The organism is uncultured Ruegeria sp., assembly GCF_947497005.1.
GTDB lineage: Bacteria > Pseudomonadota > Alphaproteobacteria > Rhodobacterales > Rhodobacteraceae > Ruegeria.
In genome coordinates this window covers 396,355-451,302 of sequence record NZ_CANMFF010000001.1, presented here as the reverse complement: position 1 = coordinate 451,302, position 54,948 = coordinate 396,355, and the positions used below count along the sequence as shown (strand labels likewise).

The 54,948-nt window shown below is 57.2% G+C and carries 58 protein-coding genes and 1 other RNA gene (2 of these 59 cut by a window edge); 38 read left to right on the top strand and 21 right to left on the bottom strand.

The genetic code is table 11. The features are described 5' to 3' along the window. On the top strand, positions 1–230 hold the end of the coding sequence (locus Q0816_RS02275) for a nucleoside deaminase (RefSeq protein ID WP_298847164.1). The gene continues 235 nt to the left of window position 1, outside the view; 230 of the gene's 465 nt are visible here — the last part of the coding sequence; its start codon lies beyond the left edge, outside the window; it ends in the stop codon at positions 228–230. A 14-nt stretch (positions 231–244) separates the two neighbouring features. Here the strand turns inward: Q0816_RS02275 and Q0816_RS02270 are convergent, their stop codons facing one another. Then, positions 245–937, bottom strand: a complete 693-nt coding sequence (locus Q0816_RS02270; protein ID WP_298847161.1) for a metal-dependent hydrolase — start codon at positions 935–937, stop codon at positions 245–247. A 60-nt stretch (positions 938–997) separates the two neighbouring features. Here Q0816_RS02270 and Q0816_RS02265 point away from each other — a divergent pair, with 60 nt between their 5' ends. Beyond that, the gene (locus Q0816_RS02265; RefSeq protein ID WP_298847158.1) at positions 998–1,669 is read left to right on the top strand and encodes a ceramidase domain-containing protein; all 672 of its coding nucleotides are present in this window, start codon (positions 998–1,000) and stop codon (positions 1,667–1,669) included. An 83-nt stretch (positions 1,670–1,752) separates the two neighbouring features. Here Q0816_RS02265 and Q0816_RS02260 read toward each other — a convergent pair whose 3' ends face one another. Then, on the bottom strand, positions 1,753–2,316 hold the full coding sequence (locus Q0816_RS02260) for a DUF4202 domain-containing protein (protein ID WP_298847155.1): 564 nt from the start codon (positions 2,314–2,316) through the stop codon (positions 1,753–1,755). Between the two features lie 156 nt (positions 2,317–2,472). Beyond that, entirely contained in the window at positions 2,473–2,631 is a 159-nt protein-coding gene (locus tag Q0816_RS02255) for a hypothetical protein (RefSeq protein WP_298847152.1), read from the bottom strand. 228 nt (positions 2,632–2,859) lie between these two features. Between Q0816_RS02255 and gatC the strand changes: the two genes are divergently transcribed. The 5 genes from gatC to rnpB all read left to right on the top strand — a co-directional run bounded on the left by gatC (position 2,860) and on the right by rnpB (position 6,500). Next, complete coding sequence (gene gatC / locus Q0816_RS02250; RefSeq protein WP_050602932.1) at positions 2,860–3,147, top strand: Asp-tRNA(Asn)/Glu-tRNA(Gln) amidotransferase subunit GatC; 288 nt, start codon at positions 2,860–2,862, stop codon at positions 3,145–3,147. Positions 3,148–3,150: 3 nt separating this feature from the next. Beyond that, positions 3,151–4,638, top strand: a complete 1,488-nt coding sequence (gatA, locus tag Q0816_RS02245) for an Asp-tRNA(Asn)/Glu-tRNA(Gln) amidotransferase subunit GatA (protein WP_298847147.1) — start codon at positions 3,151–3,153, stop codon at positions 4,636–4,638. Between the two features lie 38 nt (positions 4,639–4,676). Then, the gene (locus Q0816_RS02240) at positions 4,677–5,381 is read left to right on the top strand and encodes a hypothetical protein (RefSeq protein ID WP_298847145.1); all 705 of its coding nucleotides are present in this window, start codon (positions 4,677–4,679) and stop codon (positions 5,379–5,381) included. Next, positions 5,347–6,090 carry an N-acetylmuramoyl-L-alanine amidase gene (locus Q0816_RS02235; RefSeq protein ID WP_298847268.1) on the top strand — a complete coding sequence of 248 codons (744 nt, stop codon included), beginning with the start codon at positions 5,347–5,349 and terminating at the stop codon, positions 6,088–6,090. The genes Q0816_RS02240 and Q0816_RS02235 overlap by 35 nt, the downstream gene beginning before the upstream one ends. 12 nt (positions 6,091–6,102) lie before the next feature. Next, positions 6,103–6,500: RNase P RNA component class A (gene rnpB / locus Q0816_RS02230), an RNA gene on the top strand. 6 nt (positions 6,501–6,506) lie between these two features. Here the strand turns inward: rnpB and Q0816_RS02225 are convergent. The 3 genes from Q0816_RS02225 to Q0816_RS02215 form a co-directional block, all read right to left on the bottom strand. After that, a complete protein-coding gene (locus Q0816_RS02225; protein ID WP_298847142.1) occupies positions 6,507–6,839 on the bottom strand; it encodes a GYD domain-containing protein in 333 nt (110 codons plus the stop codon). 67 nt (positions 6,840–6,906) lie between these two features. Continuing rightward, positions 6,907–7,749: a DUF2182 domain-containing protein gene (locus Q0816_RS02220; RefSeq protein WP_298847139.1), complete on the bottom strand. Its 843-nt coding sequence runs from the start codon at positions 7,747–7,749 to the stop codon at positions 6,907–6,909. Positions 7,750–7,762: 13 nt separating this feature from the next. Continuing rightward, complete coding sequence (locus Q0816_RS02215) at positions 7,763–8,398, bottom strand: DUF1326 domain-containing protein (protein WP_298847136.1); 636 nt, start codon at positions 8,396–8,398, stop codon at positions 7,763–7,765. 267 nt (positions 8,399–8,665) lie between these two features. Here Q0816_RS02215 and Q0816_RS02210 point away from each other — a divergent pair, with 267 nt between their 5' ends. The 3 genes from Q0816_RS02210 to Q0816_RS02200 all read left to right on the top strand — a co-directional run bounded on the left by Q0816_RS02210 (position 8,666) and on the right by Q0816_RS02200 (position 10,391). Next, complete coding sequence (locus Q0816_RS02210; protein ID WP_298847133.1) at positions 8,666–9,373, top strand: DUF533 domain-containing protein; 708 nt, start codon at positions 8,666–8,668, stop codon at positions 9,371–9,373. 127 nt (positions 9,374–9,500) lie between these two features. Beyond that, the gene (gene rpmG / locus Q0816_RS02205) at positions 9,501–9,668 is read left to right on the top strand and encodes a 50S ribosomal protein L33 (protein ID WP_037309480.1); all 168 of its coding nucleotides are present in this window, start codon (positions 9,501–9,503) and stop codon (positions 9,666–9,668) included. A gap of 216 nt (positions 9,669–9,884) precedes the next feature. Then, a complete protein-coding gene (locus Q0816_RS02200) occupies positions 9,885–10,391 on the top strand; it encodes a hypothetical protein (RefSeq protein WP_298847121.1) in 507 nt (168 codons plus the stop codon). A 136-nt stretch (positions 10,392–10,527) separates the two neighbouring features. Here Q0816_RS02200 and Q0816_RS02195 read toward each other — a convergent pair whose 3' ends face one another. Then, positions 10,528–11,307 carry a Bax inhibitor-1/YccA family protein gene (locus Q0816_RS02195; RefSeq protein WP_298847118.1) on the bottom strand — a complete coding sequence of 260 codons (780 nt, stop codon included), beginning with the start codon at positions 11,305–11,307 and terminating at the stop codon, positions 10,528–10,530. A 184-nt stretch (positions 11,308–11,491) separates the two neighbouring features. Continuing rightward, entirely contained in the window at positions 11,492–11,746 is a 255-nt protein-coding gene (locus Q0816_RS02190) for a DUF1127 domain-containing protein (RefSeq protein WP_298847116.1), read from the bottom strand. Positions 11,747–11,827: 81 nt separating this feature from the next. Between Q0816_RS02190 and Q0816_RS02185 the strand changes: the two genes are divergently transcribed. Beyond that, positions 11,828–12,709, top strand: coding sequence for a LysR family transcriptional regulator (locus Q0816_RS02185; protein WP_298847115.1), 882 nt, complete (start codon positions 11,828–11,830; stop codon positions 12,707–12,709). A 6-nt stretch (positions 12,710–12,715) separates the two neighbouring features. On the opposite strand, the gene Q0816_RS02180 is transcribed toward Q0816_RS02185, so the two are convergent. Further along, positions 12,716–13,672: an NADPH:quinone oxidoreductase family protein gene (locus tag Q0816_RS02180; protein WP_298847112.1), complete on the bottom strand. Its 957-nt coding sequence runs from the start codon at positions 13,670–13,672 to the stop codon at positions 12,716–12,718. A gap of 343 nt (positions 13,673–14,015) precedes the next feature. Here Q0816_RS02180 and Q0816_RS02175 point away from each other — a divergent pair, with 343 nt between their 5' ends. From Q0816_RS02175 to Q0816_RS02165, 3 genes are all read left to right on the top strand, one after another. Continuing rightward, positions 14,016–14,387 (top strand): helix-turn-helix transcriptional regulator, encoded by a 372-nt coding sequence (locus Q0816_RS02175; RefSeq protein WP_298847109.1) that lies wholly within the window; start codon positions 14,016–14,018, stop codon positions 14,385–14,387. A 41-nt stretch (positions 14,388–14,428) separates the two neighbouring features. Further along, positions 14,429–15,220, top strand: coding sequence for a histidinol-phosphatase (hisN, locus tag Q0816_RS02170; protein WP_298847105.1), 792 nt, complete (start codon positions 14,429–14,431; stop codon positions 15,218–15,220). A gap of 114 nt (positions 15,221–15,334) precedes the next feature. After that, complete coding sequence (locus tag Q0816_RS02165; protein ID WP_298847104.1) at positions 15,335–16,669, top strand: 8-oxoguanine deaminase; 1,335 nt, start codon at positions 15,335–15,337, stop codon at positions 16,667–16,669. On the opposite strand, the gene guaD is transcribed toward Q0816_RS02165, so the two are convergent. After that, a complete protein-coding gene (gene guaD / locus Q0816_RS02160) occupies positions 16,666–17,952 on the bottom strand; it encodes a guanine deaminase (protein ID WP_298847101.1) in 1,287 nt (428 codons plus the stop codon). The genes Q0816_RS02165 and guaD overlap by 4 nt on opposite strands. 136 nt (positions 17,953–18,088) lie before the next feature. Here guaD and mgtE point away from each other — a divergent pair, with 136 nt between their 5' ends. Then, on the top strand, positions 18,089–19,483 hold the full coding sequence (mgtE, locus tag Q0816_RS02155) for a magnesium transporter (RefSeq protein ID WP_298847098.1): 1,395 nt from the start codon (positions 18,089–18,091) through the stop codon (positions 19,481–19,483). Then, on the top strand, positions 19,480–20,037 hold the full coding sequence (locus Q0816_RS02150; protein WP_298847091.1) for a 5-formyltetrahydrofolate cyclo-ligase: 558 nt from the start codon (positions 19,480–19,482) through the stop codon (positions 20,035–20,037). Before mgtE ends, Q0816_RS02150 begins: the two co-directional genes overlap by 4 nt. Before the next feature lie 3 nt (positions 20,038–20,040). On the opposite strand, the gene Q0816_RS02145 is transcribed toward Q0816_RS02150, so the two are convergent. Next, complete coding sequence (locus tag Q0816_RS02145) at positions 20,041–20,268, bottom strand: DUF333 domain-containing protein (protein WP_298847088.1); 228 nt, start codon at positions 20,266–20,268, stop codon at positions 20,041–20,043. Positions 20,269–20,399: 131 nt separating this feature from the next. Between Q0816_RS02145 and Q0816_RS02140 the strand changes: the two genes are divergently transcribed. From Q0816_RS02140 to Q0816_RS02130, 3 genes are all read left to right on the top strand, one after another. After that, a complete protein-coding gene (locus tag Q0816_RS02140; protein ID WP_298847086.1) occupies positions 20,400–21,215 on the top strand; it encodes a TIGR00282 family metallophosphoesterase in 816 nt (271 codons plus the stop codon). 87 nt (positions 21,216–21,302) lie between these two features. After that, positions 21,303–23,081 (top strand): SLC13 family permease, encoded by a 1,779-nt coding sequence (locus Q0816_RS02135; RefSeq protein ID WP_298847083.1) that lies wholly within the window; start codon positions 21,303–21,305, stop codon positions 23,079–23,081. A gap of 95 nt (positions 23,082–23,176) precedes the next feature. Further along, on the top strand, positions 23,177–23,914 hold the full coding sequence (locus Q0816_RS02130; protein ID WP_298847081.1) for a YbaY family lipoprotein: 738 nt from the start codon (positions 23,177–23,179) through the stop codon (positions 23,912–23,914). Positions 23,915–23,927: 13 nt separating this feature from the next. On the opposite strand, the gene Q0816_RS02125 is transcribed toward Q0816_RS02130, so the two are convergent. The 4 genes from Q0816_RS02125 to Q0816_RS02110 form a co-directional block, all read right to left on the bottom strand. Next, a complete protein-coding gene (locus Q0816_RS02125; RefSeq protein ID WP_298847078.1) occupies positions 23,928–25,589 on the bottom strand; it encodes an FAD-binding dehydrogenase in 1,662 nt (553 codons plus the stop codon). Positions 25,590–25,600: 11 nt separating this feature from the next. Beyond that, the gene (locus Q0816_RS02120; protein ID WP_298847075.1) at positions 25,601–26,458 is read right to left on the bottom strand and encodes a bile acid:sodium symporter family protein; all 858 of its coding nucleotides are present in this window, start codon (positions 26,456–26,458) and stop codon (positions 25,601–25,603) included. A gap of 73 nt (positions 26,459–26,531) precedes the next feature. Beyond that, positions 26,532–27,266: a glutamine amidotransferase gene (locus Q0816_RS02115; protein WP_298847072.1), complete on the bottom strand. Its 735-nt coding sequence runs from the start codon at positions 27,264–27,266 to the stop codon at positions 26,532–26,534. Positions 27,267–27,282: 16 nt separating this feature from the next. Continuing rightward, entirely contained in the window at positions 27,283–29,055 is a 1,773-nt protein-coding gene (locus tag Q0816_RS02110; RefSeq protein WP_298847069.1) for an SLC13 family permease, read from the bottom strand. A 110-nt stretch (positions 29,056–29,165) separates the two neighbouring features. On the opposite strand from Q0816_RS02110, the gene Q0816_RS02105 reads away from it, so the two are divergent. Continuing rightward, on the top strand, positions 29,166–29,906 hold the full coding sequence (locus Q0816_RS02105; protein WP_298847067.1) for a YebC/PmpR family DNA-binding transcriptional regulator: 741 nt from the start codon (positions 29,166–29,168) through the stop codon (positions 29,904–29,906). Between the two features lie 147 nt (positions 29,907–30,053). Then, positions 30,054–31,337 (top strand): permease, encoded by a 1,284-nt coding sequence (locus Q0816_RS02100; protein ID WP_298847064.1) that lies wholly within the window; start codon positions 30,054–30,056, stop codon positions 31,335–31,337. An 11-nt stretch (positions 31,338–31,348) separates the two neighbouring features. Here the strand turns inward: Q0816_RS02100 and Q0816_RS02095 are convergent, their stop codons facing one another. Together Q0816_RS02095 and Q0816_RS02090 are read right to left on the bottom strand one after the other, a co-directional pair. After that, on the bottom strand, positions 31,349–32,038 hold the full coding sequence (locus Q0816_RS02095; protein WP_298847061.1) for a nitroreductase family protein: 690 nt from the start codon (positions 32,036–32,038) through the stop codon (positions 31,349–31,351). A 27-nt stretch (positions 32,039–32,065) separates the two neighbouring features. Further along, the gene (locus Q0816_RS02090) at positions 32,066–32,959 is read right to left on the bottom strand and encodes a LysR family transcriptional regulator ArgP (RefSeq protein WP_298847058.1); all 894 of its coding nucleotides are present in this window, start codon (positions 32,957–32,959) and stop codon (positions 32,066–32,068) included. 87 nt (positions 32,960–33,046) lie between these two features. On the opposite strand from Q0816_RS02090, the gene Q0816_RS02085 reads away from it, so the two are divergent. From Q0816_RS02085 to Q0816_RS02055, 7 genes are all read left to right on the top strand, one after another. After that, complete coding sequence (locus tag Q0816_RS02085; RefSeq protein ID WP_298847054.1) at positions 33,047–33,646, top strand: LysE/ArgO family amino acid transporter; 600 nt, start codon at positions 33,047–33,049, stop codon at positions 33,644–33,646. Positions 33,647–33,686: 40 nt separating this feature from the next. After that, on the top strand, positions 33,687–34,595 hold the full coding sequence (locus tag Q0816_RS02080) for a DMT family transporter (RefSeq protein WP_298847052.1): 909 nt from the start codon (positions 33,687–33,689) through the stop codon (positions 34,593–34,595). A 90-nt stretch (positions 34,596–34,685) separates the two neighbouring features. Then, positions 34,686–35,258 carry a transcriptional regulator BetI gene (gene betI, locus Q0816_RS02075; RefSeq protein WP_298847050.1) on the top strand — a complete coding sequence of 191 codons (573 nt, stop codon included), beginning with the start codon at positions 34,686–34,688 and terminating at the stop codon, positions 35,256–35,258. Further along, positions 35,255–36,763: a choline-sulfatase gene (betC, locus tag Q0816_RS02070; RefSeq protein WP_298847048.1), complete on the top strand. Its 1,509-nt coding sequence runs from the start codon at positions 35,255–35,257 to the stop codon at positions 36,761–36,763. The genes betI and betC overlap by 4 nt, the downstream gene beginning before the upstream one ends. 67 nt (positions 36,764–36,830) lie before the next feature. Next, positions 36,831–38,489 carry a choline dehydrogenase gene (gene betA, locus Q0816_RS02065; RefSeq protein WP_298847045.1) on the top strand — a complete coding sequence of 553 codons (1,659 nt, stop codon included), beginning with the start codon at positions 36,831–36,833 and terminating at the stop codon, positions 38,487–38,489. Between the two features lie 54 nt (positions 38,490–38,543). Beyond that, positions 38,544–39,191 (top strand): thermonuclease family protein, encoded by a 648-nt coding sequence (locus Q0816_RS02060; protein ID WP_298847042.1) that lies wholly within the window; start codon positions 38,544–38,546, stop codon positions 39,189–39,191. Positions 39,192–39,291: 100 nt separating this feature from the next. Further along, positions 39,292–39,531, top strand: coding sequence for a YdcH family protein (locus tag Q0816_RS02055; RefSeq protein WP_298847039.1), 240 nt, complete (start codon positions 39,292–39,294; stop codon positions 39,529–39,531). 95 nt (positions 39,532–39,626) lie between these two features. On the opposite strand, the gene Q0816_RS02050 is transcribed toward Q0816_RS02055, so the two are convergent. Together Q0816_RS02050 and Q0816_RS02045 are read right to left on the bottom strand one after the other, a co-directional pair. Continuing rightward, positions 39,627–41,027 (bottom strand): short-chain fatty acyl-CoA regulator family protein, encoded by a 1,401-nt coding sequence (locus Q0816_RS02050; RefSeq protein ID WP_298847036.1) that lies wholly within the window; start codon positions 41,025–41,027, stop codon positions 39,627–39,629. A gap of 63 nt (positions 41,028–41,090) precedes the next feature. Continuing rightward, entirely contained in the window at positions 41,091–42,296 is a 1,206-nt protein-coding gene (locus Q0816_RS02045; RefSeq protein ID WP_298847032.1) for a multidrug effflux MFS transporter, read from the bottom strand. Positions 42,297–42,479: 183 nt separating this feature from the next. Here Q0816_RS02045 and Q0816_RS02040 point away from each other — a divergent pair, with 183 nt between their 5' ends. From Q0816_RS02040 to Q0816_RS02030, 3 genes are all read left to right on the top strand, one after another. Beyond that, the gene (locus tag Q0816_RS02040) at positions 42,480–44,012 is read left to right on the top strand and encodes an acyl-CoA carboxylase subunit beta (RefSeq protein ID WP_298847030.1); all 1,533 of its coding nucleotides are present in this window, start codon (positions 42,480–42,482) and stop codon (positions 44,010–44,012) included. A gap of 113 nt (positions 44,013–44,125) precedes the next feature. After that, entirely contained in the window at positions 44,126–44,611 is a 486-nt protein-coding gene (locus Q0816_RS02035; protein ID WP_298847028.1) for a DUF6497 family protein, read from the top strand. A 133-nt stretch (positions 44,612–44,744) separates the two neighbouring features. Continuing rightward, positions 44,745–45,098: a hypothetical protein gene (locus Q0816_RS02030; RefSeq protein WP_298847026.1), complete on the top strand. Its 354-nt coding sequence runs from the start codon at positions 44,745–44,747 to the stop codon at positions 45,096–45,098. 87 nt (positions 45,099–45,185) lie between these two features. Here Q0816_RS02030 and Q0816_RS02025 read toward each other — a convergent pair whose 3' ends face one another. Beyond that, positions 45,186–46,337, bottom strand: a complete 1,152-nt coding sequence (locus Q0816_RS02025) for a DcaP family trimeric outer membrane transporter (protein WP_298847023.1) — start codon at positions 46,335–46,337, stop codon at positions 45,186–45,188. A gap of 650 nt (positions 46,338–46,987) precedes the next feature. Here Q0816_RS02025 and Q0816_RS02020 point away from each other — a divergent pair. After that, a complete protein-coding gene (locus tag Q0816_RS02020; RefSeq protein WP_298847018.1) occupies positions 46,988–47,191 on the top strand; it encodes a hypothetical protein in 204 nt (67 codons plus the stop codon). Between the two features lie 116 nt (positions 47,192–47,307). After that, a complete protein-coding gene (locus Q0816_RS02015) occupies positions 47,308–49,353 on the top strand; it encodes an acetyl/propionyl/methylcrotonyl-CoA carboxylase subunit alpha (protein WP_298847015.1) in 2,046 nt (681 codons plus the stop codon). Between the two features lie 76 nt (positions 49,354–49,429). On the opposite strand, the gene Q0816_RS02010 is transcribed toward Q0816_RS02015, so the two are convergent. Continuing rightward, complete coding sequence (locus Q0816_RS02010; protein ID WP_298847012.1) at positions 49,430–49,876, bottom strand: DUF4174 domain-containing protein; 447 nt, start codon at positions 49,874–49,876, stop codon at positions 49,430–49,432. Positions 49,877–50,044: 168 nt separating this feature from the next. Here Q0816_RS02010 and scpA point away from each other — a divergent pair, with 168 nt between their 5' ends. From scpA to Q0816_RS01985, 5 genes are all read left to right on the top strand, one after another. Next, a complete protein-coding gene (gene scpA / locus Q0816_RS02005; protein WP_298847009.1) occupies positions 50,045–52,171 on the top strand; it encodes a methylmalonyl-CoA mutase in 2,127 nt (708 codons plus the stop codon). 107 nt (positions 52,172–52,278) lie between these two features. Beyond that, entirely contained in the window at positions 52,279–52,881 is a 603-nt protein-coding gene (locus tag Q0816_RS02000) for a VOC family protein (RefSeq protein ID WP_298847006.1), read from the top strand. After that, positions 52,878–53,366 carry a GNAT family N-acetyltransferase gene (locus tag Q0816_RS01995; protein ID WP_298847003.1) on the top strand — a complete coding sequence of 163 codons (489 nt, stop codon included), beginning with the start codon at positions 52,878–52,880 and terminating at the stop codon, positions 53,364–53,366. The genes Q0816_RS02000 and Q0816_RS01995 overlap by 4 nt, the downstream gene beginning before the upstream one ends. A 45-nt stretch (positions 53,367–53,411) precedes the next feature. After that, a complete protein-coding gene (locus tag Q0816_RS01990) occupies positions 53,412–54,092 on the top strand; it encodes a molecular chaperone DjiA (protein WP_298847000.1) in 681 nt (226 codons plus the stop codon). A 3-nt stretch (positions 54,093–54,095) separates the two neighbouring features. Beyond that, positions 54,096–54,948: the 5' portion of an endonuclease/exonuclease/phosphatase family protein gene (locus Q0816_RS01985; protein WP_298846997.1), read on the top strand. It continues 149 nt past the right edge of the window; only the first 853 of its 1,002 coding nucleotides appear in the window; the start codon lies at positions 54,096–54,098; its stop codon lies off the right edge, out of view.

The window sequence follows — 54,948 nt, the reverse complement described above, 5'->3', positions numbered from 1 at the left end:
CGTTGGAGCCGTGCGCCATGTGCGCTGCGGCCCTCGCGGCCGCGCGCATCCGCCGGATTTACTATGGGGCCGCTGATCCCAAATCCGGGGGTGTGGCCCATGGGGCGCGGGTGTTTTCACACTCGCAGTCCCACCACGTGCCCGAAGTCTATGACGGGATCGCCAGTGAAGACGCTGCGGCCCTTCTGAAAGCCTTCTTCGAAGCCCGCCGCAAGGACGTGCCGGACTGATCCGGCGCGTTGCGTCAGACGGTGATAGCTTTCATGACCTCTGGTTCGATCACGTCGACCCCCGGAAGCCCATCAATCAGAGCCTGTGCGGACTGTTCAAGAATTGGGAAGGTCTTGTAATGACAAGGAATAACCGTCTTGAAGTTGAAATACCGATTGGCGGCATAGGCGGTGGCTTTCATGTCCATGGTGAAGTGTCCACCAGCCGACAGAATGCCGATATCGGGTTTGTAGTAATCCCCCATCCAGTCCATATCGGCCATGATGTCAGTGTCGCCAGAAACGTAAAGCATTTTTCCCTCAGCCGCGATCATGAAACCGACCTCGCTACCGCTAGTGCGCAGACCGTCGGGGGTTGAAAAAGTTGAGCTGTGAGAGGCCGGGACCATTGTCACCTTGACCCCTTTCAGATCGACAGTGCCGCCTTTGTTGAAGCCGATGGTTTCAATGCCTTCCGCTTCACTCCAAAATCCCATCAAGTCGTATTGACCAACAACCGGGATTTTCAGATGCTTGGCCAGCGGCAGAACATCAGCGACATGGTCAAAATGTGTATGGGTCAGAAGGATATGGGTTGCGCCGTCCAGCGCTGCATCATGCTGTTCTTCGGGCAAAACCGGGTTGCCGGTCAGCCACGGATCAATCAATAGAACCTGCCCCTGCGTTTCGATGCGGAAACTGCCATGGCCCAACCAGATAATATTCATAAATTGTTTCCTCCTGAACATACTATTGGCATCAACCTAGCATCGGCTATGTAAAATTTCATGGACTGGATTCGAGAAATTGACGGATATTGCGAACGCTTGTCGCCGGACTATTGGGCCGAGCCAATCAATGCGGCCACAAACGGGGCCTTTCTGATTTCTGCTTGGATCATGTGGCGACGGGCGCGCGATCAGGACATGCCACTGGCCATGGTTCTGGTTGCGCTTTTGGCGATGATCGGGATTGGCAGCTATCTGTTCCACACACATGCGCAGGTCTGGGCGGCCTTGGCAGATGTGGTGCCGATCCTTCTGTTCATTCTGGTCTATATCTTTGCAGTGAACAGGGACATCTGGCGGATGTCTTCTGGATTGGCTCTTGCAGGGATGCTTCTCTTTCTTCCATACGCGGCTGCCACTGCACCGCTGTTCCAACTGGTTCCGGGGCTTGGTGGGTCGGCGGCTTACGCGCCGGTTCCTTTGCTGATCCTGATCTATGCGTTCCTGTTGCGCAGTCGTGATCCGAACCTGGCCAAAGGAATGACAATCGGGGCTCTGATCCTGATCCTGTCGATCACCTTCCGCGCGCTCGACATGCCGGTTTGCGGACAATGGCCTCTGGGGACTCATTTCATGTGGCACATCCTGAACGCCATAATGTTGGGCTGGATGATCGAGGTGTATCGCGCGGCCCTGATACGGGGCCGCTTTGCAAAGGGTATTCGGTCTTGAAGGATGCGACGGTATAGCCGTTTCTGTTAGCCCGGTTACCTGGGCAAACAGTCAACACACTGCAAAACCAGATCGGTGTGTACTTAGTCCCGAAACGCTGAGGCCAAATGATCGGGAAGGTCGAATTCACTCAATACCCGCGCGCGTCCCTCCAGGGACATTTTGCGGGCAGTTTTTTCGACGATGCTCTGGATTTTCTTAACTGAGTGTTTCGCGGCAAAGGGCTGAAAATACCATTTCAGGAATACAAAGCAGATCACGTCTTCCAGCGCCTGCACCTCTTCGTCGCGTTTGATGCCTTGCTTGCGCAACATGCGCCCTGCGGCCTCGGCTTGTTCTGCGCCATAGCCTTCACGGGTCATCAGGGCCATCACCACGTCCGCGTGGTGAACCCCCTGCGCCTTGCGCCATGCCAGATAGCCCGCCCGGCCTTCCGGGTACGCATTGCGAGCAAGTTTCCATCGCTCTACATGTTGGCCGCGCGCGGCGATTTGCAAAGCATCAGAGGCTTGCGGAAACAAACGGTCCAGCTCGAAACTCATTCGTTCGCCATACAGAAGGGCTTCGGGGCGACCATTGTCGAGGTTGGGGTCGTTTTTGTTGGCTGCATCGATTGCGTCCAGAACCGCTTGTTTTTGCGTGCTCATGATCTGCTCCACTGGCTTGCCTGAACTGCGGAACTTTAGCGCAGTCCTCTTAGGTGTTCGCGAATATGCTAACGGCTTGCCTGGGGATGTGCATCCTTGAAAATTAAAAAAGGCCGGGTCAGAGAGGGGAAGTCTGACCCGGCTGGGACCTGCGCTTTACTTGGCAGGTTTAACCTGATCCTGCGTGACCGGTTCCGCGACAGGGGACGGGAAGGTCAACGTGCGTGTCAGGTTGCTTGTGTCGATACCCAAGGCCATGGCCGGTGCGGTCATAAGCGTGGCGGACAAGACTGCGGCTGTAATCAGGGGTTTCATGTTTTTTCTCCGGTTTGCGTTGTGTCGCACAATATAAAATGAACAGTACAGTTCAGTTTTCAAGTTCAAAAATGAACTAATCAGTTTACTTTTGTGCATAGCACTCATTCAGATTTGAATAGCAGGTGAAGAGCGGGGAATTCGAAACTCGGCCCCCGCCTTGCGCAGCGGTCTTGCGACTGCCGCGACAGACGGGTAAACGCCCCATAACGTAGATGAGGGAAGCCGATGTCGATTGACCAAAGCACCGCCGCCAAAGTGGCCAAACTGGCCCGGATCAAGGTCGAGGATGACGCGCTGCCGGCGCTGGCATCCGAGTTCAACACCATCCTTGGGTTCATCGAGCAACTGAACGAAGTGGATGTCGAAGGTGTCGAACCGATGGTTTCGGTCGAGCCGATGCGCCTCAAGCGCCGTCAGGACGAAGTCACCGACGGCAATCAGCAGGACAAGGTTCTGGCCAATGCCCCCGACGCGCGCGAAGGGTTCTTCGCAGTCCCCAAAGTGGTGGAGTAAGACATGAGCGATCTGAACAAACTGGGCCTGGCCGACGCCCGCGACGCGCTACGTAAAGGTGACGTGACCTCGGTCGAGCTGACCGAAGCCTGCCTGAAGGCCATCGACGACGCCGACGCGCTGAACGCTTTTGTCCACAAGACGCCCGAAATTGCACTGGAACGCGCCAAGGCCGCAGACGAGCGGATCAAAGGTGGGGATGCGCCGTCGATGTGTGGCTTGCCGATCGGAATCAAAGACCTGTTCTGCACCAAGGGCGTGCCGTCGCAAGCAGCGTCCAAAATTCTGGATGGTTTCAGGCCCGAATACGAATCTACCGTGTCGCAGCAATTGGCAGATGCCGGTGCGGTGATGTTGGGTAAACTGAATATGGACGAATTTGCCATGGGCTCGTCCAACGAAACCTCGGTTTACGGAAATGCAGTCAGCCCGTGGCGCCGCGGCAATGATGACGCGCAGCTGACACCCGGCGGTTCGTCCGGCGGCTCGGCCTCGGCGGTCTCTGCCGACTTGTGTCTGGCGGCGACCGGTACCGACACTGGCGGCTCGATCCGCCAGCCTGCCGCGTTTGTGGGCATCACCGGCATCAAGCCCACCTATGGCCGCTGCTCGCGCTGGGGAATCGTGGCCTTCGCCTCGTCGCTGGATCAGGCCGGTCCGATGACCAAGAACGTCCGCGATGCGGCGATCATGCTCGAAACCATGTGCGGCCATGACGCCAAGGATTCGACCAGTGCGGAACTGGCCGTCCCGAATTTCGAGGCGATGCTGACGGGTGATATCAAAGGCAATAAGATCGGCATCCCCAAGGAATACCGCATGGACGGTATGCCTGCAGAGATCGAAAAGCTCTGGGCCGATGGTGCCGCGATGTTGAAAGACGCGGGCGCCGAGATCGTCGATATCTCGCTGCCGCACACCAAGTATGCGTTGCCGGCCTATTATGTGATTGCCCCGGCCGAGGCGTCTTCGAACCTCGCCCGCTATGACGGTGTCCGCTACGGCCGTCGCGCGCAGTTGGCGCAGGGCGATGGCATCACCGAGATGTACGAAAAGACCCGCGCCGAAGGCTTTGGCCACGAGGTGCAACGCCGTGTGATGGTCGGTACATATGTGCTGTCCGCAGGTTTCTACGACGCCTACTACAACCGCGCGCGCCGAGTCCGAACCCTGATCAAGAAAGACTTCGAAAATGTCTTTGCCGCTGGTGTTGACGCGATTTTGACCCCGGCAACCCCTTCCGCCGCCTTCGGTCTGGGCGAAATGACCGAGGCGGATCCCGTTCAAATGTATTTGAACGACGTCTTTACGGTAACGGTGAACCTGGCTGGTCTGCCCGGTGTCTCTGTTCCCGCCGGGCTGGATGCACAAGGTCTTCCGTTGGGCCTGCAGTTGATCGGACGCCCATGGGAAGAGGGTGATCTGCTCAACACCGCCTATGCGCTGGAGAACGCCGCCGGGTTTGTGGCAAAGCCGGGGAAATGGTGGTAAGCCTCAGGCAACTGACGTACTAAACACGGAGCCAGACAATGCGCGTTTTGCTTTTGGTGCCCGCTCTGACACTGGCAGCTGCGTGCACGGACGTAGCACCGCTGACCAGCACGGGTTTCAACACGCCTGAATATCAGGCACAGAGAGAGGCTCAACTGGCGGGGCAGGGTGCGGTGGGCAACCCCTTGCTCGCTCCGGTCGACGTTTCACAACAACCACTGGGCGCTCCAGGTACAGCATCCGTCGCCACCGGTGAGAACGCCGACATCGCCAACCAAGCAGCAGCGGCATTGGCCAGCACTACCGGGCAAACCCCTGCCGTAGTGTCCCCCGTGCCTGCACCCAACAACGGCGCGATTTCGGACGAACAGGATTTCGCAGCCGTGTCGGAACGACGTAGCATCGAATCTGACGCTGCCCGGATTGAGCAAAATAGCCAGACCTACGAGCTCGTAGCTCCAACCGCCGTGCCCGAGCGGACCGCGACTAGCCAGACAAACATTGTGCAATATGCACTGAGCACGTCCAATCCGGTGGGCACGCAACTTTACAGCCGTTCTGGTTTTAACCTTCAGGCCAAGGCGCAGCGAAATTGCGCTCAATTCCCGTCACCGGATCAGGCTCAAATCGATTTCCTGTCCAATGGTGGTCCTCAGCGCGACCGCAAGGGTCTGGACCCGGATGGCGACGGTTACGCCTGTGGCTGGGATCCCAGCCCGTTCCGCAGTGCCGTCAACAACTGATCCCGTTACGCCGATCTGGCACCCATCTCCGAATTTTGGCGAACGCCGCGATGGGTTGAAACCGTCTTTGGTGGTCATTCACTACACCGCGATGCACAGCGCACAGGCCGCGCTGGACCGGCTTTGCGATCCGGAGGCCGAGGTGTCCGCGCATTACTTGATTGGGTCAGACGGGAATGTTTGGCAGATGGTACGTGAAAAAGACCGCGCGTGGCACGCGGGAGCAGGAGAGTGGCGCGGGCGAACCGATATCAACTCGCGGTCGATTGGGATAGAGCTAGACAACTCGGGGCAGGTTCCGTTTTCAGAGCCGCAAATGGCTGCTTTGGAAAACTTGCTATCGGATATTCAAGGCCGCTTAGGTATTCATCCATGGAACGTTATTGGGCATTCGGACATGGCTCCCCAGCGAAAACTTGATCCTGGCCCCAAGTTTGATTGGGATCGCCTAACGCGTCGTCGACTGGGCGTCGGGCCAGTGGTTCTCAAGGGTATTAGTCTTGATGAAATGCCGCCAGATGAAAAACACTTCGCGTTTATTGCGATGAGAGCAGGCTATCCAGAGGCCCGGACCGAGGATTTGCTGAAAGCTTTCAGAAACCGGTTTTCTCCAACGCGACGCGGCCCGCTTTCCAAAAAGGACATGGGAGACATCGAAAGGTTAGCAGGGTTGATGGAACGTCTTGACGGTATCCGAGCAGAAGTTTAGTCCGGTTCTTGCGCGGAGGGCCGGATGGCCGCTGGGGCGAAAGCCCGAGAGGAAAGTCCGGACTCCACAAGGCAACGGTGCCGGGTAATGCCCGGGCGGGGCAACCCGACGGAAAGCGCCACAGAAATCAGACCGCCCAGAACCTTGGTTCAGGGTAAGGGTGAAACGGTGGGGTAAGAGCCCACCGCGCCGCTGGCAACAGGGGCGGCACGGCAAGCCCCACCGGGAGCAATGCCAAATAGGGTCCCCGCGCGGGCCGGTCGGCGCAAGCCGATACCGCCGCTAAGCGCGTCCTGGCCGAGAGGGACCGGGTTGGCAGCTTGAGCTGTGCAGCAATGCACGGCCTAGAGGAATGGTCATCGAAGGGGGCAACCCCGGAACAAGATCCGGCTTACAGGCCCTCCGCGCATATCCTGTTAGCCTCCGGGCGGCGTATAGGCGCCAGTCAGTGACGCAGCCTTTTGCGTTATCGATGTGAACTCATCCGCAGTCCAGGCGCGGACCGTTTCTATATTCGTCACCGCACCCGACGCCGCAACGGCCATACCGACGGCCACAGCGTCCGTTCCATCCGGCACTTCGCTGATCACAACCACATCATTGCTGCCGGTTGTCATGTAGAAGGACAGCAATCTGCCCCCGACTTTCTCCAGCAAGGCTTTCACAGGGCCGGTACGGTTCTCGGTTTTCTGCAACATGCCTTTGACGCCAGCTTGCGAGTAAGATGCATAAGTTATGAAAATAGGCATTTGTTCCTCCGTTTTTGTTTAAATAGTGCAGGGGTTTCCCGTCTACCGACCCCTCGGCGGATAAGCGTCAGGTGCCGGAAAACAGGGGTGCAGTGATAAACCAAAGACCTGCACCGATCAGTGCAACCCCGGTCACCGGCGCAAGCCATCGCGCCCGGGGCAGAAGTTTTTCCAGCGCGACGTAAGCGGCAATTCCGACGATCCAATAGAGGTTCATGATCCCCCCAACGAACAGCAGAAGCATCAGGGCCCAGCAACATCCCAGACAATAGGTGCCGTGCATAGCTCCGGTGCGAATCGCGCCAAAGGTCCCGGGGCGGTTGTGATCGGCCAGGAACCGTGCAGGGCTCTGGCAGTGTCGAAGGCACGCGTTCTTCAAGCCTGAAAACTGATAGACACCCGCGACCAGCAGAACACTCCCTGCGAAGAGGCCGGAACGGATCGTCATCATCGGCCCGTCTGACAGCCCAATACTCTCCAATCCCCATTGCAGTGCAGTTGCAGTCAGACTGAATACGCCCCAGGAGACCAGATAACCTGACAAGAAACACAGGCTGAACGTTGCCGTTCGATCCTTTTCAGGCCCCATCCGCTTGATCGCGGTGAACAGAAGAACGGCAGGCGCGGCGCTTGGGGTCATCATGGCGATCATCATGACCCACCACATCAGAAAGATAAGTAAGGGGTAGGTGCCGCTCCACGTCGTTGCGGTTCCCATTTTCATGGGCTCGCCAATTGGGCCAGCCATGCGGGTCATCTCGACCGCTGACATGTTCATCCCGATCCCGGCAATCGTGTACCAGGTTGCAGCAAGAATGATCACAAGGACACTTCCCAGAACAATCGCATTGTCCTGCCGTAAAACCTGCTCAACCGTCCCAATCCGGGTCGATGTGTTCTGCCTGGCCATGACAGGTCTCCGCCTAAGCGCCTAGAACGCCATGGCCCGAGATATTCAGATGCGCCAGATGAGCATGAGTTGTGTCAAAGGTCAGGCTGATCTGACCGCCCGTTGTCTTGGCCGTGCCTGATGCAGCCTCGGCATGACGGTATTCAAAGCCATTTGGAAGTTGGATCGATGCTCGATGCGGCGCACCTGATACAATGTGGGGGATTGGATTGACCTCAACGTCAAAAACCCCGGCAACCTTTGCGTACCCGCTACGCTCTTCACGGTTCCAATCCAGCTCTATTGGAACAAATAGCGTTTCGTGTTTCGTGGGAGCCATGGCGCTGAAGACATACCAGAACGTGGCCATTTCATCGGTATCCTGACCGGTCATGATCGCTTGCAATGCTGTGCGCTGATCAGCTGTAGCGCCTTCATCGATAATCAGTTGCATCTGACCATTGCCTTCATGAATCGGCCCCGGCCAATAATAGACACCTGCCGCCCGAAGGCCGCCCAGATCTGTGTCACCATAGTGCCCACTTTGAATGTCGAAGACGACAACCGCCTCGCAATTGCCATGAGACGGAAGCACGCTGAACTGACACGGACAACCGAAGTTGCAATTGCAATTGGCCAGTTCTTCGGCCTGAATAACCCATTCTGTCATGATTGCCCCCAAGAACAGTCGCGTAAAACAAACCTGCTGAATGAAGGTCTAACCCGTTCACGCTGCCTCGGCCTTCGAGCCTGAATTCGGCTTCTTGGATGCGGGAACCTATCACGGTTTCGTGATATGTACAAACATGACGGTGAAATACACGCTTAATTTAGACGTTACAATGGACGTCAATCGCGTTGGGGTTGAACACGGTATTCGTAATTACATTCGGCTGTTAGACTTACCGGGCAAATTTGAAGAACCGGGAGGTTAGTTATGAGCTTTATGAAAACGCTTGCGTCTGTCGCTATTGGTTTTGCCGCGGCCAAAGGGATGGACAAGTATCAGAAGATGGGCGGAATGGCTGGCCTTCAGGATATGATGCAGGGCACAGGCGGCGGCTTTGGCATGGATCAGTTGGGTAAGATGGCCGAACAATTCGGACTGCCCGGTGGCGCGACGGGCCTGCAGGACATGATGGGCAAAATGGGGTTGGGCGGCTCGGCCGCAGGTGCTGCAGGTATGGGCGGGTTGCTAAACGCTATGCAGGGTGCCGCAAGAACGGGCGGTCAACAGACGAATGACTTGATGGAATCCGTGTTCAGCGGAACGCCAGCAGGCGCTGCGATGGAAGCTCAGGCCAAACTGATGCTAAGGGCGATGATCCAGGCCGCCAAAGCGGATGGTGAGCTGGATGAGCAGGAAAAGGAAACGATCCTGGGCGAGTTGGGCGATGACATAAGTGATGAAGAGCGGGCATTTGTGCAGGAACAACTGAACGCTCCGATGGATGTGATGGGCCTTGCGGCTGATTCTGGCGCTGCGCTTGGTGCGCAGATCTACGCCACGTCTCTGGCCGCGATCCGTCTGGACAACGAACGCGAGGCGTCCTACTTGCGGCAATTGTCCACCGCGCTGGGCCTTTCGGACGCTGAAAGAGATCAGATTCACACGTATATGGGTGCTCCAACCCTGCCTGGCTAAATCAGCATCCGATTCCTCGACCTGTATCATCCGATTGGTCTTGACATGGGCGGTGCAGCGCGTAAAAGCGCACGCTCATAGGAATTCAACCGAAAGGCCCCTGCCTTTTCGGACGCAGGAGATAACCATGGCGAAGCCGACGACAATCAAGATCCGTCTGAACTCGACCGCGGGCACGGGCCACTTCTACGTGACCAAAAAGAACGCGCGCACCATGACGGAGAAAATGACCATTCGTAAATACGATCCGGTCGTACGCAAGCATGTCGAATACAAGGAAGGCAAGATCAAGTAATCTGCCGTTCCATGTGGACAAATTCGAAGGGGCTCTGTCTTGCAGGGCCCTTTTTTGTTTTGTTTTCTATTCTTAGGCCAATGGCGATCAGGTTGCGTGCGCAACCGTCCGTTGCAGTGACGCATCAGCGTTTTATGCAATCGCATAGCCTGCGGCTTGCTTTTTAGGGTGCCCTGCAAGTACGCTTCAGCAAATCGCCACAAAATGTTGACCGCCATGAAAAAAATCTTGTTATCCACAATTGCCGTTCTGACCCTAGCGGCCTGTGAGGACCCGTTTGACCGCGAAGGCGTCGGGTTCACCGGAATCGATGGCGAACCGCGTACGATTTCAGACGTACCCGGTGCCGTTGCCTTCCTGCCGGACGCGACCAACGTTCCCGCAGAGCTGGCTGAGCTGCGGACAGTCACGCTGTTGGTTGACGAGGTCGACCCATCCAAAGTGGCATCGGTCGCAATCGACAACGGCGGACAGACGGCAAACAATGCAGTGCAACTTAAGGGTAGCGACACGAACCTGTTCCTGAGCACCGTCAACGTCAATGGTACCCTGTTTGGTGTGCTGCGCACGCCCACCAACAGTGTGAAAGTTGACAATTCGATCGGTGTGGGTTTCGCAGAAGAGACCGAGCGTTTTACCGGCTGTCTGCCAGCGGGTGATGTTTTCCGCAAAGGAACATCCGAGAAGAGCTCCGGCTTTGCTGTACCGCTCAACTGCAGCTAAACGAACAAACATTCCGGACGCAGAAAGCCCCGCCTCGACAGCGGGGTTTTTCATTTCTGGAGCAATAGACACCCGCTGCTTAAAGAAAAGGGCCGGTCAATGACCAGCCCCAAATCAATTCTTATGTCGTGAAGACTTATTCCTGTTGTCCCATGAACATCAGCAGGAACTGGAACATGTTCAGGAACGAGATGTACAGGCTCAGCGCGCCGTCAAAGGCCGCTTTGTCCAGCCATTCCTGATCGCCATGCGCAGCATGGGCGACGTAGGTGTTCTTGATATCCTGCGTGTAGAATGCGGTCAGACCGGCAAAAATCAGAATGCCGATGGCCGAGATCGCCATCATCATCACACCTGATTGCAGGAACAGGTTGACGATCATTGCAACCAGAAGACCGATCACACCCATCATCAGGAAGGTGCCCATGCCGCTGAGGTTACGCTTGGTGGTGTAGCCATAAAGGCTGAGGCCAGCAAAAGCGATCGAGGTCACCAGGAAAGTCTGAGCAATCGAGTATGGCGTGAAGACCATAAAGATCGAGCTCATCGAAACGCCCATTACCGCAGCGAAGGCAAAGAAGCCAAGCTGAACCGTTGCGGCCGAACCACGGCGCATCAGCGCGCCCCAGCCAAAGAAGATAAAGGCCAGCGGCGCAAACATGACCACCCACTTCAGGGGCGACAGGAACAGCGTGCCACCAAGGCTGGTCAGGTAACGATCGGCGCCAATCTGTGCGACTGCGTTTGAGGGATCGCTTGTAACTGCAAGCCCGGCAATCGCCCAAGCCGCCAGTGCTGTGATCAGCATGCCGACGGACATTGTGCCGTAAACTTTGTTCATGTGGGCGCGCAGGCCCTGATCAATCTCGGCGGCGCGCGTGCCGGATACCGTCCGGATCGTGTCGAATTGTGCCATCAAAGGGTCTCCCTTGTCGTCCAGATAATTCGCCCCGGCGATGCGGGGCGGTTTTCTCCCTAAATATCGGCAACTAGAGGCAGTGTTTCAAGAGATTCCGACCGAAAACCGAATAAAACACGCAACAAAAATTGCGATAGGCGACTCCGGGGCACCTATCGCCTTATAAATAAGAGTTTCACGGTTATCTTTTCCAGAATTGAGGTGCATCCCAGAAAGAACGTTTCGCTTCTGCGGAGGCCTCAGCGCGGGTGATACCGATATCTTCCAGCGCAGCGTCGCTTAGTTGCGCCAGTTTGCGGCGCTGACGGGAGAGTGCGAACGCTTGAGTGATCAGCGTGACCAAAGACCGTTTGGCAGGCTTGCAAGGGTGATGAATTGCGAGTTGGGTCATAATCTTTGTCCTTTCTTCTTTCTTGATGGTTTCGCCGAGTGTCATCAATTTCCTTGATTGATATGGGGCAATGTGACATATTTTGAAAACGAATATTTATGATGAGATACATAAGGAATCGTGAACATGCGAAATTTGGACATTACCACCCTGCGATCCTTTGTGGCGGTTGCGGATCAGGGCGGCGTCACGCGTGCCGCAGGATTTCTGCACCTGACTCAATCTGCCGTTTCTATGCAGTTGAAGCGGCTGGAGGAGCTGTTGGGTCTGGAGTTGCTGGATCGCAGCGGCAGAACAATTGCCCTGACTGCATCCGGCGAGCAGCTGTTGGCGTACGCGCGCCGCATGATTGCGTTGAATGACGAGGTTATCTCGAAACTCACCGATCAGGCCTTTGAGGGCGAGGTGGTTCTGGGGGTTCCCCATGACATCGTTTACCCTGCGATCCCTCGGGTCCTGCAACGGTTCAACGCGGATTTTCCGCGTGTCAGGGTGCAGCTTGTGTCGTCATATTCGCTGCAGCTGAAGGAGATGTACAAGCGTGGCGAATGTGACGTGATCCTGACGACCGAGCCGTCTTCGGCTGAGGGGGCGGAAACCATTGCGGAACTACCGCTACGCTGGATTGGCGCTCCGGGTGGATCAGCATGGCGTAAGCGTCCTCTGCCCTTGGCGCTTGGACGTCGCTGCCTGTTCAGGCCACAGGTCATTTCAGCGCTGGACGCTGCCGGAATACAATGGGAGCTGTCGGTGGAAACTGAAAACGACCGCACGATTGAAGCCACGGTCAGCGCCGATCTGGCGGTGCACGCAATGCTGGACGGGACTGAGACCGCGTATCTTGAACAGATCGACTCGGGCGGTGCTCTGCCGGATCTGCCTGCGCATATGATCAACCTCTACGGTGGTGAGTCGGGCCGGGATGCGGTTGTCGAGGCGCTGGCCCAGTTGGTCCGTCAGAACTTCAAGCTTTTGGGCGGTACACAGCTGCGGGCCGTGGTCGGGTGATTACGATCAGGGGGTGATCACGATCTTGCCTATTGATTTACGCTTTTTCAGCAACTGCATCCCCTGCGCGACCTCTTCAAGTGGGAGGACGTGACTGATGTGCGGCTTGATTCGGCCCTCTGAATGCCATTGGAACAGAGTGTCAAAACTGGTGCGCACGGCTTCGGGGCGAAACTTCAGATACCCACCAATGTAAAACCCGATTACCGTCAGGTTCTTGACCAACAGATGATTGGCCGGGATGTGCGGTATGTCACCCCCGGCAAATCCGATAGGCAGCAAGCGCCCTTCCGGGTTGGTGGCGCGGAATGCGGCCTTGAACACATCTCCGCCGATCGCGTCATAGACGACATCGGCACCACCCAGCGATTTGACCCGATCTCGCAGATCCTCGGAGGTGTCGATCACATGATCGGCACCCGCATCACGGGCAACGGCGAGCTTTTCATCGCCGCGCGCCTGCGCGATGACCGTGGCACCCATGAGTTTCCCGATCTCGACAGCAGTCAGGCCCACACCACCTGCGGCACCGGTCACCAGAAGGGTCTCGCCGGGTTGCAGGCGGGCCCGGTGATCAAGGGCCATGTGGCTTGTGCCATATGCGATCTGGATAGCAGCCGCATCTTCGAAGCTGGTCGAATCCGGCAGCAGGATCGCGCGGTCTGCGTCGAATACGCCGTATTCTGCAAGTCCGCCCTGACCCGAATATACCGCGATCCGGTCGCCGGGGTTCAGGTCTGACACGCCGCGCCCGACTGCATCCACGACACCGGCAATCTCCATACCCAGGGTGAACGGGGCAGGAGGCGTGTCCTGATACGTGCCCTTCTGCATCAGCAGATCAGCAAAGTTCAGACCGCAGGCTTTTATCGCGACCCGCACCTGACCATCGCCCGGCTCTGGTCTGTTCAGGTCACAAAGCTGGGCAGCCGCCCCGTCGGATGAAATGCAATAGGCCCGCATACGGCTCCTCATTTGTTTCGGGCATAGGCATGCGTGCTGTGAGAAAAGTCAATTCATTTGGGTCGGCGCGCAAAACAGATCGGAGTTTTGGTGGGTGATTTCGAGGCGTGGTCGACGATGGTTTGCAACGGCTCAAAGAAATACAACCGCAAATCCTTGTAAGAGGTATCCGACTCAACCAACTTGAAAAAAATCTCAAAACCGGCAATATAAACAATCAGTGCTGTTAACGGGGGGGCGGTACAGTCCGGATTAGGGAGCGATTAAGGGGGTCTCTCTAATATTGCGGTATCGGACGTCGCGAAATCCCGTGCAGATGTTTGTGTAGTATAGGAGAATACCAATGACTCATCACGTCGATGTCCATGTGGGCAAGCGCGTTCGGCATCGCCGCTGGCTGATTGGCATGACCCAGCAGCAGTTGGCGCAGCAAGTTGGTATCAAGTTTCAGCAAATCCAGAAATATGAGACCGGGGCCAACCGAATCAGCGCATCCCGCCTGTGGGATATCGCCGAGGCATTGGACGTACCGGTCAGTTTTTTCTTCGAAGGTCTGGAAGAAGCCCAGAAGAGCGAGGCGGACAAGAAATCTGTTCCTGCCGACCTGATGGGCGACAAAGAGGCCTTGGATCTGGTGCGCTCTTACTATGCGATTCCGGAAAACCAGCGCCGCCGTCTGTTTGAACTGGCGCGGGTTCTCAGCGAAGTCGCCTGATTGACTTGACTTTGTCGGGGATTGCTCGCACCTCAGGGGTCATGCAACCGACGACATTGAGCGACATAGAAATTGCCGAAGAAATGGCCGAAGCCGCACGCGCGGCCATACTTCCTTTTTTTCGTCAAACGAATCTTGAAACGGTGAACAAGCTGGCCGACGGGTTTGATCCCGTCACAGTAGCTGACCGTGCGGCTGAGCAAGCGATGCGAGAGGTTTTGGCGCGGCTGCGCCCGGATGACGGCATTTTGGGCGAAGAGTTTGGCGAGCATAAGGGCACCAGTGGCCGCACTTGGGTATTGGACCCCATCGACGGAACCCGTGGGTTTATCAGCGGCACCCCAACTTGGGGAGTTCTGATTGCACTGAGCGATCAGGACGGCCCTTTTATGGGGGTGATCGATCAGCCCTATATCGGGGAACGCTTTGTTGGATCGGCATCCGGGGCGCACCTGACCGGTCCGTTGGGCACCAGCAGAATGCAAACGCGCAATACCAGGACACTGGATCAGGCAACTCTGTTTACCACCTTTCCCGAGGTTGGCACCCCGGAAGACAGGGCAGGGTTTCAGGCCGTGTCCGAGCAGGTGCAACTGACGCGTTATGGAATGGACTGCTACGCCTATGCGCTGCTTGCCGCTGGGCAGGCGGATCTGGTGATCGAGGCGGGCTTGAATTCGTATGATATTCAGGCTCCTATCGCCGTTATTCAGGCGGCCGGAGGTATTGTGACCGATTGGCAGGGCGGCCCGGCGCATGAAGGTGGACGGGCACTGGCTGCGGCCAACGCAAAGCTTCACGTCTCAGCGCTTCAGATTCTGCGCCAATTCTGAATTTTGTTGCCGGTTACGCCATTGGCGGCTAAACCGGACATGGCCGGTTCTTGAGCCCGTTTTCCGCTGGCCTACGCACTCCTTGCACGAGACGGGCCAATGCAGGAGCGCGATATGACGGAATCCTTACTCAAGAACGCTGATCTGATCCTGACGATGAACGATTCCCGGCAGGAAGTGTCCGGGGCTGACATTCTGATCCGTGACGGGCAGATCGCTCAGATTGGACAGGGCTTGCAGACACATGGCGAGGTTCACGACGCCTCGGGCTGTCTGGTGACGCCTGGCCTGGTGAACACCCATCATCACCTCTATCAAACTCTGACCCGTGCGGTTCCCGGCGGGCAGGATGCGTTGCTGTTCGGATGGCTACAGACCTTGTATCCGATTTGGGCACGGTTCGGTCCGGACGAGATGTTCACCTCGGCCCAAATCGGTTTGGCGGAATTGGCGCTATCAGGGTGTACGCTCAGTTCCGATCACCTCTATCTCTACCCCAACGGCGCGCGGCTGGAGGATACGATTGCTGCTGCGTCCGAATTGGGGATGCGGTTTCATCCGACGCGGGGCGCGATGAGCATTGGCGAAAGCGATGGTGGCCTGCCGCCGGACAGTCTGGTGGAACAGGAATCCATCATTCTGAACGACATGATCCGTGTCGTTGATGCGTTTCATGACCCGTCGGAAGGGTCGATGTGCCGCGTCGGCCTCGCCCCGTGTTCGCCGTTCTCTGTCAGTCGGGAGTTGATGCGCGATGCCGCCCTTCTGGCGCGCGACAAGGGCGTGATGCTGCATACCCATTTGGCCGAAAATGACGAAGATATCGCCTATTCTGAGGCGCAGTTCGGGTGCCGTCCTGGCCAGTATGCCGAGGATTTGGGATGGACTGGTCCAGATGTCTGGCACGCGCATTGCGTCAAGCTGGACGGGGCTGAGATTGATCTGTTTGCACGCACCAAAACCGGTGTCGCTCATTGCCCCTGTTCGAATTGTCGATTGGGATCTGGCATTGCTCCGGTGCGGGCGATGCGGGATGCCGGAGTAAAGGTTGGTCTTGGCGCGGACGGATCGGCCAGCAACGACAATGGCAACCTGATGCTGGAAGCGCGGCAGGCGATGCTGTTGCAACGGGTCGCCAATGGTGCAGATGCCATGTCAGCCCGCGAAGCGCTTGAGATTGCGACGCGCGGCGGCGCAGATGTGTTGGGACGTTCCGATTGCGGGCGGCTCATGCCCGGGAAACGAGCGGATATCGCGGTATGGGACACGCGTAGCATCGAAAGCGCGGGCAGCTGGGATCCGGCAGCTTTACTTCTGGCTGGGCCAATGACGGTGAAACACTTGTTTGTCGAAGGCCGTCAGATCGTGCGTGATGGGCATATCACAACCGTTGATCTGCCCCGCGTTATCGAGCGTCAGAACTCGCTTGCCCGGGCGTTGCAGGCTTAAGCCGCCTGCTGCCCGCCGATCCAAACCTCTGCCACAGCCCGATCATCGCCCATCATGATGGTCGGGAAAATCGCCTCCCAAACGTCATCAGCATGGGCTTCGCGCTGGGCGATGGCAGGGGTGGACGCGAGATCGAGCACAACCAGATCCGCCTCCATTCCGGGGGCAACATTTCCGATGTTTTCACCCATCCGCAGGCTCCGTGCCGATCCGACCGTACCCAACCACAGCAATTGCGCCGGGTGCAGTGGGCGACCGCGTAGTTGTCCGATCTCGTAGGCCGCAGCCATTGTGCGCAGCATAGAAAAGCTGGACCCGCCGCCGGTATCCGTGGCCAATCCGATCCGATGGCCATCATAGATCAGCCCGTTCATGTCAAACAGACCAGACCCGATGAAGGTGTTGGATGTGGGGCAGTGGATCAGCGAAGCATCCACCTCGCGCAACCGATCCCGCTCTCTGTCTTCTAGATGGATGACATGTCCGTACAAGCCGTTCTGTCCCAGCAGGCCGAATTTCTCGTATGTGTCCAGATAATCCCGCGAGTCCGGGAACAGGGACTGGACCCATTCGATTTCGTCTGTCTGTTCGCTCAGATGGGTTTGCATCAAGCAATGCGGATGCTCGGCCCACAGCGCGCCCATTGCCTCAAGCTGTTCCGGGGTTGAGGTTGGCGAAAAACGTGGCGTGATCGCATAAGACAAACGGTCGACGCGGTGCCATTTTTCCAGCAAGGCAGCGGATTGGTCATAAGCCGTCTGCGCGGTGTCGCGCAGACCTTCGGGTGCATTGCGATCCATGCAGGTCTTGCCCGCGATCACGCGCTGCCCGCGCTGCTGCGCTGCAGTGAAAAAGGCATCCACGCTTTCAGGATGAATCGTGCAAAAACTGCACATGGTTGTGGTGCCGTTGGCAGTGGTCAGGTCCAGATAGCGGTTGGCGATCTCAGTCGCATAGTCGAAATCGCCGAACTTCATCTCTTCAGGGAAGGTGTAGGTGTTCAGCCAATCGATCAGCCGTTTGCCCCAGCTGGCGATCATGGCCGTCTGTGGGTAATGCACATGCGGGTCAACGAAACCCGCCAGTATCAGGCGCGTGCCGTGATCCTTTACGGCTGCGTCCGGATGGGCTTTGGTCAACGCACCGGCGGTGCCGACATCGGCAATTCGCCCGTCTTCGATGACAACCGCTTCGTCCAACCGGGTGGCCTCGGTCGGCTCTCCGTCAAAGGGTGAGCCCGTGAAACTCAGAACGCGCCCCTTCAAAAGCGTCTTTTTCGCCATCTGACCTGTTCTCCACCTGTTTGGAACCGGGCATCAGCATAGGCGGACGAAAGAAGTGGGTAAATCGGCGCATTGTCATTGTTTTCCGGTAGCTGCTTCTTCTATTTAGAGACCAATCGCTAAAAAGGGGCAACGCATGACGACAGGCATTGACGAAGCCGGACACGATCAGCCCCGGGATGAGGATGTCTATGCGCTCGATCCCAAGGCTGTGGCGGCGATCCTCTACGCGGTGGATATCGACGACCGCGATAAGCTGATTGAGCTGATGGAGCCGCTGCACTCCGCCGACATTGCTGACCTTCTCGAGCAGATCAACCCGTTTGATCGTTCCCGCCTGATCCGCCTGTACGACAAGGAATTTGACGGCGATATCCTGTCTGAACTGGATGAAGCGCTTCGCGAAGAGGTGATCTCTGTCCTGAAGCCGGACGTTCTGGCGGATGCCGTGCGCGATATGGATAGCGACGACGTCGTTGACCTGTTGGAAGATCTTGAGGAACCACAGCAGGAAACCATCCTGGACGCGTTGGAGGATTCCGAGCGGATCGCAGCCGAGCAGGCGCTGTCCTACCCCGAGAACTCGGCCGGTCGTCTTATGCAGCGCGAAATCGTCATGGCGCCCGACCACTGGACCGTAGGACAAGCCATTGATTTCATGCGTGCCAATGATGATTTGCCCGAACAGTTCTATCACATTGTTCTGGTCGACCCGCGCCTGAAACCGGTGGCACAGGTGACCTTGGGCAAGCTGATGGCGACACGGCGTGAGGTGCCGCTGCTCGATTTGGCGGAGGAAGAGTTTCACATTATCCCTGTCGATCAGGACGAGGAAGACGTAGCTTATGCCTTCAACCAGTACCACCTGATCTCGGCCCCGGTGGTGGACGCGGATGGGCGTCTGGTCGGTGTCATTACCATCGATGATGCGATGGTGGTTCTGGACGAAGAGCACGAAGAAGATATCCTGCGCCTGGCCGGTGTGAGCGATGAAAGTTCTTTGTCCGATAGTGTGGCCGCCACCAGTCGCCGACGTCTGCCGTGGCTGGCGGTGAACCTGTGCACGTCGATCTGTGCTTCGCTGGTGATTTCGCAGTTTGAAGCGGCGATTGATCAACTGGTCGCTTTGGCCATTCTGATGCCGATTGTTGCGTCGATGGGCGGTAATGCAGGAACACAGTCGCTGACTGTGGCGGTGCGCGCGCTGGCGACACGCGACCTGACCAATGCAAACGTGATGCGCGTTATTCGGCGAGAATTGTTGGTGGGCATGCTGAACGGGCTCTGTTTTGCCATCGTGCTGGGGACTGTAGGGATGCTGTGGTTCGATTCACCTTGGCTGGGTGTCGTGATCGGTTCAGCCTTGGTCGTGAACATGATCATCGCTGGCTTTGCCGGTACGGTAGTACCGGTGGTGCTTGACCGTCTGGGGGTTGACCCGGCGCTGGCTTCAGGAACCTTTGTGACAACCACAACGGATGTCATGGGGTTCTTTATCTTTCTTGGGCTTGCCAGCGTGGTGCTATTGTGACCGATCTGACCAAAATAAAGGCCGCTGCGCGAAAAGCGGCTTTTGCGCGCCGTAAGGCTGCGTTTGACACGCGCATGCCGGGTGCAGCCGGACGCCTGTCCGAAGTTCTGGCAGGTCATCGCGGTGTGCCCATGTCAGGCTATATGCCAATCCGGACCGAGATCGACCCTTTGCCTGCCATGGCCGAGGCTTCGGCTTATGGCCCAGTGGGCGTGCCTGTCATTCAGGCGGCCGGTCAGCCGTTGAAATTCTCTCGCTGGACACCCGAAGGCCCGCTGAAGGATGGTCCGTTTGGCGCGAAAGTACCGAAGGTTGACGACTTTTTTGAACCTGAAATCCTGGTCGTCCCACTGGTGGCGTTTGATCCCCACGGCGGGCGTCTGGGTTATGGCGGCGGGTTTTATGACCGCACGCTGGAAGGATTGAGAGCGAAACGCCCAACACTGGCAATCGGCTTCGCGTTCGACGCGCAAGAGGCCGAGAACCTGCCGTTGGAACCGACCGATCAGCCCTTGGATATGGTCATCACGGAAAGCCGGGTGCTTTCTTTTTAGGTCTTACTGCTGAAAGTGGCTGCGCAAATAGTCCCAGGCATCCACTTCGGTGCCGTCTTTCAGGATGCAGACGCCGAAAACGCTTCCGTCTTCGTTTTTCCGAAGTTGATAAGTGCCATCATTTTCGATGCAAAAGGTCGCGGCAGGGTTGGGCATGGATGTTTTTGTGCCTGCCGCCATGACGCTTGAGGCGGCCACAAGGCCAAAAGTCAAAGCTGCTATGGATTTCACGTAAAATTCCTTCTGTCTGTAAAGTTTGGCAGAACATTGCCACGGTCGCATGTGAATTCAAGCCCGAAACCGGACGCAAATTTCACGGTTCCGCCTTGTTATTGCCCTGCACAGCCCCTACGACCCGGATCATGAGGATTTTGTTTCTTGGTGATGTCATGGGGCGCGCGGGGCGCGCGGCGGTTCAGCAACATTTGCCGCGCCTTCGCGACGAATGGCGACTGGATTTCGTTGTGGTCAACGGTGAAAACGCGTCGAACGGCATGGGATTGAGCGGCGATCACGCCAAATTGCTTCTGGATGCCGGGGCCGATTGCCTGACGCTGGGCGATCATGCGTTCGACCAGAAAGACATGTTGCAATACATCGAAAAAGAACAACGTATCGTGCGCCCGGTGAACTTTGCCAAAGGCGCACCGGGGCGAGGGCATCGGCTGTTCACTGCACCGGGGGGACGCAAGGTTCTGGTGGTACAGGTGCTTGGGCAGGTTTTCATGAAACGGCCTTTCGATGACCCGTTCTCGGCCATCGAACCGATCCTGAAATCACATCCGAGGGGCGGACAGGCACAAGCCATCATCGTGGACATGCATTGCGAAGCGACGTCCGAGAAGATGGCGATGGGCCATTATTGCGACAAACGCGCCAGCCTTGTGGTCGGGACACACACCCATGTGCCAACGGCGGATTCCCAAATTTTGCCGGGTGGCACCGCGTATCTGACAGATGCGGGCATGTGCGGAGATTATGACTCGGTCATCGGCATGGACAAGCAGGAGCCCATGCGCCGGTTCATCACCGGTATGCCCAAGGCGCGGTTTACCCCAGCAAACGGCGAAGCCACGCTGAGCGGCGTGTTCGTGGAAACGGATGACCGCAATGGTCAGGCGAAATCTGTGCGTATGGTGCGCGTCGGGGGATGTCTGGAACAAGCCGGATTCGAATAATCAACGTCAGGCTTGCTCTGCTGCGCGCAATGCGTGAAACTGCATGTCATCAGGCGCTTGGGCCCGGGTTCGGACAGAATACCACGAATGAACTTCCTTTCACTGACAGACACGGGTAGCGCAGTTCTGGCGCTGCTCATCGTTGCGGGCATGTTCGTCATGTTTCTGCGCGAGGTTTATCCGACTGAAGTGGTGGCCATTGGTGGCGTCTCCTTGATGCTTGTCACAGGCATCCTGCCCTATCAGAGCGCGTTGGCGGTTCTGTCCAACCCCGCGCCTTGGACGATTGGCGCGATGTTCATCATCATGGGGGCCTTGGTCCGGACTGGGGCATTGGACGCATTTACGTCGACGGCTCAAAAACAGGCACAGGTCAATCCTCGTATCGCTATCGGTTTGCTCATGGGGTTTGTCGTGCTGGCATCGGCAGTCGTGTCGAACACGCCGGTTGTCGTGGTCATGATCCCGGTCTTTGTGCAAATTGCCCGCACATTGAACGTGCCTGCCTCAAAACTGCTGATCCCGCTGAGCTATGCAGCCATTCTCGGCGGCACGCTGACGCTGATCGGCACATCGACCAACCTGCTGGTGGATGGTGTGGCCCGTGCGCAGGGGATGAAAGCCTTCACGATTTTCGAAGTCACGCCACTGGGGATCGCGCTGGTGATCTACGGCATGATCTATCTACGTTTCATTGCGCCCAAGTTGTTGCCCGAGCGAGACAGCATGGCGTCGCTGCTCAGCGACCGGTCGAAGATGAAGTTCTTCACCGAGGCGGTCATTCCACCGGACAGTAACCTGATCGGGCGCGAAGTGACCGGTGTTCAACTGTTCAAACGCCCCGGAGTACGTCTGATCGACGTGGTCCGTGGGGACGAGTCTTTGCGTCGTAACCTCAAGGGAGTTGAACTGAAGCTTGGCGACCGTGTGGTTTTGCGGACTGAAATGACCGAACTTCTGAGCCTTCAGAGTAACAAAGAGCTCAAGCGCGTGGATCAGGTTTCCGCAGTTGAAACAAAGACGGTCGAGGTGTTGATCACACCGGGATGCCGGATGGTAGGGCGGTCTCTGGGCATGCTGCGCCTGCGGCGCCGATATGGCGTTTATGTGCTGGCGGTCCACCGCCGCAATCAGAATATCGGTCGCCAGCTGGATAATCTGGTGGTCCGGGTTGGTGATACACTGTTGTTGGAAGGTGCCCCGGCGGATATTCAGCGGCTCGCAGCTGAAATGGACATGGTGGATGTTACCCAGCCATCGGCTCGCGCCTTCCGTCGCAGCCATGCACCGATTGCTATTGGCGCGCTGATCGGGATTGTCGCCCTTGCCGCACTGGGGGTCGCACCGATCTTGCTGTTGTCGATTGTGGCCGTCGCCATAGTTCTAACGACCCGCTGCATTGATGCGGATGAGGCATTTTCCTTTGTTGAAGGTCGGCTGCTGGCGCTGATCTTTGCGATGCTGGCCATAGGTGCAGCGCTGAACAGTTCCGGCGCAGTCTCTCTGATCGTCGAGGCCATAGCGCCGGGGCTTAGCACCTTGCCGCCTTTCCTGATAATCTGGGCGATTTACCTGTTGACCTCGGTGCTGACCGAATTGGTTTCCAACAATGCGGTCGCGGTTGTGGTCACCCCAATTGCCATCGGTTTGGCGCAAGCCGTTGGAATAGATCCACGTCCGTTGGTGGTCGCGGTCATGGTGGCGGCCTCAGCATCCTTTGCAACACCGATCGGGTACCAGACCAACATGATGGTCTATGGCCCAGGTGGTTACAGATTCACCGACTTCATGAAGGTGGGCGTTCCGCTTAACCTGACGGTCGGATTATTGGCGTCCCTGCTTATCCCGTTGATCTGGCCGATATAAAATCGGCGCAGAATTGCCGCTTTGCTCGCGGCAGGCTTGTAAATACTGGATGACACACAATCTTTTGTGAATGTGATTTGCAAAGGGGATTTGCCATGCTGATGACAAGCCGCGCCACATTTACAGGAGCAGCATTTGCAACCGTGATGGGCGGTGTCGCGATTGCTGGGACAGTTGAAGGGAGCGCAACCTATCGAGAGCGTATTGCCCTTCCACCCGAAGCAACCCTTTTTGTCGAGCTGCAGGATGTCTCTCTGGCGGATGCTCCGGCCGTGACGCTTGCCGCGCAGCGATACGCGTTGAACGGGGTGCCGGCGCAGTTTGAACTGACCTATGATGATGCGTTGATCAAGGATGGGCACAGCTATGCCATGCGCGCCTCGGTGACGCAGGGGCAAAAGCTGCTGTTCACAACTGACACAGTGTATCCGGTTCTGAAAAATGAGGCAGAGAATGCTGCTGAATTGCTGATGATACAGGTTCAACAGCAGGAGGCAGCGATGCTGGAAAACACTGAATGGGTCGCGTCAGGTCTCAATGGTGCGCCGATAGAAGTTGAAAAGCGCCCCGAGCTTACCTTTGGGCAAGGCGGTGCATTTTCGGGCAATGGCGGCTGCAACCGATTCAGTGGTCAGGCAGAGATTTCTGCCAACCGGATCGAGTTTCCGGACAATATGGCCGCAACGCTCATGGCGTGCCCGCCTCCGATGGACGAGGTCGAGCGGCAGTTTCTGAAAGCGATGCAAAGCGTCACGACCTTCGCAATGCAAGGCAACGCACTGGCTCTTTTGGATGCTCAGGGCGAGCCTGTGATCAAACTGGTGCGCAAATAACCAGGTTAGGACGTCAGGCGACGGCCCTGGATCGCCCGGCGTTGCGACCTGAAAAGATGCAGCCGCCCAGGAACGTTCCCTCCAGCGCGTTATATCCATGATAGCCGCCGCCGCCGAACCCGGCGACTTCGCCTGCTGCGAACAGGCCGGGGACTACCTGCCCATCCACTCCGATCATCTGACTGTCCAGATTGGTCTGCAGACCACCCAACGTCTTGCGTGTCAGTACATGCAGCTTGACCGCGATCAACGGGCCGTTGGACGGATCCAGGAACTTGTGCGGTTTGGCGGTGCGGATCAGCTTGTCTCCACGATAATTGCGCGCTGCAAGGATCGCCATCATCTGCGCGTCTTTCGAGAAAGGGTTGTCGACCTGAGAGTCACGCGCTTCGATCTGAGCGCGCAAATGGGCCTCGTCTATCAGACCCCCGCCCAGATGGTTCATGCCGTTGACCAATTCAGTCAATGTGTTGGCAACGACAAAATCCTCACCCTTATCCTTGAACGCCTCGACCGGGGCAGTTGCCTTGGATCCTGACAGGATGCGTTGACGGATAACCTCTTTCCAACTGCCTGAAGTGAAGTCGGGGTTCTGTTCAGATCCGGACAAGGCGAACTCCTTCTTGATCACCTTCTGGGTCAGGACAAACCAGCTGAATTCATATCCGGTTTTCAGGATTTCACGCAGTGTCCCCAGCGTATCGAACCCCGGCAGGCAGGGTGGTTCCAGACGATTGCCCTTGGCGTCGAACCACATCGAGCTGGGGCCGGGCAGGATGCGAATGCCATGGGCGGGCCAGATCGGATCCCAGTTACGCACGCCTTCGGTGTAATGCCACATGCGGTCGCCATTGATGACATGGCCACCTGCCTTTTCACTGATTGCAATCATGCGACCATCGACGTGAAAGGGCACGCCTGCCACCATATCCTTTGGCGGGTCCCCCAGACGATCCTTGGGCCAGCTCTGCCGTACCATTTCAAAGTTGCCGCCAATTCCACCAGAGGTGACGATGACAGAAGGCGCGTAAACCTCGAACTCACCCACTTCGTCGCGGTTGGTTTTGCCGCCGCGTTGGGCGGTATCATTGGCCAGCACCTCGCCTGAGACGCCTTTGGTGGTGCCGTTTTGCATGATGATATGGCTGACCTGATGGCGGAATTTCATCTGGATCAGTCCGGCGCTGACATGGTCCCGGACGCGGCGAATAAAATGTTCCAGCACACCGGGGCCGGTGCCCCATGTGATGTGAAAGCGCGGGACCGAATTGCCATGCCCATCCGCATAGGACCCGCCACGCTCGGCCCAGCCCACCACCGGAAACCAACGCAGGCCCATCTGATGTAACCAGGGGCGCATTTCGCCAGCGGCAAATTCGATATAGGCCTCGGCCCATTTACGAGGCCAGCTATCTTCCTCACGATCAAACTGCGCGCTGCCCATCCAGTCGCGCAGCGCCAGATCGCGGCTGTCCCGGATACCCATACGGCGTTGTTCCGGCGTGTTGACCATGAACAGGCCACCCAGGCTCCAGAAGGCCTGACCGCCCAGAAAACTCTCGGGTTCCTGATCGACGATGATCACCTTCTTGCCCCGGTCACTCAGTTCTGCCGCGGCCGACAAACCGGCAAGGCCAGCTCCGACGATAATCGCATCTGCAGTGTTATTCGTCATAAGCTGTCCTTTCAGCGGCGGCGGAACCAGACAAGAAACGGCAGAACCACGGCGTACATCGTTATGCCATAGACGGCCGAGGGCAGGGCCAGCGGGCTTAACCCACTGTCAGTGTTTGTGATCAGGGCGGCAAGTGTAATGCCCAGTGTGGAGTTCTGAATTCCCGTTTCGATGGAAACGGTCTTACACTCGTTCCACGACAGGTTTGCGGCGCGCGCCAGCCCAAGACCGATCAACAGCAAAGCCACGTTTAACGAGATCAGACCCGCGCCCATGATGCCGAGGTTGTCGACAAACAGTTTCCAGTTGGCGGCCAGCGCGGCGACAACAATCAAAACAAAAAGAGCCGTTGCGAGGGTCGACAGCCCGGCTTCGATGCGGTTTGCAAACCCTCTTGCAAAGTTGCGAATTCCGACGCCAACCGCAACCGGTAACGTGGTGATCAGGAACAGAGCAATAGCCAGCCCGGTGATCGATACCTCGGGTGCCTCTGCGCCCATGAAATGCCCGATCGACCACGCGGCCAGGATCGGAACTGTTATCATCGACAGCAGGCTGATCACCGCGGTCAGGCTGACCGACAGCGCCACATCGGCTCTGGCGAGCTTTGAAAGAATGTTGCTGGTCACGCCGCCGGGGCAAAAGCTGAGCAGCATGAAACCAACTGCGATTTCAGGCGGTAACGCAAAAAGCTTTACCGTCACGAAGGCAGCAATCGGCAAAAGAGCGACTTGGCTAACGGCCCCGATGGCAAAGGCGCGTTGTCGGCTCAGGACACGGCGGAAATCAGCGGTCTCCAACCCGATACCCAGAGACAACATGATAATGGCCAGCGAAACCGGCAGGCCAACGTTAATAAGCAGGTCCAAGGACAACTCCTCCCAAAGTTGCGTCAGATCAGCCTAAGCGAGGGGGCGAGGCGCAGGCAACAGCGCCGTTGGGTCATTCATATCGCCGAACGAAACAGCGCAAGATTTCACCGGGCTGAGAGACATCGGCCGAATGGCATTTGTCGATCAGTCTCTGAGCGTCCTCAGGCGGGAAATAGCCGTGATTCTTGTAGATATTGATGCGCTGTTCAAAGTCCTGGGCGTCAGCTTCGGGGTGGAACTGCGTAGCGTACACGTTCTGCCCCCAGCGGATCATCTGAAATGGGCAGGGATCTGAGGATACAAGGTGAACACAGCCGTCAGGCAGGGCCTGCACTGCCTCTTTGTGACCAACGAAAGCGTCAAACGTCGTCTCCAGCTCAGCAGTCAGTGGATCTTTCCGCCCCTCTTTGGTGAGATGGCAGGTTGATGGTCCCACAGGCTCACTATATCTGGCTTTGCTGACTTCGCCGTGCAGATGCGCGGCCAGAATGCCAAGCCCATAGCAACACCCCATGAACGGGTGATCCTGAGCAATGATCTGCGGCATCAACCCCATGATCTCCGCCTCGATCCGCGCATCCAGAGTGGATTTGGTTGCCAGATCGTCACTGACGCAGCCCGGCCCGCCTCCCACGATGACACCGGCGTAATTGGTGACGTCCAACCCTTCCGGCAGACCTTCGCAATCCAGACGAATACGGTGCGTCTGCTCTGGCGACAACCCGCTCCGGTTCAGGATCGAGTTATATTCAGCATCGGATGCATCTGTTTCGGGGCGCAATTGCAGGATCAAAAAGCGTTTCATGTGCAGCCTTTACCCGTCACAGTGGCCAGAAGACAAGGATGGCAGGAACGGAAACGGTGATGATCAGGATTTCCAGCGGCAATCCCATGCGCCAGTAATCGCCAAACCTGTAACCGCCGGGGCCCAGAACCAGCGTATTGTTCTTGTGTCCGATAGGAGTCAGGAACGCAGCCGATGCTGCAACGGCTACAGTCATCAGGAACGGATCGGGCGACACTTCAAGCGTGCGGGCCATCTGGATACCGACCGGGGCGGCAACAATGGCGGTGGCGGTGTTGTTCAGCACGTCCGACAGCGTCATGGTCACGACCATCAGTACGGTCAGTATGGCCCAGGCGGGCAGGCCATCAGTCAGCTGGATCAGAGCGTTGGCAATCAGTTCCGTGCCGCCCGAGGTCTCCAAAGCGCTACCAAGCGGGATCATTGATCCTAGCAGCACAACCACTGGCCACTCGATGTGGGTATAGATGTCGGCGATCGGCATGATCTTGGTCAGCACATAAGTAATGACGACCAGGCCCAAGGCAACTGGCAGGTAGATCAGCCCGACACTGGCTGCCAGTACGGCCGTAGCAAACAGGCCAATGGCCAACCAGGCCTTGTCATTGGCGGTTACGTTCAGCCCGCGTTCCGCAAGTGGCAGACAGCCCAGCCAGTCGGTTACATCCACAGCGCGATCACGGGGGCAGAGCAGCAGCAGGATATCGCCCGGCTCAACCTCGGTTTTGCGGACCTGTTCAGAGATCCGGCGCCCCTGGCGCGAGATACCCATCAGGACCGTGCTTTGCCGCCAGGCCAGGCCAAGACCCTGCGCCGTGCGACCGGTGATGCGGGCGCTTTCCGGTACGACAACTTCGATCACTTCAAGCCCGTCGCCCTCAGCCGTCAGCAATTCCTGACGCCGCGTGTCCGAGAAATCCAGATTGAGCGCAGCGCGGAATTCGTCCAGCGCCTCGGGGCGGGCTTCCAGAACCAGTGCGTCGCCGTCTTTCAGCGTGGCATGGGCCGACCGACCATAACGTCGCTTGCCATCCCGGATCAGACCAAGGATGGCCACGTCGGATTTCTCGGCGACTTCATAAAGCTCACTGACCCGCTTGCCGATATGCGCGGAGGCCGGCGGGATGGTCAACTCGGCGATATATTCTGCCAACGCTTCAGACGTCTCGGTTTGCGGTCCGCGATTGGGGATCAGCCGCCAACCCACCAAAGAGACAAAGGCAAGGCCCGCGATGGCCGCCAGCCCACCGACGGGTGCGAAATCGAACATATGGAAGGGCTCGCCCAAGGTCTCGGCGCGGATGGACGCAATAATAATATTCGGCGGGGTTCCGATCAGCGTCGCCATCCCCCCAAGAATGGTGGCAAAGCTCAGCGGCATAAGGGTCAGACCAACAGACCGGCCTGCTTTGCGCGCGGTCTGGATATCGACCGGCATCAGCAGTGCAAGGGCTGCCACGTTGTTCATGAAGGCCGACAAAACCGCGCCGATGCCGCCCATCAGGGCGATATGTGCGCCAAGGCCCCGCGACGCATCGACCAGAGTGCGAGTGATCAGGAACACAGCACCCGACCGGACCAGACCGGCAGAGACCACCAATACCAACGCCACGATGATGGTCGCCGGATGGCCGAACCCGGCAAAGGCGTCGTTCACCGGCACGACGCCCAGCACAACGCCGATCATCAGCGCGGCAAAGGCCACAAGGTCGTATCGAAACCGACCCCAAAGCAGCATTCCGAAAACTGTGATGAAAAGGGCAAAAAGAATGATCTGATCTGTCGTCATGCCGTCACCATACAAGTCAGTGATGTCGTCGCAAGCCGCTCTCTTGATCCTGCCCCCCGCAAACGTCTATATGAGCGCGAAATACGCAAACATGATGACGAGGACGCAACATGGCAGGCCACTCCAAATGGGCCAACATCCAGCACCGCAAGGGACGTCAGGACGCCGCGCGGTCCAAACTGTTTTCGAAACTGTCAAAAGAGATCACCGTGGCCGCCAAGATGGGCGACCCCGATCCTGACAAGAACCCGCGCCTGCGCCTGGCCGTGAAAGAGGCAAAGTCGAATTCAGTCCCAAAGGACGTGATCGACCGCGCCATCAAGAAGTCGCAGGCGGGCGACGGCGATGATTATGAGGAAATCCGTTACGAGGGCTACGGTCCCAATGGCGTGGCGGTAATCGTCGAGACCATGACCGACAACCGCAACCGGACCGCGTCGACCGTTCGCTCGACCTTTTCCAAGAATGGCGGCAACCTGGGCGAGACCGGCTCGGTCGGGTTTATGTTCGATCGCAAGGGTGAGGTGGTATATCCAGTTACTGCAGGCGATGCGGACACCATTTTCGAAGCAGCCATCGAAGCCGGAGCCGAAGATGTAGAAAGCTCGGAAGACGGCCATATCATCTGGTGTTCCGACAGTGATCTGAACGACGTGTCGAACGTGCTGGAGACTGCGCTGGGTGAATCGGAATCCACCAAGCTGATCTGGAAACCGACCACTACGACCGAGTTGGGTCTGGAAGATATGCAAAAGCTGATGAAGCTGGTCGATGCGCTGGAAGACGATGACGACGTTCAGCGCGTGACAACGAATTTTGAAGCCACCGACGAGGTAATGGCGCAGCTTTGATCTGACAGAGACTTTGATTGTGAAACCCGGCTGAACAGGCCGGGTTTTTTCGTTTTGGGGCCGAGTCCAAGGATTGTTGGCTGAAATGCCCAAAACGCTTAGGCTGGGATAACTCTGAACTGCAGGCAAGACATAACAGAAAGATCAATGACGTCTGATTCCCCTGATAAGGCCAAACGCAACGTGCCGGTTCTGACCGGGCAGAGTATTGTGTCTCAGGTCGCCTGGACATTGGGCAGTCCTTCTGTGGTGCTGCCGTTTCTGGCTGTGTCCTTCGAGCTACCAATGTTTGTGGCAGGCGCGCTGGTTTCGGTGCGGATGGTTGGTAGCATGATCTCCGACTTCTTTCTGGCGCAACCCATTGCAGCGAAATCGCAAAAGAAGCGCGCCATTGCCATGACCGAAGCCGTCATCGGTGCTTGTCTGGTTCTGGCGATGGCTGCAGCAGCGACCGAGGTTGTGCCCTTGATCGCGGTGATTTTCGTGGCGGTCTTCTTCGTGATCGGACTGGTGGACGAGGTTCAGAACCTTATGTTCACCGATCTGCTGGGCGATCATGTTCACTCACGTTCGCGCATGATCATGCATTATCTGCAACTCGGGGGTGGGGGCCTGTGTGCCATCGGCCTTGCCCTGCTGGTGCACCAGATCACCAAGGAAAACCCTCCGTTTTCACGCCATTCCACCATGATCGGCGTATCGGTTGCGTTCTTTATGCTCTCAGGGCTTTTGATGCTGGCGATGACCGAAAATGTGCGCTCTGGCGAACCGGCAAAGAAGACTGAAACCAAGCCAAAGCTGTCGGTTAAGGCCAATTTCCAAGGCATTCTGAGCATGTTCGAATACTCTTGGTTTCGACGTTACATGATTATGCGCGTGCCTTTGGTGGCCGTTTCACTCTCTGTCCCGTTTTTCGCACTGATTGCGGCTGAGGCGCATCATGGTTCGGCGAAGGGTCTGACCGCAATGATTGTTTCATCTGCGTCGGGTTATCTCGTCTCGGGGCCTTTGTGGCAGGTTGTAAACATGAAATCTCATCGCGCGGTTATGGTGGTCGGGACGCTGATGGTGGCCGCTACCGGAAGTGGCCTTCTGGCTTTCCACTACATGGGTGTTGATCACGATGTGCACCTGCATGCGATTGCATTGTTTGTTGTCACTGTCGCGGTGACCGGTATCAGCAGTGCACGCAAGCTCTATTTTCTGGATGTCGCGCCCAAGGAACAACGCGTACAGGGCTCAGCTGCGATCAAATCGATCACACGATTGTTGGCGGTGCTGCTTTCGGCGGCCTTGGCCGCTGTCGCACATATGCATGAGGTCGCATTGGCGGTCGCGTTCATAGTCGCCGTCAGTCTGGTGGCCTGCGCGACATGCTATCGAATGATGTTGCCCAGCCGGGAAGAGGCCCCCCCCCGATCACAGAGCTGATGCAGATGCGCTCAGAAAAACGAAGAAATCTCTTCCAGGGGCTTCTTCAGCTTTGCCACAGAAGGCACGGTTGCAGATTCCGATGGGTGACCAACCGCGATGATCATTGTTGGCTTCTCCGATGCGGGCCGGTCCAGCGCATCGTTGAGAAACCGCATCGGGTTGGGGGTATGGGTCAAGGTGCAGAGCCCCGCGTGATGCAGCGCCGCCAATAGAAAGCCGGTGGCAATGTTCACACTCTCGGGCACGTAATAGTTCTTAAAGCGCGTCCCGTCTTCGAATTGTCCCCAGCGCTGGGCAAAAACCACGATCAGCCACGGCGCGATTGTCAGATGTTCTTTGACGGCGTTGGTGCCTATCGGTTCCAGGGCTTTGATCCATTCATCACCCGCCCCGCCCGCATAAAAACGACGTTCCTCTTCCTCGGCTTCCTCGCGAATGCGTTGTTTCAGGTTGAGGTCCGAGATGGCGGCGAAGTGCCAGGGCTGATGATTGGCGCCGGAGGGGGCTGTTCCCGCTGTGCGCAGAGTTGTTTCGATCACCTCTCGTGCAACCGGGCGTGTACTGAAATCCCGAACAGTATGACGCTGTCCCATCTTTTCAAAGAAAGCCTGAGCCGCGCCTTGCATGTCCGCATCGCTGATTTCGAATCGGTCGGGCAAGGGAATTGGGTCATAGCTGAGGGCGTCGCGTGAGAACATCGGTTCCTCCGATTGCGTGGTGTTTGGCTATTGGCTTGTCGACGGAAGCAAAGTCCGTCCTGCAGCGTACTTGACCGCTTGTGTAAGCGGCTTGAGGGCGGGCGCAAGAACCCGTCCGATCTGCCAGTTGAGCGGGACGTCCAGTGGCGTGTCGGGAACGATGGGGCGTAACAGCCCTTGTTCCACAGCATTTTGCACAAGGGCTGAGGGGTTCATACCCCATCCGATCCCTGCAATCGCGGCATCAACGAAACCATGCGACGATGGCAGAAAGTGGGAAGGGGCGGAAAGGCGGCTACCGGTGTATTGTGCAATCCACGCTTTTTGCAGGCCGTCCTTTCGATTGAAGATGAGGCAGGGGGCCTTGCCGAGCGTTTCTTCTGTCACGCCGTCCTTGAACCATTTATCGATAAAGTTAGGGCTGGCCGTCGGCAGATATCTCAACACACCCAATGCTGTCGCGTCGCAACCGGTCACGGGCTGTCCACCAACGGTGACTGCGGCGCTGACCTCTCCTCGCCTCAGCCAATCTGCCGAATGGTCCTGATCGTCGATCACGAGGTCGAACAGCATGTCTGGCACTTGCGCCATTGCGTCAATGAACCAGGTCGCCAGAATATCGGCGGGCACCGCAATGCGAACCCGGGCTGATCCGGGTTCTTGTTCCAGTGTCAATTCGCGGGCCAATTGCGCCTCAAGCAGGCCGACATCTTCAGCATAACGCGCAATGCGCAGTCCGGCTGGCGTTCCTGTACAGGGTGTTCCGCGATGTATCAGCGACGCCCCAACCCGATCCTCCAACGCCTTTATCCGCTGGGAGACTGCCGAAGGCGTCACAGCCAGCTCTGCAGCTGCTGCGTCAAAGCTGCCATGGCGCAATATGGCAGACAAGGCAGACAAGTGGTGTGGATCCAGCAACATTAGTGAAACTTAGCTGAAGGTAGCATCTTTAATTTGATAGATCGCGTCGAGGGGCTTAGTCAACGCCTTGTAAAAGCAGGAGGTCCCATGCCCACATCCGTGATCGCCGGTTTCGCGCTGGGTTTCAGTCTGATCCTCGCCATCGGAGCGCAGAATGCCTTTATCCTTCGACAGGGGCTGCGGCGCGAACATGTCTTTCTCCTGTGCCTGACATGCGCAGTCTCTGATGCCCTTCTGATTGGCGCTGGAGTGGCTGGATTTGGGACATTGGCGCAGGCCGCCCCCTGGTTTGAAACTGTGATGCGATATGGTGGGGCCGCGTTTCTGACCTGGTATGGGTTGCGCAGTTTCCGCTCAGCCTGGCAGGGTGGTGCGGTGATGGAAATTGGCAATGGTCAGAAGACCAGTTTGAAGGCTGCGCTGCTTACGGTTTTCGCGTTTACCTGGCTGAATCCACATGTTTATCTGGATACGGTAGTGCTTATCGGCTCGATCTCGGCGCAATATGACGACCGGCTTGGCTTTGCCCTTGGCGCGATGACATCCAGCTTTGTGTTCTTCTTTTCGCTTGGGTACGGCGCAGGCATCCTGTCCCCGGTTTTTGCGCGTCCACGGGCGTGGCAAGTGCTGGATGCCGGGATTGGCGTCGTCATGTTGGGTATCGCACTGAAACTTGTTATCATGTGAAGGGTTGTTCCCGACTGGATTTCGGTGTTCAACCTAAGCCATGTCAACACTCGCCGTATCGTCCCGCCCGCTTGCCGGCATGTTCTGGATGTTTGCCGCCGGTCTGTCTTTTGTCGTGATGACCGCTTTGGTGAAATCGCTGGGCACGACGATGAACCCGATCCAAGCTGCTTTCCTGCGTTACGCTCTGGGACTGGTGTTTTTGTTGCCCGCCATGCGGTCGATCATGGCAACGCGCCTGACACCTCGACTGCTGACGCTGTTTGGTCTGCGCGGAGTCGTGCATGCGGTCGCCGTCATGCTCTGGTTCTTTGCCATGACCCAAATACCGTTGGCCGAAGTCACGGCCATGAACTACATGACGCCGGTTTATGTCACCTTGGGTGCGGCCTTGTTTTTGGGTGAGAAGCTGGCCTTTCGCCGGATCGCGGCCATTCTTGTCGCTCTGTTGGGGGTTCTGATCATCCTGCGACCGGGGTTTCGCGAAGTATCTCCGGGTCATTTGGCCATGCTGGGAACCGCCTTGACCTTGGGCGGCTCTTATTTGCTGGCCAAACTTCTGGTGCGTGATGCTCCGCCTTCTGTAGTCGTCGCGCATCTGTCGATTTGGGTGACCATCGCTTTGATACCTTTCGCGATTGCTGTTTGGACGCAGCCAGGTTTGCGGGATCTTGGGGTTTTGTTCCTTGTGGCCAGTTTTGCGACAGCAGGCCACTATTTCATGACCTTGGCACTGCAGGCCGCACCGGTGGCTGCCACGCAGCCGGTGACGTTTCTTCAGCTGATCTGGGCCACAATTTTAGGCGCCGCAGTGTTCCACGAAAGTGTTGATGTCTGGGTCGTCGCTGGAGGCACACTGATCCTGGCCGCCGTAAGCTTCATCTCATGGCGCGAATTCGTGCTGAACCGCAGGGACTTGACGCCTCCGAGTATAGCGCCGAAGCTGTAACAACAGCGGCCCCCGATTTTCATTGATTGACGAGTCAATAAAAACCCCCTAGCGTGGACGTATAACGCCTGCTCAAAGGGGGGGGGAACGATGCCAAAAGTCGGAATGGAACCAATCCGTCGGGACGCGATTGTTCGCGCGACGATCGCTGAGCTGGGCGTAAGAAAATCCCTCGATGTAACAGTCAGTCAAATTGCCAAACGTGCGGGCATGTCCAGCGCGCTGGCGCACCACTATTTCGGTGGCAAGGATCAGATCTTTCTGGCCGCCATGCGTCAGATCCTGTCCGACTTCGGCGATGAGGCACGGGGCGAGTTGAAGGCGGCTGCGCCGCAGGACCGGGCGCAGGCGATTATCCGGGCCTGTTTTGCACCGTCATGTTTCACCCCGGATGTGATTGCTGCCTGGATGACCTTTTATGTGCTGGCGCAGACCAACGATGATGCGCTGCGCCTGTGGCAGATCTATCAGGCGCGCATCAGGTCGAACCTGATCGATGCTCTGCGGCACAGGTTGGCCGACCCGTATGAGGCGGCCGAGAACATGATCGCGCTGATCGATGGGCTTTATATTCGCGCTGCATTAACCGCCCCAGAAGAACCGCAACTGGCCGTGAGCCACGCGATGCGTGTGCTCAACACTCTGCTCGAGGCTGAAAAATGACAAAACCGAACATTCTGATCCTCATGGTGGATCAGCTGAACGGGACACTCTTTCCAGACGGTCCCGCTGATTGGCTACACGCTCCGAATCTGAAGAAACTGGCCGCACGGTCGACCCGGTTTGCCAACGCTTACACGGCGTCGCCTCTCTGCGCACCGGGGCGGGCCAGCTTCATGTCCGGTCAATTGCCTTCGCGTACCGGTGTCTACGACAACGCAGCCGAGTTCCGCAGCGACATCCCCACCTATGCGCACCATCTGCGCCGGGCGGGGTACTATACCTGCTTGTCGGGCAAGATGCATTTCGTCGGCCCGGATCAGATGCACGGATTCGAGGATCGCCTGACCACCGATATCTATCCGGCCGATTTCGGTTGGACCCCGGATTACCGCAAACCGGGTGAGCGGATCGACTGGTGGTATCACAACATGGGATCAGTCACTGGTGCGGGCGTTGCGGAAATCTCGAACCAGATGGAATACGACGACGAGGTTGCCTATAACGCCAAGGCCAAGCTTTATGATTTGGCACGGGGCAATGAAGATCGCCCATGGTGCGTAACCGTCAGCTTTACGCACCCGCATGACCCATATGTGGCACGTCGCAAGTATTGGGATCTGTATGAGGGTTGCGAGCATCTGCTGCCCGAGATCCCTGATATCGGTTACGATAATCAGGACCCGCATGCCCAGCGGATTTTTGACGCCAATGACTGGCGCAGTTTCGACATCACTGAAGAAGATATCCGCAAGTCCCGCCAAGCCTATTTTGCCAACATCACTTATCTGGACGACAAGATCGGCGAGATTCTCGAAGTGTTGGAGACCACTCAGCAGGAGGCGATCATCCTGTTTGTCTCGGATCACGGCGACATGCTGGGCGAACGCGGTTTGTGGTTCAAGATGAACTTCTACGAAGGTTCGGCTCGTGTGCCGCTGATGATTTCGTCGCCGGATCTGCCTGCCGGGCGGATCGACACGCCGGTCTCGACCATAGACGTAACGCCGACCCTCGGGGCTTTGGCAGGTGTAGACATGGCCGAGATCGCGCCTTGGACGGATGGAGAAAACCTGGTGCCGCTGGCACAAGGCCAAGAGCGAATCGCGCCGGTGGCCATGGAATACGCGGCCGAGGCGTCATACGCGCCATTGGTCTCGCTGCGCTATGGCAAGTGGAAATACAACCGCTGCGCATTGGATCCTGATCAGCTGTTCGACCTTGAAGCCGACCCGCACGAACGGACCAATCTCGCAGACAATCCCGAACATGCGGGTACGCTGCAAACCTTGCGCGCCAAATCTGAGGCTCGCTGGGATCTGGCTCGCTTCGATGCCGATGTCCGCGCCAGTCAGGCACGGCGCTGGGTGGTGTACGAAGCGCTGCGGCAGGGTGGATATTACCCATGGGATTACCAACCGCTGCAAAAAGCATCGGAACGTTACATGCGAAATCACATGGATCTGAACACTGTAGAGGAAAGCCAGCGGTTCCCGCGCGGCGATTAACCTCTTCATCTTTTCAAAAATACTCCCACCGAACACATCAATTCTCGGTGGGTCAGGAGTTGTGGAAATGGAAGCAGATTTTGTCATCGTTGGCGCAGGATCCGCAGGCTGCGCAATGGCATATCGTCTGAGCGACGCCGGAGCCTCGGTTCTGGTGATCGAACACGGCGGCACCGATATGGGCCCGTTTATTCAGATGCCAGCTGCGCTGAGCTATCCGATGAACATGTCGCGCTATGACTGGGGCTATCAATCCGAGCCCGAGCCGCACCTGAACAACCGTCGTCTGGCCTGTCCACGCGGCAAGGTGATCGGCGGGTCGTCTTCGATCAACGGGATGGTCTATGTTCGCGGCCACGCACGCGATTTTGACACCTGGGCCGAAATGGGGGCTGATGGTTGGTCGTATGCAGACGTATTGCCCTATTACAAACGGATGGAGACCTGGCATGACGGCGGTCATGGCGGCGATCCGGCGTGGCGCGGCACTGACGGTCCGCTGCACGTGTCGCGGGGACCACGCGAAAACCCCCTGTTTCAGGCCTTTGTCGATGCGGGCCAGCAGGCCGGTTACGAGGTCACGGGTGACTATAACGGTGAAAAGCAGGAAGGCTTCGGCCCGATGGAACAAACCGTCTGGAAAGGGCGGCGCTGGTCGGCGGCGAATGCCTATCTGAAGCCCGCCCTCAAGCGCGACAACTGCGATATCGTGCGCGGTCTTGCAACCCGGATCGTTATTGAAAACGGTCTTGCCGTTGGGGTCGAATTGATCCGTGGTGGCAGGAAAGAGGTTATCAAAGCCCGGCGCGAGGTGGTTCTGGCGGCGTCCTCGATCAACTCACCCAAACTGTTGATGTTGTCCGGCATCGGCCCGGCAGCGCATCTGGCCGAGCATGGAATCGACGTCGTTGCGGATCGCCCGGGCGTTGGTGCCAACCTGCAGGACCATCTTGAGCTTTATATCCAGCAGGCCTCGCTGCAACCGATCACGCTCTACAAGCACTGGAACCTGTTCAGCAAGGGTGTGATCGGGGCACAATGGCTGTTTACGAAAACGGGTCTGGGCGCATCGAACCAGTTCGAAAGCGCGGCGTTCATCCGGTCGAAACCGGGCGTTGAATACCCCGACATTCAGTATCACTTCCTCCCTATTGCAGTGCGCTATGACGGGCAGGCGGCAGCCGAAGGGCACGGATTCCAGGCGCATGTTGGTCCGATGCGGTCCCCGTCACGTGGCGCGGTCACATTGCGGTCTGCCCAAGCTGCCGACGCGCCGGTGATCAAGTTCAACTACATGAGCCATGACGAGGACTGGGAGGACTTCCGCACCTGTATTCGTCTGACCCGTGAAGTCTTTGGGCAAGACGCCTTCAAACCCTATGCTGGCAAAGAAATTCAGCCGGGGGCCGCTGTACAAACGGATGAAGAGCTGAACGCCTTTATCGCAGAACATGCGGAAAGCGCGTATCACCCCTGTGGCACCTGCCGGATGGGGCGTGAAGATGACAAAAACGCTGTAGTTGATCCCGAAGGTCGTGTGATTGGTGTGGATAGGTTGCGCGTCGCAGACAGTTCGATTTTCCCACAGATCACCAATGGCAACCTGAACGCGCCCTCGATCATGGTGGGCGAAAAAGTGTCGGATTCGCTTTTGGGCAAAGATCCGTTGCCCAAAGCCAATGACCGTCCGTGGATTCATCCCGGCTGGGCAACGGCGCAACGTTAACCTTTCTAAACTGCCCCCGGTTGAATGTGCGTGAAATACAGCGCATATCGGGGCATGTTAAGGATTTGTTTAGTTTTTGTTCTTCTTCTGCCAACCCTGACCCACGCTGCAGAACGACTTGCGGGCCGGGTTGATGTTATTGATGCGGATACCTGGGATGTGGGCGGCGTCCGGGTTCGGCTGCACGGTATTGATGCGCCCGAACTGGATCAGACGTGTCAGGATTCCGACGGATCGAGCTGGCCATGCGGGGCTTGGGCTACACATAGGGTTCGGCAGAAATATCAGGGACAGACAGCTTCATGCGTGCCACTAGATCGGGATCGCTACGGCCGTATTATCGCACAGTGCAAAGTGGAACGCGTGGACGTAGCAGCCCAGATTGTGGGACAAGGGTTGGCCTTTGCGTACCGCAAGTACTCGGATGTGTATGTGCGGGCCGAGAAGGGTGCGAAGGTTCGAAACAGGGGATTGCACCAGACGCAGGTTCAGGTGCCTTGGGTACATCGGGCGGAAGGAAAAACCAAATCTTCAGAAGGATGCCGGATCAAGGGGAACGTTTCATCCAAAGGTGAAAAGGCCTTTCATGTGCCGGGCCAGACGTACTATGCCAAGACCCGGATCAGCGCGGCCAAAGGAGAGCGCTGGTTCTGCTCTACCGCGGAGGCGCGGGCTGCAGGATGGCGCGCGGCGCGGCGTTGAAATCTGCATGAAACCTGCATGATATTGATCCGCGTCAAAGAAGAATACACGTCACGCTCCTACCACTGATATGTAACGACATATGAAGGAGCGAACACAAATGTCCCACACCCCGCATGAACTGGCCGAAGAGTTTCCGGACAAGGTCGAACTGATGAGCCAGCTCAAGCAATCGGACGCGCATTTTGCCCGGCTGGCTGACGAGTATCATGAGGTCAACCGCGTCGTTCACCGGGCTGAAACCAATGTCGAACCCATGGAAGAGCTGGCCGAGGTGGATTTGCGCAAGAAGCGGGCAGCGCTGAAGGATGAGATCTGGGCGATTTTGTCCAACACCTAATCATTTTGTCCAACACCTAAACATAGTGCCGGGGGCTCTGCCCCCGTCGCGGCCAGGGCCGCGACTCCCCCGAAGTATTTTGGGCCAGGTGAAGATCAGGTGACTTCGTAAGGTAGGGTCCCGCGCATATGGGTGTCGATGCTCAGGCGGCGTTCCAACGGAGGGACAGAGCGCTGGTGGCAGTTCTGCCGTTCGCAAATGCGGCACGATATACCGATAGGTTCGTAGGCGCTGGCGTTGTTGATGTCGAGGTTGTCGGCGTAAACAAGCGCCGGAGCATGACGCACCTCGCAGCCAAGCGCGATTGCGTATCGCCTGACTGGTGCGCCGAATGAGCCCCCCGATTTCGACACATCCCGTGCCAGCGATATATAGCGCACCCCATCCGGCGTTTCCGCCAGTTGCCGCAGGAAATGACCAGGTGTTTCAAAAGCGCGATGGACATTCCAAAGCGGGCATGCGCCGCCAAATCGCGCAAATTGCAGACGCGTGGCCGAGTGTCGCTTGGTGATGGTCCCGGCCTGATCTACGCGAACGAAAAAGAACGGGATACCCTTTGCGCCGGGGCGTTGCAGGGTCGACAGCCGATGCGCAATCTGCTCGATCGAGGCCCCAAACCGGTTGCTGAGCAGTTCCAGATCGTGACGCTCTTCTTGAGCTGCGGACAGGAATGCGGAATACGGCATCAAGGAAGCACCCGCGAAATAATTGGCAAGACCGATTTTCGCGATGGACCTTGCCTCGTCGCTTTGGAACTTGGCAAAATCCAGTGTCGCCTCCAGCAATTTGTCCTGACTGATCAAGGCCACCTGCAACAGCAGCTGAAACACTTGTGTTTGTGGGGCGGCGCGAGAAGACAGACGCAGAATCTTGCTTTCGGGGTCATATGTGCGCAGGGGATCAATATCTGAAAATATAACCTGTATGCCGCGCTCTGTCAGGCTGTTCAATGCGGCCTGACGGATGCTGCCGGGATCTTCGGCGCGGTTGGCGAACAGTTCTGCGGCCCTGTCCACAGCATCAATATAGTTGTCGCAATAGTGGAAGAAATCGCGCACTTCTTCCCACGGGCTGGCCTGTATGCGGGCGTCTTCCCGACCCAACGCTTCGTCCAGAGACGCGAGGCGTTCATGTGTTTGCCGATAGGTTTTGTGCAGCTCGATAAAAGCACGGGCCAATGCCGGGGCGTTGGACGCCGTCAGGCGCAAATCGGCCAGTGGCGGCAGGGTATCCGCAAAAACCGGGTCGGCCAGCGCTTCGCGCATATCCGACACGAGCCGCTCGCTGTCGCCGGTGCTGAGCTCGGTGACATCCATGCCAAACTCTTGCGCCAGAGCCAACACGACCGTGGTTGAGATCGGCCGGTTATTGTTCTCCATCTGATTCAGATAGGGTAACGAAACGCCCAGCTTCGCCGCGAATTCGCGTTGTGTCAGGGTCAGCCGCGTGCGCATTTCACGCAGTTTTGCACCGGCATAGAGTTTTTGGGTGGCCATGAGGTGCCTTTGCAAGTTTTCTAGTCCAGAAGAATAACTTTGCAAAGTCTTGTGGGCAAGTCGCTACAGCCCCAGTAGCCGTTCCCGCCGGATCACGGATCCAATTGCAACAATTGCCATAATCGCGGTTGCCAGCATCAGCCAAAGCAAAGGCATTGCACCGGTTTCGCTGGTCAAAAGGGTGCCGGCCAAGGCGCTTAGCGCCGCGCCGCCGCCCAGCATGATCGCACCGCTCAACCCTGACGCGGTTGCGGCCAGATGCGGACGGACCGACAATGCGCCGGAAGTTGCATTGGGAATGGCCATGCCGTTTCCAACACCCACAAATGTCATAAAGCTAAAGAAGCTGAGTGCGGTGCCCTGGTCGGTAAGAAACAGCGATGCCGAAAGTGCAACACCCAAAGCGTTCAGCAGGCTGCCCCAAAGTACCATTCGGTTAATACCCACCTGCATGGAGAATCGACCGCTGAGAAAATTGCCAACGAAATAGCCGACTGCAGGAGCGCCAAAATAAATACCGACCTGCGCCGCGCTTAATCCAAACAGTTCGGTTCCGATAAAGGGTGCTCCTCCGAGATAGGCGAAGAAAGTGCCCGACGAAAAGGCGCAGGCCAACGAATAACCCCAGAACCGTGGCGAGGTCAGCAGCTCGGGATATTCCTTGAATTGTTGAACAAGGGTTTTGCCGCTTTTGGCTGACGTTTCTCCGAAATCCGTGAACGTCAAGGCAAGGGTCAAGGCGCCAAGGGCAAAAGGCAGCCAAAAGTTCGCCTTCCAGCCAAAGCTTTCCTCCAGAATCCCGCCAATCGCCGGGCCGATCATCGGGACCACGGCCATTCCCATGGTCACGTAACCGATCATAGATGCGGCCTGATCCTGATCGTACATGTCTCTTACCGCAGCGCGGCTGAGAACCATGCCGACAACCACGACGGCCTGGCACATCCTGAAGGCCAGAAAGATTTCGACGTTTGGAGAATAAATGCATCCCAGAGTTGCCAGCAGGAACAAGCCAATTCCCCAAAGCAACACAGGCCTGCGACCAGCCTTGTCTGCAAGCGGCCCGATCAGGATTTGAAGAATTGCGTTGACCAGCAGATAAAGTGCAATTGATAGCTGCATGACCTTGTAGTCAGTGTCGAAATGCAGGGCCATATTTGGCAGGCTGGGAAGAAACAGGTTCATGCTCAGTGCCGCCAAGCCCGAGAGCAAGACAAGTGTCGCCAATTTGGGTGGTGTACGGTGAACCGCGCGAGAGCTGAACTGCATGGTTCACATGTATAGCTACGGAATTTCGGATTGCTAGCCATCCGTGAATTTCAAAGCGACACTTAGCATATTTGCAGTTATCCAGATTGTTGTTGCTGAAACTTTGCAAATTTGCCGAAAAGAGCTTTGGCTGAGAGCCGCAAACGGGTAGGGTCCCGGCAAATTTAATAGGGGATTATCGTCATGAAAGACATCCTTTCTGAGTTGGAAGATCGCCGCGGCGACGCACGGCTGGGCGGCGGGCAGAGACGGATCGATGCCCAGCACGCACGCGGTAAGCTTACGGCGCGTGAGCGAATCGAACTGCTGCTGGATGAAGGCAGCTTTGAAGAGTTCGACATGTTCGTCAGCCACCGCTGCACCGAATTCGGCATGGAAAATCAAAAACCTGCAGGAGACGGTGTCGTTACAGGTTGGGGCACGATCAACGGGCGTATGGTCTATGTATTCAGCCAGGACTTCACAGTCTTTGGCGGATCTCTGTCGGAAACGCACGCGCAGAAAATCTGCAAGATCATGGATATGGCGGTGCAAAATGGTGCGCCGATCATCGGGATCAACGACTCGGGCGGTGCGCGAATCCAGGAGGGCGTGGCGTCGCTTGCGGGCTATGCCGAAGTGTTCCAGCGCAACATCACAGCGTCGGGCGTCGTTCCGCAGATCAGTGTGATCATGGGCCCGTGCGCCGGTGGCGCGGTTTACAGCCCTGCGATGACCGACTTCATTTTCATGGTCAAAGATTCTTCCTACATGTTCGTGACGGGCCCCGATGTGGTCAAAACGGTCACCAACGAGGTTGTTACAGCCGAGGAACTGGGCGGCGCTTCAACCCATACCAAAAAATCCTCGGTCGCCGATGCTGCATTCGAAAACGATGTCGAGGCTTTGGCAGAAGTGCGCCGTCTGGTGGATTTCCTGCCGCTTAACAACCGTGAAAAACCGCCGGTTCGCCCGTTCTTTGATGAACCTGACCGGCTTGAAGCATCCCTCGATACTCTGGTTCCGGAAAACCCGAATTCACCTTACGATATGAAGGAGCTCATCACCAAAGTGGCGGATGAGGGCGACTTCTACGAAATTCAGGAAGACTTTGCCAAGAACATCATCACCGGCTTTATCCGTCTGGAAGGGCAGACCGTTGGCGTCGTCGCCAACCAGCCGATGGTGCTGGCGGGGTGTCTGGATATCGACAGTTCGCGTAAAGCAGCACGGTTCGTTCGGTTCTGCGATTGCTTTGAAATCCCGATCCTGACTTTCGTGGATGTTCCGGGCTTCCTGCCCGGGACGCAGCAGGAATACAGCGGTGTGATCAAGCATGGCGCAAAGCTGCTTTACGCTTACGGCGAAGCCACGGTGCCAAAAGTTACAGTTATCACTCGTAAGGCTTATGGCGGTGCCTATGTGGTTATGGCGTCCAAGCATCTGCGCGGTGATTTCAACTATGCCTGGCCAACGGCCGAGATCGCGGTGATGGGGGCCAAGGGCGCGACCGAGATCATTCACCGTGCAGATTTGAAGGACGAAGACAAAACGGCGCAGCATGTTGCGGATTACGAGGATCGCTTTGCGAACCCGTTTGTCGCTGCCGAACGTGGATTTGTTGACGAGGTAATCATGCCGCAATCGACTCGTCGGCGCGTGTCTCGGGCCTTTGCCAGTTTGCGAGGCAAGAAACTTAAGAACCCATGGAAAAAGCACGATAATATTCCGCTTTAAATCATTCGAGGCGGCGCAGCCCGCCCCGGTGTTTCCTGGCTTACGCTCATCGGTCCAAGGACGAAAACTGCCCGAAATTGTGGCGGAATTGACAAAAAGCGGCAAATAGTTGAATGATCCGACCCATCAGACATAGAACCGCGCAGGCCAATCGCACTGCGCGCGCGATCCCGGAAGGAGGAGCCTGCCCTCGGCGGGTCTGGGGTCGCGCCATTTGTCTGGTGTTATTCACGATCAGCGCGCCTGTTTTCGCCCAGACTGACAAGTCGTTGCCGGTTCCGTCCGGTCAGCCGGTTCATCTGAACAATGTCATGCTGGACAACAACCCCGGTGAACTTTGGGTGCGGTTTCGCTTTATCGCCCCGAAGATCGGGGCGTCAGTCGGGCGGATCGGTTACGATGTAGCGTCTAAGGATATGGAGCATTTGTGCCAGATACTGGCGGTTCCATACGTGGCTCAGCATGAGCTGCAGCCAGCAAGAATTGTCATATCTCTGTCTGATCGCCCGGTGGAATTTGGCGATACCGCTCCGGATGCGACACAGTATTTTGAAGCCTACCGGCTGGAGCAGTCCCGGTGTATCTGGGAGGGGCTTTGACCATGTGCATTTGGTGTCATGATTTCAAAGCATCTCAGACCAACGGTGCGGCTTTGGAGGTGCGCAATATGATCCCTTCCCTTTTCGGTTTCGAAATTCTTATGTCTGCGAAATTGGGGCAAGGAGTGTCGCCATGTTGAAACATCGCGGGTTTCCTGGTCGTCTAACGGGCACTGACTTTCAGTTCACCATTCGCCGCGCCAATCCCAAGGGCGTTACACCGCTGACACGTCGGGATCGGTTTCGGGATCGTAGACCGGCAGACAGGCGTGCAGACACCGCGTTCATGCAAGCACTGTGGGCTCATTTCGGCGATCAGCCGTTCGAGCGGGGCAATCTTGATGCAGGGCGCCTGAACTGGCTGTTCGAACGCGAAGTCATCCCTGCAGAAGATCCATTTGATCCGGCAAGCTACGACGCTTTGCTTGTGATCGATGTGACGGCTGCACGCGCGTCCTTTCCGGATGTGATCGACGGGGCGACCTGAATCATGACTCTGATTGCCGCATATCAGCCTGTGACATCCGGTTTCGGGATGATCCTGCCCGAAGCCGGGCAGGATCCGTGTGTGGCATCAGAAGTTCAGCTGAGCTGCAAGTTGAACCCGGTTTCCATCAAAGGTTCTACCAGTTGGCGCGTCGTTCCGCTCGCCATATATGTATTCAGCGCTGAGTGTCAGATTGTCGGTTGCTTTGTAGAAAGCATTGACGTGGATCGTTTCCAGCTCGGTAAACGACAGGGTGCCGGTCGAGGTCGCCAGATCATAATCTTCCCGACCATAGGAAATACCTACGTTCCATTTCGGGCTCAGGTCCTGACGGAATTCGATGGTGTACCCATCCACGTCATTGGCCTGACCGTTGACGATGGCATCACCAAGGCCGATCAGATACGGGCCGATCGCCTCGCCGTTGACATAGTTGACTTGGAACAGGCCACCCTGCCATGGGCGAATGGAACCGGAAACAGTAAAGCCGGTCTGATCAACTTCAACGTTGCCGGATTCTGCTTTGCCGTAGAGGCCCGAAATGCGCGCGACATATGTCCCGTCGTTGTACTCGGCAGCTGCGGTCAAAACCGGATCGTCCGAGTTCGAGCCGCTGACGTTCTCTTCGATCGAAACAGAAAAAGACGTGTTTGTCCCGAAGGAATTTGTATAGCGGACCTGTGGAACACGCGCGAAGGGAATACCAACGGGACCGTTGAATTCGACCGAGGTCGGGTACGTGTCCAGCGGCATGAAGTTGGTCCATGTCTGACCGATCAGCCAGTTGTCACCGATGGTGATATTTGCGTGACGTACGCGCAATTCAGCCGTGCCTCCCGAACCGAACAGATCAAGTTCCAACTGCCCGCCGATATCGCCGATACCGCTTGGGGTGGTGGTGCGCAATCCGATCCGCGATTGGCGGACCGTGGCACCAAATGTGCCATCCGTCGCGGCCGAGGGCTCGCCGATGACATTCACGAATGCCGTATCGCCTTGATCGAACTCGAAATCATAGAAAAAATCGGCTTTCACGTAACCGTAAACGTCCAAAACGGTGTTGCCGATGCGAAAATCTCCATTGGCCGGACCGCTCTTGGCGGATTCCAGCGCTTCGACCCGGGCGCGCAAAGCATCAAGCTCGGCCTGGGTTTGGGCATCCTGAGCAACGGCAAGCGTGCTGGTCACACTGAGCGCAGAGGCAGCGAGCAGGAGTGCCTTTATTCTTTTAGTCGTCATGTGGGTGTTCCTTTGAGTGCGAGTGTGCACGGGGACCGTTTCACGCAGAGGAATTCGTGGGAAATCACGAGAACGAGAAGAGAATGTCCTTATTTTTCAAGTAAATGTGTGTTTTTCACTGTGTTGAATCACGTGGCCTTGAACTGCCTCGATAACGCGTTGAGACAAGGCGGTTCTTTATCTCAAGAGCTGAGCGGGATTCGTGATGCTGCAATTGCAAAAAGAATTGTGAGCGGCTTGTTTTGTCACGAAACTGTGACGCGACTTTGGTTGTCCGCCTCTGTTCAGAGACGAATTGGTGTCGGCGCAAATCTGCGCGACGTGCCGCGATATGGGCAGAAACCAGCCGAGATGCCAAAAGGAAACAATACTGTGTTTGCCGGTGAGATTGTGCTGTGCAAACTGATCAGGCCGTGCGGCTCTACTTTGCCTGCGCCGCACATGCACCTACTATTCCGTACCCCTTCCTTGCGCGGGCAGGCTTGTGTTCCCCACAAAGACCTGTCCGCGTTTTTCTTTGTGCGCCCCGCAAGCAAAAAGCAGCAAAATCTTGCACAAAACGGACCTGCGCGCTGGTTGATATTGAATAACAAGCCGCGTTGCGCGCATCAGAGCGCAAACGAAGCAAAACAACCAAAAGGGCAGTCACTATGCGAATCTCAAAAATTTTCCTCGTTGCAGCGACCTGCGCAGGCTTGGCTGCCTGCGGTGACACCACGGGTGAACAAGCGATCCTGGGCGGTGGCGCAGGGGCGGTTGGGGCAGCGGTCCTCAGCGCCGACCCGTTGTTTGGCGCAGCCGTCGGTGCGGCGGGCAACGTGCTTTACTGCAAAACGCAGAACACCTGTAACTAACGAAATTATTTCGAGGCGCCTGTCGCCTCGACCGTCATCGCGCATCACGCCGTCGTCGGGATCATTCCCTGCGGCGGCGTTTTGCGTTTCCAGAACACCAAGCCAAAGGACGTTCCATGTTCAATAAGATCCTGATCGCCAACCGGGGCGAAATCGCCTGCCGTGTCATCAAGACCGCTCGCAAGATGGGTATCGGCACCGTTGCCATTTTCTCGGACGCGGACAAGAACGCGCTGCATGTGTCGATGGCAGATGAGGCCGTGCATATCGGCCCGCCGCCGGCCAACCAGTCCTATATCGTGATCGACAAGGTTATGGATGCCATACGTCAAAGCGGTGCGCAGGCGGTGCACCCGGGCTATGGGTTCCTGTCAGAAAACTCGAAGTTCGCCCAAGCACTCGAGGCTGAAGGCGTCGCATTTGTCGGCCCTCCGGTTGGTGCGATCGAAAGCATGGGTGACAAGATCACCTCGAAAAAGATTGCACAAGAGGCTGGTGTTTCGACTGTTCCCGGTTACATGGGCCTGATCGAAGACGCGGACGAGGCGGTGAAGATCTCGAACGAAATCGGTTATCCTGTCATGATCAAGGCCAGTGCCGGTGGCGGTGGTAAGGGCATGCGAATTGCGTGGACCGACGAAGAGGCGCGCGAGGGTTTCCAATCGTCCAAGAACGAGGCTGCAAACTCGTTTGGTGATGACCGGATTTTTATCGAGAAGTTCGTGACACAACCGCGCCACATCGAAATTCAGGTTTTGTGTGACAGCCATGGCAACGGCATCTATCTGGGCGAGCGTGAATGTTCGATCCAGCGCCGGAACCAGAAGGTGGTTGAAGAGGCACCATCACCCTTCCTTGATCCGGAAACCCGCAAGGCGATGGGCGAACAGGCTGTCGCGCTGGCCCAGGCTGTGAACTACGCCAGCGCAGGCACGGTCGAATTCATCGTGGACGGAGACAAGAACTTCTACTTCCTCGAAATGAACACTCGTTTGCAGGTGGAGCACCCCGTTACTGAACTGATCACCGGCGTCGATCTGGTCGAACAGATGATCCGTGTAGCAGCGGGCGAGAAGCTGACGATCACGCAGGATGACGTCACACTGACTGGCTGGGCCATTGAGAATCGCCTGTATGCTGAAGACCCGTATCGGGGCTTCCTTCCGTCGATTGGTCGCCTGTCGCGTTATCGCCCTCCGCAAGAAACAGCGGCTGGCCCGATGCTGGTCAACGGCAAATGGCAAGGCGATGCGCCGGAAGGTGAAGCCGCTGTGCGCAATGATACTGGCGTCTATGAGGGCGGCGAGATCAGCATGTATTACGACCCGATGATCGCCAAGCTCTGCACTTGGGCGCCAACTCGCGAACAGGCGATCGAAGCGATGCGTGTGGCGCTGGACAGTTTCGAGGTGGAAGGCATCGGTCACAACCTGCCGTTCCTGTCGGCTGTGATGGATCACCCGAAATTTATCAGTGGCGACATGACTACTGCGTTCATTGCCGAAGAATATCCGGACGGGTTCGAAGGTGTAGCGCTGCCTGAACTTGATCTTCGTCGGATTGCAGCTTCTTGCGCGGCGATGCATCGTATTGAAGAAATTCGTCGCACTCGAGTTTCAGGCCGCATGGACAACCATGAACGCAAAGTCGGCAAGCGCTGGGTCGTTTCACTGGAAGGCCTCGAATTCCCGGTTCAGGTTAATGCTGACAAAGAAGGCGCAACGGTCAAGTTCGAAGACGATACAACCATTCGCGTTTCTTCGGATTGGACACCGGGCGATCAATTGGCGATGTTGGACGTTGACGGCAGCCCGTTGGTTCTGAAGGTCGGTAAGATTTCAGGCGGGTTCCGCATTCGCAACCGCGGTGCCGATATGAAGGTGCGGGTGCGACGTCCGCGTCAGGCGGAATTGGCCAAGCTGATGCCGGAAAAACTGCCGCCGGATACTTCGAAAATGCTGCTCTGCCCGATGCCCGGCCTGATCGTGAAGATTGACGTCGAAGTAGGGCAGGAAGTGCAGGAAGGTCAGGCACTGTGCACCATCGAGGCGATGAAGATGGAAAACATCCTGCGTGCCGAGAAGAAGGGCACCGTTGCCAAGATCAATGCAGGCCCCGGCGACAGCCTCGCCGTGGACGAAGTGATCATCGAGTTCGAGTGATCATGACTGCGCTTTCAACATACAATTCAACCGTCCCGGAGCGTTGTGCCGGGGCGGTGGGATATGCCGAAAGCGCTCAACCGCCCTCGCGGCGGTCGCGAATTTCGCGCTCGCGCAGGGGGGTTTTGTCGATAGACCGGCCAATCTCGCGAACGCTCCACGGGCTGGGTTTGCGCAGTTTGACTACACCATCCTTGTCGACAAACACCATCTGGAACCCGCGCGGGCGCAACTGTGACCGGATCGGGGACCGCGCCGACGGGTCGGTATCAGTCAAAACCACCACGTCACGATCCCGCATGGCTGCCTCGCCTTCAACCAACATGTCGATCTGCTGCTGGAAACGCGGATCGGCGGGTGTGTCGGCAAAGACAACAATGGGGCGGCTGACCCATAGATATTCGCTGAGTTCACTGTCACCGACTGGGAGGACAAAGCTGTCATCCGTAGTCGCCGTTCCATCTGCCGCCCAGACGGACAGCGGGATTAGTGCCGAGAAAACAAAGGCAAGCGTGCGTGTCATATGGCCTCCTGTTCCTTCGAATATAGCCTCTGAGCGCGCGATTGCGACCGACGATTTATACCAAACACTCAAAATGTCGCGCGTGCGCCTGAATGAAACGGCCAAGTGCAAGACCTCAATGCGGAAGACTTCGACTGCCGCCATCCGAATTGACGAGAGGAAAACGAAATGACCGACACCAAGGACTGGAAAGCGCTGGCCGAGAAAGAACTGCGTGGACGTCCGTTGGACGACCTGACTAAAGAGACGCTGGAAGGCATCGACGTCAAGCCGCTCTATACGCAGGAAGACACAGCCGATCTGCCGCATATGGGCTCGTTGCCGGGTTTTGGACCGTTCACACGCGGTGTGAAGGCCACGATGTATGCAGGCCGTCCCTGGACGATCCGCCAATATGCTGGCTTTTCAACAGCCGAGGAATCCAACGCGTTTTACCGCCGCAATCTGGCGGCGGGGCAGCAGGGCGTCTCGGTCGCATTCGATCTTGCAACGCACCGTGGATACGACAGCGACCATCCCCGCGTCGTTGGTGATGTCGGCAAAGCCGGTGTCGCAATCGACAGTGTCGAAGACATGAAGATCCTGTTCGACGGTATTCCGTTGGACAAGGTCTCGGTATCAATGACGATGAACGGCGCAGTTGTTCCGATCCTGGCCAGTTTCATTGTTGCGGGTGAAGAGCAGGGCCATGACAAGTCCGTGCTATCCGGCACCATTCAGAACGACATTCTGAAAGAGTTCATGGTGCGCAACACCTATATCTATCCGCCTGAACCGTCGATGAAGATCATCGCGGACATCATCGACTATACGTCGAACGAGATGCCCAAGTTCAACTCGATCTCGATCTCAGGCTATCATATGCAGGAGGCCGGGGCGAACCTGGTGCAGGAACTGGCCTATACGCTGGCGGACGGGCGCGAGTACGTCCGCGCTGCGACGCAGGCGGGGATGGACGTGGACAAATTCGCAGGCCGTCTGTCCTTCTTCTTCGCCATTGGCATGAATTTCTTCATGGAGATCGCCAAGCTGCGTGCTGCACGGACGCTGTGGCACCGTGTTATGACCGACTTTGGGGCAAAATCCGAACGCTCCAAGATGTTGCGAACCCACTGCCAGACCTCGGGCGTCAGCTTGCAGGAACAAGACCCCTACAACAACGTGATCCGCACCGCCTATGAGGCGATGAGCGCGGTTCTGGGCGGCACCCAGTCGCTGCACACCAACGCGTTGGACGAGGCGATTGCCCTGCCCACCGATTTCTCGGCCCGTATCGCTCGGAACACGCAGCTTGTGTTGCAAGAGGAAACTGGCGTGACCGATGTGGTCGATCCGTTGGCAGGCTCTTACTACATCGAAAGCCTGACCAGTGAGTTGGTCGAAAAAGCCTGGACCCTGATGGAAGAGGTCGAGGAAATGGGCGGCATGACCAAGGCCGTTGCCTCGGGTATGCCCAAGCTGCGCATCGAAGAAAGCGCCGCCCGCCGTCAGGCGATGATCGACCGGGGCGATGAGGTGATCGTCGGCGTCAACAAATACCGCAAGGAACAGGAAGACCCGATCGATATTCTGGACGTCGACAACGTCGCTGTGCGCGAGGCTCAGGTCGCGCGGTTGGAACGCATTCGTGCTACGCGTGATGAAGCGGCTTGCCTTCAAGCGCTGGACGCTCTGACCACAACTGCCCGCGAGGGCGGAAACCTGTTGGCCGCTGCGGTCGAAGCCGCCCGCGCCCGTGCATCCGTAGGAGAGATCAGCATGGCAATGGAGAAAGAATTTGGTCGTCACCGCGCCGAAGTGAAGACGCTGGCCGGTGTCTATGGCGCGGCCTATGAAGGCGATGAAGGCTTTGCCGCCATTCAGAAATCCATCGAAGACTTTGCCGAGGTCGAGGGTCGTCGCCCCCGTCTGTTGGTGGTCAAGATGGGTCAGGACGGGCATGATCGCGGCGCCAAGGTTATCGCCACGGCCTTTGCCGACATCGGGTTCGATGTGGATGTAGGCCCTCTGTTCCAGACACCCGCCGAGGCGGCACAGGACGCCGTAGACAACGATGTGCATGTTGTCGGCATTTCGTCTCAGGCGGCAGGCCACAAGACATTGGCCCCGCAGTTGGTCGAAGAACTTAAGAAAGCAGGGGCCGAAGACATTATCGTGATCTGTGGTGGGGTGATCCCACAGCAGGATTATCAGTTCCTGTACGACCATGGTGTTAAGGCCATTTTCGGCCCAGGCACCAACATTCCGGAGGCTGCTCAGGACATCCTGCGCCTGATCAGCAAAGCCGGAGGCTGACGTAGGTCAGGATTTTTCTTCGAAAAATCTTGTGATCGTGTGTCTTTATCGAAAAAGTACGGCCAGATCCGCAAGGGTCTGGCCGTAAATTTTGCAGGAGGTGGCGCATGTTACTGGATCATCTGGCCGTCGCGGGCGAAACGCTTGAAGACGCGTCTGCCCATATCGAACAGGCGCTTGGCGTTGCGTTGCAACCCGGCGGCAAGCATGAAAAATTTGGCACATATAACAGATTGCTGGGCCTTGGAGATGGTCTCTATCTGGAGGCGATTGCCATTGACCCGCAGGCGCAAACTCCGGATAGAACACGATGGTTTGATCTGGATCTCTTTCAGGGCAGCCCGCGTTTGACCAACTGGATTTGCCGGGTTGAAGATATCGAAGCCTCGCTTTCGGTGTTTCCCGATGGTGTTGGGCAGCCCATCGACCTGACCCGCGGCGCCTTGCGATGGCGTATGGCTGTTCCACCAAACGGGCGTTTGCCGTTCGATAACCTGTTTCCCGCCCTTATCGAGTGGCAAGGCGACCTTCACCCGGCGAACATGCTGCCGGACTGTATGTGTCGGTTGCAGCGTTTGGTTGTGTATCACCCCGACGCCCTGACGTTGGCCAAACATCTGGGTGAGCTGGATCGGGTAGTTTTTGACACTGGCCCAGCGGCGCTCCGGGCGGAGTTCGAGACACCTCACGGGATTCGGGTGCTGGAATGATCATCCGCCCGGCCGGGGCGCCGGACGCGCCCGCTATCACCCGGATCACCAACGCGATCATTCGCGAGACATTGGTCACCTTCACAACTGATGAGCGCAGCGCTGAGCAAATTGCAGCGGATATCGAGGCGCGCGGCAACGGGTATCTGGTTGCTGAGCATGATGAGCACGTCTTGGGTTTCGCCACCTATGCCCCGTTTCGCGCCGGCCCCGGGTACGCTCAGACGTGCGAACATTCGATCCAACTGTCGCCGGATGCGCGCGAACGGGGCGTTGGGCGCGTGCTGATGGCCGCGCTGGAGGACGTCGCCCGAACTGACGGTGTACATGTTCTGGTTGCAGGCATATCTTCGGCCAATCCGGGCGCGGTGGCATTTCACGCGGCGCTCGGTTTTTCGCAGGTAGGCTGCATGCCCGAGGTTGGGTTCAAGTGGGGCCAGCGGCTGGATCTTGTGTTGATGCAGAAAATTCTTTCACCGGAGTGATCTGTCGCACCTGACAGCTGCAATCTCTGACGCTAGTGTACGCCCATGTCTATCTGGACTCGCATATCCGATGCGCTGAGCGCGCTGGCCCAAGGCGAAAGCCTGACCGCAGTTTTTGAAAAGTTGCGCTCGCCACCCGAACGGTCAGTGGCATTCACGATCGCTGTGATCGCACTGGGCGCAAAAATGGCCAAGGCAGACGGTCAGGTGACCCGAGACGAGGTCACCGCCTTCCGCGACGTGTTCCAGATCGCGCGAGAGGATGAAGACGGCGCCGCGCGGGTCTTCAACATGGCCCGCACGGACGTTGCAGGTTATCAGGATTACGCCGGTAAAATCGCCCGGATGTTTGCCGAAGACAGCACCACGCTTTGCGATTTGATGGAAGGGTTGTTCCATATCGCGATGGCAGATGGCTTCTATCATCCGAATGAGAATGCGTTTCTGGAGGATGTCAGTCAGATTTTTGGGCAGACCGACGCCCAATTCAAAGCGTTGCGTGCTCGCTTCGTGCCCGATGCGCCGAATGATCCTTACACGGTTCTGGGTGTTCCGCATGACATGCCATTGCCGGATATCCGCAAGATCTGGCGGCAACTGGTCCGCGAAACGCACCCGGACGCCATGATGGCCCGGGGCGTCCCGGAAGAGGCGATCCGACTGGCCGAGAAAAAGATGATCGACATCAACCGCGCCTGGGATGAGATCAACGACGCGCGGGTCTGACGGATGCGACTGGCGACCTATAATATCGAATGGTTCGCCAATCTGTTCGACAAGAATGACAATCTGATCGTCGATGACAGTTGGTCCGGGCGGCATAATGTCACCAAGGCTCAGCAAATCGAAGCGATTGCAAAAGTATTGACTGCGATCGATGCCGACGCGGTATTGATAGTCGAGGCTCCGAACACTGGCAAACGTCAGAATACGGTCCGCGCCCTGCAGGCTTTTGCCGAGGCATTTAATCTGCGTACGTCAAATGCAATAATGGGGTTTGCCAATGACACGCATCAGGAACTGGCACTTTTATACGACAGAAACGTTCTGACCGCGCGCCACGATCCCAAGGGTGACATCACGGACGCGTCGACCCCCCGGTTTGATGGTGAGTTCAGAATTGATCTGGACGTCGATGCGACCGAAGATGTGGTGCGGTTCTCCAAACCGCCAATGGAACTGGCGGTAACGACGCAATCAGGTCATGACATTCGGTTGATTGGGGCTCATTTGAAATCCAAGGCCCCTCATGGGGCAGGGTCGCGGGATGAGGCGATACGCATTTCGATCGCCAATCGCCGCAAGCAACTGGCGCAGGCGGTTTGGCTGGCCAGACGGGTCAAGACGCATGTCGCCAACGAGGAACCTGTAATTCTGCTTGGAGATCTGAACGATGGCCCGGGATTGGACGAGTTCGAGCATCTGTTCGGTCGTTCATCGGTTGAAATTTTGTTGCAAGCAGGCCTGTTCGACCCACATGCCGTCACCGCCCATGGGTTGCGGCCCGGATCAGTGCCCTCAACGGCACGCTTTGCTCGCCCCGATGAGGGCAGGTTTCTCGAAGCGTTGCTGGACTATGTAA

What these genes read in the sequence shown, in the direction of transcription:
- Q0816_RS02270 (WP_298847161.1), bottom strand. Translation starts at nt 937, where the DNA reads ATGAATATTATCTGGTTGGGCCATGGCAGTTTCCGCATCGAAACGCAG.
- Q0816_RS02265 (WP_298847158.1), top strand. Translation starts at nt 998, where the DNA reads ATGGACTGGATTCGAGAAATTGACGGATATTGCGAACGCTTGTCGCCG.
- Q0816_RS02260 (WP_298847155.1), bottom strand. Translation starts at nt 2,316, where the DNA reads ATGAGCACGCAAAAACAAGCGGTTCTGGACGCAATCGATGCAGCCAAC.
- Q0816_RS02255 (WP_298847152.1), bottom strand. Translation starts at nt 2,631, where the DNA reads ATGAAACCCCTGATTACAGCCGCAGTCTTGTCCGCCACGCTTATGACC.
- gatC (WP_050602932.1), top strand. Translation starts at nt 2,860, where the DNA reads ATGTCGATTGACCAAAGCACCGCCGCCAAAGTGGCCAAACTGGCCCGG.
- gatA (WP_298847147.1), top strand. Translation starts at nt 3,151, where the DNA reads ATGAGCGATCTGAACAAACTGGGCCTGGCCGACGCCCGCGACGCGCTA.
- Q0816_RS02240 (WP_298847145.1), top strand. Translation starts at nt 4,677, where the DNA reads ATGCGCGTTTTGCTTTTGGTGCCCGCTCTGACACTGGCAGCTGCGTGC.
- Q0816_RS02225 (WP_298847142.1), bottom strand. Translation starts at nt 6,839, where the DNA reads ATGCCTATTTTCATAACTTATGCATCTTACTCGCAAGCTGGCGTCAAA.
- Q0816_RS02220 (WP_298847139.1), bottom strand. Translation starts at nt 7,749, where the DNA reads ATGGCCAGGCAGAACACATCGACCCGGATTGGGACGGTTGAGCAGGTT.
- Q0816_RS02215 (WP_298847136.1), bottom strand. Translation starts at nt 8,398, where the DNA reads ATGACAGAATGGGTTATTCAGGCCGAAGAACTGGCCAATTGCAATTGC.
- Q0816_RS02210 (WP_298847133.1), top strand. Translation starts at nt 8,666, where the DNA reads ATGAGCTTTATGAAAACGCTTGCGTCTGTCGCTATTGGTTTTGCCGCG.
- rpmG (WP_037309480.1), top strand. Translation starts at nt 9,501, where the DNA reads ATGGCGAAGCCGACGACAATCAAGATCCGTCTGAACTCGACCGCGGGC.
- Q0816_RS02200 (WP_298847121.1), top strand. Translation starts at nt 9,885, where the DNA reads ATGAAAAAAATCTTGTTATCCACAATTGCCGTTCTGACCCTAGCGGCC.
- Q0816_RS02195 (WP_298847118.1), bottom strand. Translation starts at nt 11,307, where the DNA reads ATGGCACAATTCGACACGATCCGGACGGTATCCGGCACGCGCGCCGCC.
- Q0816_RS02190 (WP_298847116.1), bottom strand. Translation starts at nt 11,746, where the DNA reads ATGACACTCGGCGAAACCATCAAGAAAGAAGAAAGGACAAAGATTATG.
- Q0816_RS02185 (WP_298847115.1), top strand. Translation starts at nt 11,828, where the DNA reads ATGCGAAATTTGGACATTACCACCCTGCGATCCTTTGTGGCGGTTGCG.
- Q0816_RS02180 (WP_298847112.1), bottom strand. Translation starts at nt 13,672, where the DNA reads ATGCGGGCCTATTGCATTTCATCCGACGGGGCGGCTGCCCAGCTTTGT.
- Q0816_RS02175 (WP_298847109.1), top strand. Translation starts at nt 14,016, where the DNA reads ATGACTCATCACGTCGATGTCCATGTGGGCAAGCGCGTTCGGCATCGC.
- hisN (WP_298847105.1), top strand. Translation starts at nt 14,429, where the DNA reads ATGCAACCGACGACATTGAGCGACATAGAAATTGCCGAAGAAATGGCC.
- Q0816_RS02165 (WP_298847104.1), top strand. Translation starts at nt 15,335, where the DNA reads ATGACGGAATCCTTACTCAAGAACGCTGATCTGATCCTGACGATGAAC.
- guaD (WP_298847101.1), bottom strand. Translation starts at nt 17,952, where the DNA reads ATGGCGAAAAAGACGCTTTTGAAGGGGCGCGTTCTGAGTTTCACGGGC.
- mgtE (WP_298847098.1), top strand. Translation starts at nt 18,089, where the DNA reads ATGACGACAGGCATTGACGAAGCCGGACACGATCAGCCCCGGGATGAG.
- Q0816_RS02140 (WP_298847086.1), top strand. Translation starts at nt 20,400, where the DNA reads ATGAGGATTTTGTTTCTTGGTGATGTCATGGGGCGCGCGGGGCGCGCG.
- Q0816_RS02135 (WP_298847083.1), top strand. Translation starts at nt 21,303, where the DNA reads ATGAACTTCCTTTCACTGACAGACACGGGTAGCGCAGTTCTGGCGCTG.
- Q0816_RS02130 (WP_298847081.1), top strand. Translation starts at nt 23,177, where the DNA reads ATGCTGATGACAAGCCGCGCCACATTTACAGGAGCAGCATTTGCAACC.
- Q0816_RS02125 (WP_298847078.1), bottom strand. Translation starts at nt 25,589, where the DNA reads ATGACGAATAACACTGCAGATGCGATTATCGTCGGAGCTGGCCTTGCC.
- Q0816_RS02115 (WP_298847072.1), bottom strand. Translation starts at nt 27,266, where the DNA reads ATGAAACGCTTTTTGATCCTGCAATTGCGCCCCGAAACAGATGCATCC.
- Q0816_RS02110 (WP_298847069.1), bottom strand. Translation starts at nt 29,055, where the DNA reads ATGACGACAGATCAGATCATTCTTTTTGCCCTTTTCATCACAGTTTTC.
- Q0816_RS02105 (WP_298847067.1), top strand. Translation starts at nt 29,166, where the DNA reads ATGGCAGGCCACTCCAAATGGGCCAACATCCAGCACCGCAAGGGACGT.
- Q0816_RS02100 (WP_298847064.1), top strand. Translation starts at nt 30,054, where the DNA reads ATGACGTCTGATTCCCCTGATAAGGCCAAACGCAACGTGCCGGTTCTG.
- Q0816_RS02095 (WP_298847061.1), bottom strand. Translation starts at nt 32,038, where the DNA reads ATGTTCTCACGCGACGCCCTCAGCTATGACCCAATTCCCTTGCCCGAC.
- Q0816_RS02090 (WP_298847058.1), bottom strand. Translation starts at nt 32,959, where the DNA reads ATGTTGCTGGATCCACACCACTTGTCTGCCTTGTCTGCCATATTGCGC.
- Q0816_RS02085 (WP_298847054.1), top strand. Translation starts at nt 33,047, where the DNA reads ATGCCCACATCCGTGATCGCCGGTTTCGCGCTGGGTTTCAGTCTGATC.
- Q0816_RS02080 (WP_298847052.1), top strand. Translation starts at nt 33,687, where the DNA reads ATGTCAACACTCGCCGTATCGTCCCGCCCGCTTGCCGGCATGTTCTGG.
- betI (WP_298847050.1), top strand. Translation starts at nt 34,686, where the DNA reads ATGCCAAAAGTCGGAATGGAACCAATCCGTCGGGACGCGATTGTTCGC.
- betC (WP_298847048.1), top strand. Translation starts at nt 35,255, where the DNA reads ATGACAAAACCGAACATTCTGATCCTCATGGTGGATCAGCTGAACGGG.
- betA (WP_298847045.1), top strand. Translation starts at nt 36,831, where the DNA reads ATGGAAGCAGATTTTGTCATCGTTGGCGCAGGATCCGCAGGCTGCGCA.
- Q0816_RS02060 (WP_298847042.1), top strand. Translation starts at nt 38,544, where the DNA reads ATGTTAAGGATTTGTTTAGTTTTTGTTCTTCTTCTGCCAACCCTGACC.
- Q0816_RS02055 (WP_298847039.1), top strand. Translation starts at nt 39,292, where the DNA reads ATGTCCCACACCCCGCATGAACTGGCCGAAGAGTTTCCGGACAAGGTC.
- Q0816_RS02050 (WP_298847036.1), bottom strand. Translation starts at nt 41,027, where the DNA reads ATGGCCACCCAAAAACTCTATGCCGGTGCAAAACTGCGTGAAATGCGC.
- Q0816_RS02045 (WP_298847032.1), bottom strand. Translation starts at nt 42,296, where the DNA reads ATGCAGTTCAGCTCTCGCGCGGTTCACCGTACACCACCCAAATTGGCG.
- Q0816_RS02040 (WP_298847030.1), top strand. Translation starts at nt 42,480, where the DNA reads ATGAAAGACATCCTTTCTGAGTTGGAAGATCGCCGCGGCGACGCACGG.
- Q0816_RS02035 (WP_298847028.1), top strand. Translation starts at nt 44,126, where the DNA reads ATGATCCGACCCATCAGACATAGAACCGCGCAGGCCAATCGCACTGCG.
- Q0816_RS02030 (WP_298847026.1), top strand. Translation starts at nt 44,745, where the DNA reads ATGTTGAAACATCGCGGGTTTCCTGGTCGTCTAACGGGCACTGACTTT.
- Q0816_RS02025 (WP_298847023.1), bottom strand. Translation starts at nt 46,337, where the DNA reads ATGACGACTAAAAGAATAAAGGCACTCCTGCTCGCTGCCTCTGCGCTC.
- Q0816_RS02020 (WP_298847018.1), top strand. Translation starts at nt 46,988, where the DNA reads ATGCGAATCTCAAAAATTTTCCTCGTTGCAGCGACCTGCGCAGGCTTG.
- Q0816_RS02015 (WP_298847015.1), top strand. Translation starts at nt 47,308, where the DNA reads ATGTTCAATAAGATCCTGATCGCCAACCGGGGCGAAATCGCCTGCCGT.
- Q0816_RS02010 (WP_298847012.1), bottom strand. Translation starts at nt 49,876, where the DNA reads ATGACACGCACGCTTGCCTTTGTTTTCTCGGCACTAATCCCGCTGTCC.
- scpA (WP_298847009.1), top strand. Translation starts at nt 50,045, where the DNA reads ATGACCGACACCAAGGACTGGAAAGCGCTGGCCGAGAAAGAACTGCGT.
- Q0816_RS02000 (WP_298847006.1), top strand. Translation starts at nt 52,279, where the DNA reads ATGTTACTGGATCATCTGGCCGTCGCGGGCGAAACGCTTGAAGACGCG.
- Q0816_RS01995 (WP_298847003.1), top strand. Translation starts at nt 52,878, where the DNA reads ATGATCATCCGCCCGGCCGGGGCGCCGGACGCGCCCGCTATCACCCGG.
- Q0816_RS01990 (WP_298847000.1), top strand. Translation starts at nt 53,412, where the DNA reads ATGTCTATCTGGACTCGCATATCCGATGCGCTGAGCGCGCTGGCCCAA.